Consider the following 57,671-nt stretch of genomic DNA (forward strand, 5'->3'; position numbering starts at 1 on the left):
TACACCAACCTGACGAGAAAGAAGGATGTGTTCACGAGTTTGTGGCATTGGACCGTCAGTCGCAGCACAAACAAGGATCGCGCCGTCCATCTGAGCAGCACCAGTAATCATGTTTTTAACGTAATCGGCGTGGCCTGGGCAGTCAACGTGCGCGTAGTGACGAATTGGAGAATCGTATTCTACGTGTGAAGTATTAATTGTAATACCACGTGCTTTTTCTTCAGGTGCTGAGTCGATTTGTGAGTAATCTTTCGCTTCACCGCCGTAAGTTTTTGCACAAATTGTTGCAATCGCAGCAGTTAAAGTTGTTTTACCATGGTCAACGTGACCGATTGTGCCCACGTTTACGTGTGGCTTATTACGTTCAAACTTAGCCTTAGCCATGTTTATAGTCCTCGTTTACGTCGAACACAATTCTGAGCAAAAACTCAGCATCGACATATCGCCTAAAAAATCAAACACCCAATACTTGAAAAGCAGACTAATAAGCCTGCTTTTTAAATCTTTGTAGAAAATCTACTAAACTGTATCTGGAGCTCTTATCGAGATTTGAACTCGAGACCTCTCCCTTACCAAGGGAGTGCTCTACCACTGAGCTATAAGAGCGATTATCCTTCGATGGAGCGGGAGACGAGGATCGAACTCGCGACATGCAGCTTGGAAGGCTGCCGCTCTACCAACTGAGCTACTCCCGCACTGTGTTGGTATATATACCACTTCAATCGAAGTTAATGGTGGTGAGAGAAGGATTCGAACCTTCGAAACTTTCGTAGCGGAGTTACAGTCCGCCCCCTTTGACCGCTCGGGAATCTCACCATATCACACTTATTTCAGTGTTGTTCTTTACTTCACCACTACACACCTTTAAGATGGTGCCGGCACACGGATTCGAACTGTGGACCTACTGATTACAAGTCAGTTGCTCTACCAACTGAGCTATGCCGGCTCTTCTTAGTGTTTCGTACGTTTCGTATCGGAACGGTGTGCAGTTTAGCAAAACTTCCAAACGATGCAAGCGGTTTTTTTAAAAAAACCGCTAAAAACTCATAAAATCAATCCGTTTGATGATAATTCAACCGCTTTGATCACTGCGCGAGCTTTTATTTGCGTTTCATTCCATTCAGATTCAGGATTTGAGTCCGCTACCAAGCCTGCTCCAGCCTGTACATAGACCTTTTTATCTCGAATAACACAAGTACGGATTGCAATCGACATATCCATTTCGCCGTGCCATCCTAAATATCCCACTGCCCCACCAAACACACCTCTTTTCACAGGCTCAACTTCATCAATAATTTCCATTGCACGAATTTTTGGTGCACCCGATAAAGTACCTGCTGGGAAAGTTGCTTTAAATACATCTAGCGCATCGATATCGTCACGAACTTCGCCTTGCACATTTGAGACAATGTGCATGACATGTGAATAGCGTTCAATCACCATTTGATCCGTTACTTGGACCTTACCTATTTTTGATACGCGTCCCACATCATTTCGACCAAGGTCAATCAACATTAAATGCTCAGCGATTTCTTTTTCGTCAGAAAGCAAATCTTTTTCTAGCGCAATATCTTCTTCTTTAGTTTTACCACGCGGTCTGGTCCCCGCTAAAGGCCGAACTGTAGCAATGCCATTTTCCAAACGAGAAAGAATTTCTGGCGACGACCCTACAATATGGAATGGCTTTTTATCAGTAATCGTTTGCCCTTGCACCAAAAATAAATAAGGCGATGGGTTCAAATGACGTAAAGCACGATAAACCTGTAAAGCCTCCCCATCGAAATCAGAAACCATGCGCTGTCCCGGAACAACCTGCATCACATCACCAGCGCGTATATATTCTTTAACTTTTTCGACTGTCTCTAAAAATTTTGCTTTACCAGTGATAGATTCAAAATGTGGAGGTGTATGCGGCTTAGCTTGCAAACTAACTGGAGTAGCTAACAACTTTTCCAATTGATCTAGTTTTTGCTGAGCGTCTTCATAAGCATTACTTTGCTCTGTATCCGCATGAACAATTAAAAATAAAGTATCTTTAAGGTTATCAAAGACTATGACTGTCTTTGATAGCATTAACCATAAATCCGGCAATGTAATTGGGTCAGCTGTAGGAACATTCTTTAAACGTGGCTCGATATAACGGACTGCATCATAGCCTAAATAACCTACTAATCCGCCCGTAAAACTCGGTAAATTTGGCAAGAGCTCAGCAGATGGCACTTTAAATTGCTTCTGAAATTCACGAATATACTGAAATGGGTCTTGGCAATCTTGTTGAGTAATTGAACCATCAGCATGTTGTATAGACAGAACACCTGCATTACATGAGAAAACCGTCGACTCACCTAAACCAATCATAGAATAGCGCGCCCAATTTTCGCCACCTTCGACTGACTCAAATAAATAAGCTTGCGTGTGGTCTTTAAAACGAGCGAAAACAGATAAAGGGGTTTCTGTATCTGCTAAGCGTTGGCGATAAACTGGAATCGTGTTGTAACCAGCAGCCTTGAGTTGCTCAAATTGCGCTAATGTTGTCATGAATTTTCTCTAATATGGTTTCGATTTAAAAGTGTGTTTTTCTAGATTCGGTTTAGACACGCCATCGAAAAACCATACGCTTATTCATTCTGATCTCCATTTCATTCATTAGATAATTAACTCAGCAAGACTATCAACAACTTGCTGAGGTTGGCAATCATAGATATTTTCTCCATGATTATAGCCATAGCTAACCACAATACAATCAATTCCAGCACGACGCGCAGCCTCAATATCATTACTTGAATCGCCAATCATTAATGATTGTGAAGCAGATATTTTTAGGCTTTGCATGCAATGCAATAATGGCAATGGATGAGGCTTTCTCTCTGGTAAGCTATCCCCACCAAGTACGACTTGAAAATATGGAGAGAGCTGTAAAGCATCAAGCAAACCTTGAGCAAGTTGTACAGGCTTATTGGTAACGCATGCCATTTGTATATTCAAAGTTTTACAATGCTTTAAAAACTCGGTTACACCAGGATAAATTTGAGTATTTACACAAAGTTCTACACTATATATATCAATAAATTTTTGTAATAAGACTTTATGTTGTTCAGGATCTAATTTTCCAAAAATATGAAGCAGAACACTTTCACAGAGTTTTGAAGCTCCTTTACCCACCCATTCTCGTATTTGGACTTCTGTTACCAATGGCCAACTTAGCGCCTCTAAACTTAAATTCATAGACCGATACAAATCAGCAGCAGAATCAACCAATGTCCCATCTAGATCAAATAAAATTAAATCGCGCTTACTTAGTTGTGCAACAGACATCTTTTTTCTACTCAAAATTAAAAAGGCATGCGTTTAGCATGCCTTGATTGTAAAAGCAGCAACGGATTATTTAAAGAACAACCATGCTAATACAGCTAAAATTACTAAAATAATAATAGTGATTAAACCAACTGAGGCATTCTTCTGTTGCTCTTTTTCTTCTGCAACACGAGAAACTGGCTCATCAAAAGCGATAGGTGTTTGCTGTTGCGCATTAATATCTACACCCTCTGGAATAGGTGCAGGTTTTGGAATAGAAATATTCTGCGGCATACCATCGCGACGAACTTCTACTTCTGCGGCACGCTCTGCAAGGCTCGGCATTCCTTGATCGCTTAAATCTGGAGAGGATGTTGTATTTACAGGTTCGGCTTCAATTTCAGGTAATTCCGTGATTTTCTGTGCAGGCGCTAGTACAGAAAATTTAAAACTAGCAAACTGAACAATATCACCATCATGTAGCTGCTTTTCTTGCTCAATACGAATATCATTCACAAATGTGCCATTGGATGAATTAAGGTCTTGCACCCATAGCGCTTGATCTTTTAGAAGCAATGCAGCATGGCGACGTGAAATTTCAGCAGCTTGTAACAACACATCAGCATCTTGATGACGCCCTACCAACATATCACGATCAACATTAATTTCTTGGCCAGTAATTTCACCAGTAATTGCTTGTAGTTTCCAAGTCATGCGTATGTCCTATTCATTTTTTATCAATCATAACATGCTACTACTGTGCTGTGCTTGGGCGCAGTGTCGTTGTTGTTACTGTATTTTTAGTACGATTAACTTCAGGGTCAGGTAACTGCAAGGTTTGCTTTTGAACTGCTGGCTCTACCGCTACAGGTGTAGTTACCGTCGAGGTTTTTCCACCTGAAGGAACCTGTTGATAATTTTTTGGCTGAGAGGCAATACTAGGTGGTGTCATCTTTTGATTGTAGACATCATCAACCCGCTCAGGTAATTTTGCAAAATTGCCGTTTTTATCCATAGCCAATTGCAAGCTATAAAGTTGGCTATAGCGCTGCTGAGACAAACGGCGCACATCATTTGCATCACCCACAATTGTTGGGTGGATAAAAACAAGAAGATTACGTTTTACATTGCTTCTAGTATCTGAACGAAATAAACGGCCTAAATAAGGAATACTACTTAACCCAGGAATACCCTGATTATTAAATTCAACATCATCAGACACTAAGCCACCTAAAACAACAGTCTGTCCATGTTCAGCTAAAACAGCAGTTTTAATAGCACGTTTATTGGTAATTAAGTCAGCAGCCTGTCCTTTACTTGATTGAACATTAGAAACTTCTTGCTCCACTTCAAGCCTAACTGTCCCGCCTTCACCAATATGAGGTATAACTTTTAAGGTCACACCGACATCTTTACGCTCCACTGTTGTATAAGGATTTACTGTTCCAGAAGACCCCGTCGAAACAGAACCTGTTACAAAAGGAACATTTTGCCCCACAACAATATAAGCCTCTTCATTATCCATAGTTACAATAGATGGTGTCGAAAGCAAATTTGATTTGGTATTAGTTTTAAGCGCTTGAATTAATGCACCATAAGCCTTACGAGAATTCTCAAAATTTCCTAAAGCGAAAGTTGCACCATCACCGTTATTTTTACCAGCTGCTATAGCGCCTGCAGCACCCGTCGCACCACTTGATAGGTATCCAGCAGCTATAGATGCTAAACTAGCGCCTACATTACTAAAGCTAAGCAGACCAATTCCACTGGATAAATCACCTAAGGCCCACTGAATTCCAAGCTGATCAGCATCATCCCCCGAAACCTCAATAATAGCGGCTTCGATTAACACTTGCTGACGGCGAATATCGAGCTGCTGGATCGCAGATTCTATTTCACGCATCAATTGAGGATCAGCTTTTACAACAAGTGAGTTTTGAGCATTATCAGCAATAATGCTCACCCCTCCTTGACTAAAACTTGTAATATTACTCTGATTACCATTAGAGCTATTATTAAGGCTAATTGATGGAGTACTAATTGAAGAGCCAGAGGAACCAGAACTCTGCCCATTAACCATTGAACTATTTACCACACTAGGAGAAGCTGGTGCTCCACCTCCATTTGACGAAGAAACAGCTTGTCCTGTTACAAGACCTTGTAAAATTTCAGATAAATTTTTTGCACTTGCATATTTCAAGCGAAAAACTTTTAAACCACCTAAACGGTCGGCCGAAGGCACATCCAGCATTTCAATCATGTGGCGAATACGCTTACGTGTTTCAGGATCACCCTTAACTAAAATACGATTGGTTCGATTGTCTGCAATAATACGGATCCGTGCACCATTAAAATCTTTAGATGCTCCAGTAGCACTCATCGCCTCCAGTTGAGTAATGATTTCTTCAGCTTGGCTCGATTGAAGGCCTATTGCCTCAATATCATTCTGGCCAGTGCCATCCAGATTACGAATAATATTTTCAAGTTGATAAATATTTGCCGCACGGTCCGAAACAATCAGCGCATTAGTCCCTGCAATTGCAGCCATATGCGCAAATTGTGGCATTAAAGGCCGAAGTGCTGGAATTAAATCATTAGGATTGGTATTTTCAAGCCAAATGACTCGGGTAACAATCTGATCACCACGCAATTTATTTCGTGAGTCGTAAGGAATTCCCGAATTTTTAACATTGCTATCTGGAACCAGTTTAATGGTGTTGCCCGAAGGAATTGCCACCACTCCATTCACATTTAAGACCCCAAGGAATAGGTCGTAAACTTCATTTTTATTGAGGGGTTTATTCGATATTACTGTGACATTACCACGTACTCGTGGATCTACTGCAAAGTTTTTACCCGTAATGTCTGCCACTTCATTAATAAAAGCAGTTAAGTCAGCATCACGTAAATTGATCTTCCATGTTTGGGCATAGACGCTGCTGCTCACTGTCGCAATCAATGGGGCTGCTGCAAGTAATGCCCAAAGTGGACGTTGATGATTCAATAAAGCCATAACTTGCGATAATTCCTAACTCTTATGGTGACGTGTTATCACTAAAAATTTTGTTGTATGGTCATCACTTGATCACCACGTTTTATTTCTATTTTAACTTGCCCAGCTCGACGAGCCTGTTCAAGTAACTGCACATCCGTTTGTCCCTGCCCAACCGTTTGACCGTTTAAAGAAACAATCCGATCACCCGGCCTTAAACCTAACTTATTTCGAAGCGCAGTGGGTGTACGTTCTGTAACTTCAAAACCCTCACTGGAGTTCCCACTAACACCCATGTCACGTAGATATTGTTCACGGTTGCCTTGCATTTGCTGAATGGCCTGCCCTAACGCCTCTTGAGTCGTATTAACAGGTGCCGATGACTGAGGTGCAGTAGCAGTTGGCTGTAAAACATCTGGCGTCATAGGTTGATATAACCCGTTTGGCAAACCTTTAAACTGAAGTTCACGAGTACTTCCATTACCTTGACGCAATATCACGTGATCCCAATAAACTTCTGCTAACTGATAAGATGTAGAACCTATTGTTTCTCCTACCCGATATCGGTCAGCAATATTATCTAGCTTAATAACAGCCGAAGAAAAACGGTTCGGATAACCCAGCATTACGCCTTGTAATTCTAGGTTGACATTTTCCTGAGCTGCATTGGCTGAAGGTTCATTAAAAAGCGAAAAAGTACTAATGTTAGGAATTTGTGGCTGCTGTGATCCTAACTCGACTCGATCAAATTGCATCATTTGAGGAGGGGCAATTACCCACCAAAATAATGAAGCTAATTTCCAACACAACCATAAAACCAAAAAGGCAAATACAACTACACTTAACCGATCTAATTTTTGCCACTGTAATTGCTGTAATTTTTCAATCCATACTTTCATTAGTTACCCCCTTGTATTAAGGGTTGACGAGAACTAATGACAAACGTATCTAAACCAGCTTTTCCATCATAAGATGGGATATTAAGTAATAACCTTTGGGTAAGCTGTACATCAAGCATCATGTTGGCATCTAATAAAAGATTCGCCATTTTTTGACTGCGTTGATCACGTATATCAACTTGTAATTGTCCATTCTGATCCGTTAATTGCCCATTTAAAGAAGGCATATTCATACGGTCTTGACGATCACCAATATTATAAATTAAAGCACCACCACCCCAATGTAATTGACCATCAACTGCTGCGAACCCCTGCTCTTTCTTATAATTAAACTCAATATCTTTCAGTTGAATGCTGTTCGCAGGCCATTGCCAATTCACAATTTGTTTTAATGTTTCAGGTGCAACCTGACCATTCATAGCCTTTACAATTACTTTTTTCCCCACACCATAGCCCATTATCCCAGCTAATTGGGTATTTCCACTATGGATATCTACATCAGCAGCGAACCTTAATAAAAACAGGTCTAGAGGTCTAGTTTTCCAATGAATCGAGCCTCTCAAAGTACCACGCCGCCAATCTGCTTGGCCTTGCCAGATATTTCCACTTACATTGTGTAGAGTTTGATTATTCTTTGAAAATTTAGAAATAAGCCACGTCGCCGGGATCTGTAAAATAATAAAAATTAAAAATGCAATGAGGGCAAAAAACCACCACTTCCATTGCTTAGACTTTTTCTTCATTCAGCCTTACCAACATGCAAATTATCGTCCTTATTTTGAGAGTAGCTCCCTAGTCTGACATTATGCATACTTTTTCAACATCGCCAATTCACTTCATATAAAAAAACCAAGCAATCGGGCTTGGCTTCGGTATTAAGACTATAAGTTGAACGTATGACAAAATCATGAAAACTTGACGCTCAATGAACTAAATGCACATTTGATCTCAACAATTCATTTAAAGAGCAATTTAAACACTCAATTTTTTAAATAATATTTATAGCAAAATTTTGAGATATTTTTATCAATAAAAAAGCCAAGCAAATTTGCTTGGCTTTTAAAAACGGCAATTTGATTAGATTAAGAAATCTTCAAGTTTTGCGCCTTTTTCAATTTCAGCAACTAACCAGCGTGGTTGTTTACCGCGACCAGTCCAAGTCTCTTCAGCATTGTTTTTGTTGCGGTAACGAGGCTCAACAGATTTACGAGTTGTTTTCTTACGTTTTTGAGCACCAAACTCAAGAAGTTGTTCAACACTGAAACCTACATTTTCAGCAATCTCGATAATTTGATTATAAGCATCTTCGATTGCTTGATCTTTTTTACTTGCAATTAAAGCTTCTGCTTCTTCTTGTAAGCGTTTTAACTCTTCAACAGATAATTCACTGATATCCGGTTTCATTAATAAATACTCCAGTCTTACAGACAATTCAAAATAATACAGACAAAATTTAAAAACATAAAATCAAGACCAATATTATTTATAATCTATTCAATAAGCAATAGTTTGAAAGCCGTGTTCATCAGAATAACCAAAAAAATTACCTTTTAATTACATTACCAATTATAAATGAAATATATTTTATTAATATTTATTTAAGATAAATGTATTAAGTCATGCCCAACTGATTTTTCTAGCTCAATAATTTTTTGTTTTATTTCCTGTGGTATTTCACATTTTCGTTCTGTTAATTTATCTACGCATACCATAACAGCTTCACCAGTAGCGACTATTTGTTGTTGGGTTTCACTCCACAATATATAAGCCATACGGAATGCGCTATTACGGAGCTCTTCCACACGAACTCCTACTTTCAATACATCGGGATAAAAAACAGGTCTTAAATATTTACACTGACTTGAAGCTACAACAGGATATATTTGAGGAGTTAATATATTTATTGCTTCCATATATAAAATACGTGAGCTTTCAATATATCGATAATATTGTACATTATTGACATGACCAAAAGCGTCCATATCTCCCCATGCGACTTTCTGTTCATATATTATCGGGTAGACAGACAGTTCTTTCATTTTTACCTCATATTTTAAACTTTAAAAAATTTGCATCATTTTCAAAGATTAGATTTAACTGTTTGATTAACACTTCATCTTCTTTAAGCGTAGACTTAATACGTAAATAGCTCATTAAAATATTATCTGGATATAATGATAATAATGTTTCAGCTTCTGCTTGACGTCCAGTTGCCATATAGACATGCCATTTTGCAAAGGTTAAAACAGGCAAATTCATATATTGATTTTCAAACTGAATAATTTTTTCTTCAACATCGGCATAGTCTGGAACTTGTTTAAGCAACTGTTGCTGAAACCATAGATAAAATACTTCTGGGTCAAACTGCTCTTTTAACAAGTGTAGTGTTAAAGCCGCATGTTGCATGCTCATATCAGGCATACGTGCTAATAGTTTTAGCCATAACAACTTACTGCTATAAGGTCGAGTTTGAATTTCAGACTCTAAATCTAAATAACGTTGCTGTAAGGCATGTAAGTCATCAATAGAAGCTTGATCAAATTGTTGAAGAAGTTGCTGCAGCCATAAATCACGATGCTCAGCATCTAATAAGCCATATTTCATGGACCGTAAATATACCCATGGATGTTGCAGCGCTAATTGCCCCCATAAGGCCGTTAATTTTTGCTGGTAGGCAGTTTCTATTTCTTGTAACCACGGTGATAACTGGTGTTGATATAAAAATTCGAGATGAGTTAATGCACGATCGGCTTCATTTTCGGCTAAAAAGATTTCAATTCGCTGTAACTCAGCCAATTCAAATGCCATAGGTGGTGATTGATCAAGAGCAGCCAAGGCTTTTGGATAGTCGCCGTTTAAAACCAGAAACTTGGCATCAATAATATTTTTTAAAAGTCCTGATTGAGTAAAAACACGCTCAATAAATACACGTTGATCTTCGGCCGCTTCTAACAGCCAAACGATACCTAATTGTTCATAAGGATGAAGGTTTTTAAATTGGAAGATGTTTTCACTTTTTCTTTGTTCACGAGATGAATAACGTTTAATCCACAGCCATAAGAGTTGAGCAATAAAACTCATCACTACAAAAGTAAGAGTTAATCCCCAGACATTTGTTTGCAGCTGCAATTGTCGCCAGTAAATATAGACATACCCCATTCCATAGCCATAACTAAATAAAGCTAGGGCTGCAAAGAGTATTAAGCTGATTACGAAATAAACCCACAGGAGGTGTTTCATATATCCTCCTTATGAGCCGATTAGCCCAAGTGTAGAGAGTTTAGGAACTGGCACCACAGATAAATGTGCCACTTTAGCAATACGTTTTTTTAACTGCTGACTGGTTGCATCAGGCATTTCATCTAACTTTTGCATCACAGATTGCAACTCATTTTGATACTCAGTCATTTTTCCTTGATTGAGTGCCTGTTCGGCAATTAACAATCTTAATTGCACTTCTTTAAGCACAACGCTTCGACTCATTAAATTAATAGACGGCGTTTCTACTTTTTCTATACGGAACCACTTTTTCCACCAAGACACAGTCTCGGATTGATCCATTTCAAGTTTAGGCTGGCTTAAGGCTTGTTGAATATTCTTATCAATGTTCTGTAATAAATCATCGATTAATTGATGGCGTTGATTTTGAGCCAAAGTAAACTGTTGAACTGCCTGTTTATCCTGCTCGAGCGATTGATTCAAGCTATGCTGCAATGCAGGAGCAATTTCATAGTGTATGAGCGATTGCTGTAACTGATTTAATTGATCAACTGCATAAATCAACTGCTGCTGATCAATCGCAAATTGAATTAAATCTAACTTTTGTTTAATTAAAACTGTAGGTGCAATACCTGTCGGTGGAGCATCCGGTTGAACTACTGAATTGGTTCTATTCCCTGTACTTACGGGTTGATTCTGCAACTGTCGCTGTAAAGCAACCAATTGATCATTTAAATTGGCATAGTGCTGTTCTGATTGCAGCAGACTTTGTTTAAGCTCGGGAACAGTACGAGAAATTTGCCACATATCGTAACTGAGCTTAGCCAACCAAGCTACGCCCAGTAAAATGATGATAGAAACAAGTTTTCTCATACGAATCCTTATAATGCCTGAATGTGATGAATCATCCCCGAAGGCGATAAATTTTCAAGTTGAATAATGTGAAAATGAGCCTGTTGCTGATCGCGATACTCTTTAACAATTTGAAAAAGACGGGGTCCTAAAACCAGATATACACCATCAGGTTGTACATTATTTTTTGAACAAAGCTCTAACCAATATTTCCAGCTCGCTTCACTGGTAATTAAGACGAGCCATTTATTTAAATTATAATTTGAATTCTGTGTCAGATGTTTGAATTTAGAATATGAAGCTTCTGGGCATTGCCGATGATATAGAACAAAATTTAAAATCTGAATTCCTTGTTGTTGCAAGGTCTCCATCATAAATTGGCGTCCACCTTCTCCTCGCCAAAAAACCACACTACCCGTCTGTTGCATATTGTGCAGAATAGGTAGGTTCAACATTCCTTCAGAAGTTTCAACATCTGGGATATGTGCTTCTATTCCATATTCGTTTAGACAATTGGCTGTTGCTTGCCCTACAGCAATCCACTGAATATGCTTTAAATCGCTAACTTTTAAACCGCTTTTTACTAAATACTCCATACCCACTTCAACAGCGGTTGGGCTGACGACCACAATAGCTTGCGCCTTAATTAACTGTTGGTAAAGCTGAAGTAAGTGTTCAGAAAAGGGCTTAGCAACGAGCTCTAAAAGAGGTAAAGACTCAACCTGATAACCTTCATTTTGCAAAGCTTCTGTTAATTCAGCTGCACGAGAATCAGGTCGAGTATTAATAAACAACATGGTTTAGTAGAGGGCCTTTAATAGCTCGCCCGCACCTTGATCAAGTAAGTTTCGAGCAAGGTTTTCGCCCAATTGATGAGCATTGCTGGCTTCATCTGTTAGTTCAGCACGCAATAATGTTTGTCCATCAGGGCTTCCGACACGACCTTCGATATGGATTTGACCATTTTGCAGTGTGGCATAACCTGCAATTGGGACCTGACAACCGCCTTCAAGATAGGCATTAAATGCACGTTCAGCACGTACACAAACATCTGTTTCTTCGTGTAATAAAGGTTGAATTAAAGCCAATACATCTTGGTCAGCTGCACGGCACTCTAAACCCAATGCACCTTGTCCCACAGCAGGCAAACTAATATCTGGTGTTAAAGAATGACGGATACGTTCCGACAATCCTAAACGCTTCAAACCGGCACTGGCCAGAATAATCGCATCGTATTGACCTTCATCTAGCTTCGCCAAACGTGTGCCAACATTTCCACGCAAGTCAATAATTTGCAAATCAGGACGTTGTTTTAAAATCTGCGATTTTCGACGCAAGCTTGATGTACCGACTTTTGCACCTTGTGGTAAATCAGCGAATTTTTCAAACTGATTTGAAACAAAAGCATCTAACGGATCTTCACGCTCACAAATTACTGCTAAAGTTAAACCTTCAGGCAAAGCCATTGGGACATCTTTCATTGAATGTACGGCTAAGTCTGCACGCCCATCTAAAAGTGCTACTTCTAATTCTTTAACAAACAGCCCTTTGCCCCCAATTTTTGCTAAAGGCGTATCTAAAATTTTATCGCCCTGCGTGACAAATTTAACCAGTTCAACCGTTAAATCAGGGTGAAGCTCCTCTAAACGGGCACGAATATGTTCTGCCTGCCAAAGAGCAAGTGGGCTTTGTCGTGTAGCAATTTTCAAGGTTTTCATAAATTCAAGCATGGGCTGGTCAAACAATACACCCTAAACTTAACTTGATCCCTTAAAATTGCAAGTAAAATCTCACAAGTCCAAGATAACTCTTTTAAATTTAGAGCTGATGAATTCGCTCTCTAAGCGTAGACAAATGTCGACGGCTCACTGAAAGTCTTTCATCAAGACCGCGCAATCTAACCTGATATTGCCCCGAACTGATCAGCTCCAACCCATCTAAATATGCGACTGCAACCAACGCATTTCGATGAATACGAATAAACTGATCTGCGAATTCGGTTTCAAGCTCTTTTAATGTTTCATCTATTAACACACTGCCATTTTTATGTCTCACAGTGACATATTTCTGATCGGCTAAAAAGTAATAGATATTTTCAACAGGAATCAGTTCAACCCCGCGATAGGTTTTTGCGGCTATTTGATGACGCTGTGTTTTTAAATCTTGTAAAAGCTCAGAATTCGGTAATGCATTGAGCTGTGCTTGAGTAAGTTGGGTTAGCTGGTTTAAAGCTTGCTCAAGTTCAACCGGATCAATCGGTTTAAGAAGATAAGCTTGAGCCTGAGCTTTAAAAGCTTCTAATGCATGCTGATCGTAGGCGGTACAAAATACAATCGCAGGTCGAGGATTGAGTTGACTTAACTGTTCTGCACAGACAAGCCCATTCATACCTGGCATTTGAATATCAAGTAAGATTACATCCGGTTGATGAAGCCGTGCCTGTTCCAAGGCCTCCTGTCCATGATGAGCCGTTGATACAACCTCATGTCCCATCTTTGAAACTAAACGTGATAAACGCTCCACTGCAAGTGGTTCATCATCACAAATTAGCACCTTCATTCATCCTCCTTGTCACCGTTAACTTGGTCCATTTTTTTATGGTTAACTCTGACTGACTTATTATTTTGTTTGATATTGATAGCTCATAATAGTGGTATATAAAGCTTCACCTTTATAAACCTGAAATCTAACGGTGTTCCCATAATACGCTTTCAGGCGCTGCTTAACATTTTCAAGAGCGATTCCATGCCCTTTCCGTGAATTTATTGTATCGTCTGTATATGGGTTGGTAATGACTATACTGACCTGATTTTGCAATATTTCAACCAATACCCCTATGGTTGCTTTACCCATCATTGGTTCTACCCCATGAAAAATACTATTCTCTAACAAAGGTTGTAATGTCAATAAAGGAATAGTGATCTGTTTTAATTGCACAGATGAAAGCTCGATCTTCCAATCTACTTTTAAACGTTCTCCCAAACGGACCTGTTCAATCATTAAATATTGTTTACTCAGCTCGATTTCTTCTTGCAGACTCACCAATTTTAATTCTTGGAAACTTGCTCGAAATAAACGCGACAAACTAATGAGCATGCTTTCTGCTTTATCTGGATCTATCGCAATTAAACTCACCACATTATTTAGACTATTAAATAAGAAGTGAGGATGAATTCGTGCTTGCATGGCCTGAATACGGGCATTTAACTCGGCATATTGCTGATGCAACCATTGTTCCCTGACATATAAATAACGTAAGCAAAAAGCCCCGAGTAATATTCCATAGCTTAGATATAAAGGTACATTGGTAAAATAAACACTCCAGCCCTGCGTTAAAGAAGCATGTTTATTTAAAAGACCAAACTGAAAAAAATTACTCATTAAAGTGGTCAAAACAACAATACTTTGCAGCATGACAAAACCAATAGCCAAAGCAAATTCTTGACGCAAGCTGCTAAAAAAACTTTGAAAGCGTTCAACCAATGCAAAAAAGGACAATATTACCCAGTTAATAAAAACGATGTATTGAAAAAGCCTTCCCCCGCTTAAGGCTTGCCAAGACTGCGCTTCAGCCAATGCCAAAACCAGTGCCAAAACATTACTTGCGATAATTAATTCGAATAAGTGTTGCCAACGCCCGCTTTTCGTAAAAAAATAGGAGGAATTTTGATTTCGGTATGCTGTAGGAAACAACTTTGTTTGTTGAGCTTCGGCAAGTGATATACTCTTTTTTATTTTACTGAGCCACCATGACCACATCTTCAAATCCCCCTAATTCAGTAACCCCAGACCAAACCTCAGGTATGTGGGGTGGTCGTTTTTCTGAAGCGACGGACGCTTTTGTAGCCGAATTTACCGCCTCTGTTCAGTTTGACCAACGTTTTTATAAGCAAGACATCGCTGGTTCGATTGCGCATGCTACCATGCTTGCGAAAGTTGGCGTACTGACAGAAGCAGAACGCGATGACATTATTGAAGGTTTAAGCACCATTCGCTCAGAAATTGAGGCTGGAAACTTTGAGTGGCGCATCGATCTTGAAGATGTTCACATGAACATTGAATCACGTTTGACTCAACGTATTGGCATTACAGGTAAAAAATTACACACAGGCCGTAGCCGTAACGATCAGGTTGCAACTGATATTCGTCTTTACCTGCGCGACGAAATTGATGATATTTTAAAATTATTAGAACGTTTACAAAAAGGCTTGTTAGGCTTGGCTGCCAAAAATGTAAATACAATTATGCCAGGCTTTACACACCTACAAACTGCTCAGCCTGTGACTTTTGGTCATCACTTGTTAGCATGGTTTGAAATGTTAGTACGTGACACTGAACGTCTTCAAGACTGCCGTAAACGTGTTAACCGCATGCCACTTGGTTCAGCTGCTCTTGCTGGTACCACTTATCCGATTGACCGTGCTTATACAGCAGAACTTTTAGGTTTTGAAGCTGTATCTGAAAACTCTCTTGATGCTGTATCTGACCGTGACTTTGCCATCGAATTTAATGCTGCTGCTGCGCTTATCATGATGCATTTATCACGTATGTCAGAAGAGCTCATTCTTTGGACTTCTGCGCAGTTCAAATTTGTGAATATTCCTGACCGCTTCTGTACTGGTTCTTCAATCATGCCACAGAAGAAGAATCCGGATGTTCCAGAACTTATTCGTGGTAAATCTGGCCGTGTATTTGGTGACTTAATTAGTTTACTTACGCTCATGAAAGGTCAACCATTGGCATACAACAAAGATAACCAAGAAGACAAAGAACCTTTATTTGATGCAATCGATACGGTTCGTGGTTCACTCATGGCATTTGCAGACATGATTCCTGCATTGGTTCCAAATATTGAAATCATGCGTGAAGCTGCTCTTCGTGGATTCTCAACTGCAACTGACCTTGCTGACTACTTAGTGAAAAAAGGCGTTGCGTTCCGTGATGCGCATGAAATTGTAGGTAAAGCTGTTGCATTAGGTGTTGCGGAAGAAAAAGACTTATCTGAACTCACACTTGAGCAATTACAGCAATTCTCTGACTTAATTACAGCAGATGTGTTTGACAAAGCCTTAACTCTAGAAGCTTCTGTAAATGCTCGTGATCATATTGGTGGAACTTCTCCAAAACAGGTTGAAGCTGCAATTGCGCGTGCCCATACACGTTTAGAACAGTTATACGCTTAAGGATAAAACATGAGTCGCCAAGTATTTTGCCGTAAATATCAAAAGGAAATGGAAGGTTTAGACTTCGCTCCTTTCCCAGGTGCTAAAGGCCAAGATTTTTTTGAAAATGTTTCTAAACAAGCATGGCAAGAATGGTTACAGCATCAAACTACGCTCATTAATGAAAAGCGTTTAAACGTGTTTGAACCAGAAGCTAAAAAGTTTCTGGAAGAACAACGTGAGAAATTCTTTAATAATGATGAAAGTGTAGAAAAAGCTGAAGGCTGGAAACCAGAATAATCGGTTTGTTTTAGTTTACTCATCATTAAAAAGGCGGGTCTATATACATAGATCCGCCTTTTTTTACGTGAAACTTACACAAACATAAAAAGCCTTACATAGAGCGCACAGGACTCTACATGACATCAAAAAGCGAAGAACTTAATATCACTTTATAGCAAGAAGAACACGATCCCTGTCGTGTTTATGCACTTGATTTTCTGTCCTGAACTTCCCCCCAAAGTTCGGGACATTTTTTTATCTATTATTTTTTAAAAACAAAAAAGCCTTGTTTTAAACAAGGCCTTTAAATATTTCAGCTCAAGATTACTTTTCGTGGACTTTGGCTTCAATTTCTTCAATTTTGGTATGACGAGCATCAAAGCCTTTCGCCATATAAATCACTTGCTCAGCAATGTTACGTGCATGATCGCCAATACGCTCTAATGAACGTAAAACCCACATGACATTAATCACACGAGCAATATGACGCGGGTCTTCAATCATATAGGTCATTAATGTACGTGTTGCTGATTGATATTCACGGTCAATGTCAGCATCCGCTAAAAGTACACGTAAAGCTTGATCTGCATCTAAACGTGCAAAAGCGTCAAGTGCATCATGAATCATGACACGAACTTGGTTACCAATATGACGTGTTTCCATGTAGCCACGCGGTGACCCGCCCTCTTCACACAGGTTTTGTGCAATACGGGCAATTTTCGCTGCTTCATCACCAATACGCTCAAGGTCAGTATTGGCTTTGCTCATGGCAATCACCATACGTAAGTCAATCGCTGCTGGATGACGACGCGCCAAAATCAACGTTAAGCCTTCATCAATATCACGTTCATACTGATTGACTGCATTATCTTTAAATTGAACATCAATCGCTAAATTTGCGTCTGTATCAAGTAAAGAATGAATTGCATTTGCAACCTGCTGTTCGACCAAGCCACCCATGGTCATAAACTTTGTGTTTACATCTTGCAAATCTTCATTAAATTGAGAAGAAATATGATGGCTTAACACCGGATTACTTGGACTCAAGGGAAGCCTCCAACATGATGGCGCGGGAATAAAATGATTGAGCATTAAAACACAGCAATCATTAAGTTTTTATGACAAAATTAAATTTCAGATAAAAGCATTTAATTACTGATAAGTTAACCAGCTATTAAGCTCAACCAGATCCTTTTCACCTAACTGGCCTACCGCAGCTTTTAAACGAAGCACATTCAATAAATAGTCATACTGAGCATTAAGATAATCCTGTTTTGCAGAAAAAGCATTACGCTGCGCCAATAAAACATCAACCATACTTTTTAAGCCTTCGTTATAACTCGCTTTTGAAGCTTGAGAAACTAAAGAAGATGAATCCATTGCAGCCTTTCTTGCTTCAAGTTTGGCTTGATCTGTGTCTACCTGCATAAACGCACTTTTCACATCGACATTGGCACGGCGAATGGCTGCATCAAGTTGTGCCTGCGCTTTACTGACTTCTAAAGTGGCTTTTTTAATTGATGTTCGGGTCCGTCCACCATTAAATAAATTCCAGTTCATTTCTACCCCGACCTGATCAAATTTTCCGTCAGTCGAAATGAGTGTCTCTGGTGTTTGTTTAGTATAGCCATAACTTGCTACGGCATCTATTTGAGGATAAAGCGCTGCCTTTTCGACACGGCGCTGATCTTCACTATATTTTTGCTGTAAACGGGCTTGCTGGATCTTTAAGTTTTTTTGCTGCGCCAAAGAAAGCCAGTCATTAAGTTCTGCTGGATAAGGCTTTTGAAAATTAAAATCACTGCGCAGTACAGCGAGTTTATCTTGATAAGAACCAATATATTCAGAAAGCTGCTCTTGGGCTAAAAGTAATTGAACATTGGTTGAAATACGATTGGCTCTAGCATTTTGATATTGGGCATTTGCTTCACTCACATCACTACGTGCCACCAACCCTTCTTTGAGTTTGGCATTCATCATATTGAGCTGTTCAAGCAAAGCCTTTTCTTCTTGTAAGTATGCAACACTCAACGCCTGCTGCCGCAACACATTAAAATAGGCTTCTGCCACATTTAAAACATGATCTTGTTTTTGTAGTCTTAAAGTGATTTCACTTAAGGCAACCGAAGTTTTAACTTGTTTATAACCTTCCCAAGCATCCATTCGAAATAATGGCTGACGTGCAGTGAGAGTCGCTTGTCGAGTCGTTGACGTACTACTTACCAAAGCATCGGAAAGTCCCTCTTGATCAACACCCGGAAAGTTTGAACGTTTTACAGTTTGTCGATTACGCGTAATGTTTCCAGACAATGTGACAGTGGGTAATAACGCTCCCGTTGCTAAGCCTAAGTTCAGTTGATCTGCTTCATATTGTTGTTGATTGGCTTTCCACGTTGGGTCATTTTGTTTTGCGCGCTCATAAGCTTCAACCAAATCTAGAGCAAAACTCGAAGATGCAAAACTCCAAAGGCCAACAACGACCATTAATTTTATTTTCATTGTTCAAATCAACGATAAAACTTGCCTTTAAGACTAAGAAAAATTCAAATCAAACTCAAGCCATTAAAAGTTTTAGTTTTTTAAGCGTTCTTAGTTTTTGACAAGATTAAAATACAAATAAAAATCAGCAACATGCCTATCCAACCCAGCCATGAAACATGCTCACCCACCAAAACGATGGCAAAAACTGCAGCTACTAAAGGTTCAAATAGAGTTAAGGTCGTCGCTTTGCTGGCATTTACTGTTTTTAGACCAAATCCAAAAAGTAAATAACCCAAAAACATAGGAATTAGCATCATATAGCCAGCCACAAGTAGATTGGTTGAGCTTTGTAGTAACCCTCCACCTGTAACCAACAAAGTAGGAAGCAAAATAACCGCTCCACCTCCCATAATCATGCCCATTGCAGCTTTAGAGGCAACACCCCGATCTATTAATCTTTTTGCAGCCCATGAATAAAGCGAATAAGTTGTAGCAGCGACCAGCCCAAGAAAAACACCGAAGAATTTATTCCATTGATTTGTACTCTCTTGGACCGCATGACTTTCCCCCATCGATAACATACTTACACCAAGCACACCGCACACAAAACTTAGAAACCAAATAGTAGATAAAGCTTTGCGATCAAAGAATCGTTCTAAAATTGCTGCGATTAGTGGAGCAGTACCAATTGAAACCACGGTGCCAATCGTAATGCCTGCATAATGCATTGAAGAATAAAAAGCCAAAGGATAAATACCCACCGCCACTATGCCTAAAAGCAGTATTGAAAGATTTTCCCTTATAAACTGACGGTTTTCGCGTATTGCTCGTGATGCAACCAAAGCTTGTAAAAGGCCTCCACCGCCCATCGCTACAGCGCCAATAGCAAGTGGGCCAAGTGTCGGTGCAAATGCTGCCGCCGTACCTGTTGTTCCCCACAAAACAGAAGCAAACAAAATCGCAATTGTGCCTGCATAACTACTATTTTTAATGAGGCTAATCATGTGGGCATTCTCTATTTAAAATATCTTCTGCCATTTGTTTTGCTAACAGGAGTTGTCGGCTGTTGCCTTCTAAGCCTGCTCTTGCCATAGAACCTTCTAAAAGAAAAGAAAGCTGGGTGGCTACATAGTTAACGCGCTGTGAGTCTGGTATTAATTTTTTTAAATGCTCAGCAACAATAGCTTCTACTTCTTCTTTATGCTGCCTTACAGAACTACGCCCTGCACTATTCGCTGGAAACTCTGCGGCAGCATTCAATAACCCACAGCCTCGAAACCCTTTTTCGTAGGCAAATTCTGCATGGTCCTGATAGGCATCAAACACAGCCAAAATGGCTTCTTTAGCTGTGTTTGTTTTTGCTAAACGTTTTTGATAGAGATCGAGCCACTCTTGATGGCGTGCAGCAATATAGGCATCAACAAGATCGCCTTTTGAAGAAAAATTATTATAAAGCGACATCTTAGCGACATCGGCTTTAGCCGTAACTGAATTGATTCCTGTTGCAGTAATGCCATCGTTATAAAACAAGGTTGCTGCTGCATCGAGAATTTTCTGTCTTGCTGTTTTATCATTCATAACTTTTACTTAAGTAGACCGACCTACCTAATAATAAAGTTTTCTAACAATGATGCAACCTTTTTAAGCGTTATAATTTGAGCAATATTAATTTCTATAAAAGTACAATGATGAAAAAAGTTCTAATGATGAGTATGTGCAGTGCACTACTTTTGGCTGGATGTAATAAAACATCACAGCAAGATCAGGCTGTATCTAAAGAGCAAAAACCAACTGAACAAAAGGCTACTCAAAAACAAGACAGCCGTTGCTTACAAGTTATGGCTGCTACGCAGAAAATCAACCAAAACAGCAAAATAGAAGATTTAAATCAAATTAATGAAAAGCTTAAAAGCTGTGTTCCCTCTTTAAAAAATGATGAGCAGCTTAAGCTTATTGATGCTTCAACTGCGATGTATCAACGTTTTCTTAAACAAGACTACACTGAAAAAACAGGGAGAGCTTTTGAAGCATTTGGCTATGCCGTTTTAGAACAGAAACAAGACCTTAAAAAGGTCATCCAAACCCAGAAAAAACTCTTCGACCAACTTAGCCCGCGTGATCAATATTTACTTCAACATGAAGGCCAAGCCTACATTGAACTTCTCTATCAAGGTGAGGGTATGTTTACCTATCGACGTCAGCCAAACTATTTAGTTGAGGTTTTTTCTACGTCCTTACCAGCAGACCAAAAAGAGTTCTTAACTCGTATGGCCAAAGATAATCAGGATATTTTCTATAACGATGGTGCGTTGGCCGTTTCATGGAAAGAACTTACTGAACGAGCACTTTTTTGGGAAAAATTTATTCAGAAATATCCAAAAAGTCACTTTATTAGTGATGCAAAACGACTATTTAATGAATATCGCTATTTTATTTTCTTTGGTTTAGATAACACGCCAGTGTCAGATGAATATGCACCGAATACGTGGTTTGATAAAGATGCTCTTCAACAAATTCGGTTTTTGTCTACACAAAATCAGTCGAGTTTAGCGAAATCCGCTCAACTGTTTCTTAAGTTTATTGCCACTCCTGTAGAGGAGCGTAATAAGCAATTTAAAATAGATTTAACTGATAAAAATGGTGATAAAAAATCAAATTATCAGATTACTCATGAACAGCTTGAGCAGCTATTAAAATTTGATTCGCCATGGAACACGGAAGTCTATCGTGACTGCCATATGGATGCAGTTTGTATAGATACAAATTGACAATGCCAGCCAACCTAAAACATGTTAGTCTGTAAATCGCTTGACGGAGCGCGAGTAATAGCTCGCTGAGATTGTGTAAATTCTGTGTTATCGCAACACAAGTTTGATCACAAGTACCGTTGAACCTGATCAGGTTAAGACCTGCGTAGGAATCAAGCCATCTGAAAACTTAAAGCCTTAAATTTATCTAATAAAGATAAATCCGCCATCGTTTTTGGTCGTGCTTGATTCGTTGATGTTATTCATAAGGATCATGTGATGAACCAGTTAACGAATCTCTCTTCTGCTGAAATTTCAGCACAACATGAACAAGATGCAAAAGATTTAACCCGCATCTTACCCGCTTCTAAAAAAGTTTATATTGAGGGTTCTCGCCCTGACATTCAGGTTCCAATGCGAGAAATTTCTTTAACCGACACCCCTACTGGTCTTGGCGGTGAACATAACCCTCCTGTTATGGTATATGACACTTCAGGTGTTTATACCGACCCAAATGTTCAAATTGATTTAGACAAAGGTTTACCTTCAGTTCGCCAAAACTGGATTGAAGAGCGTAACGATACTGACGTACTTTCTGGTTTAACTTCAAAGTTTGGTCAAGAACGTTTAAAAGACATTCGTACCGCTGATATTCGTTTTGCGCACATTCAAAATCCACGCCGTGCCAAAGCAGGCAAAAATGTCACTCAAATGCACTATGCCAAGCAAGGTATTATCACACCTGAAATGGAATATATTGCAATTCGTGAAAATCAACGCCAGCGTGAAGGCGTTGATATGCGTCAACATGCTGGTCAGAATTTCGGTGCAAAAAACTTAAAAGAAATTACACCTGAATTTGTTCGCCAAGAAGTTGCTGAAGGTCGTGCGATCATTCCTGCAAACATTAACCACCCAGAACTTGAACCAATGATTATTGGTCGTAACTTCTTGGTTAAAATTAATGCCAATATTGGTAACTCAGCACTTGGTTCTTCAATTGACGAAGAAGTTGCAAAAATGACTTGGGCAACGCGTTGGGGTGCCGACACCATTATGGACTTGTCGACAGGTAAAAACATTCATGAAACACGTGAATGGATTATTCGTAACTCACCTGTTCCAATCGGTACTGTACCTATTTATCAAGCGCTTGAAAAAGTTGATGGTGTTGCAGAAGATCTGACTTGGGAAATCTTTAAAGACACACTAATTGAACAAGCCGAACAAGGCGTTGACTACTTCACAATTCACGCAGGTGTATTACTTCGCTATGTACCACTTACAGCAAACCGTTTAACAGGTATTGTATCTCGTGGTGGTTCAATCATGGCGCAGTGGTGTCTAGCACATCATGAAGAAAACTTCTTATACACACATTTCGATGAAATCTGTGAAATCATGAAGGCTTATGACGTTTCATTTAGCTTAGGTGATGGCTTACGTCCTGGCTGTATCCAAGATGCAAATGACGAAGCACAGTTCAGCGAACTCAAAACATTAGGTGAACTGACTCACCGTGCATGGGAACACGATGTTCAAGTCATGATTGAAGGCCCTGGTCACGTACCAATGCACATGATTAAAGAAAATATGGACCTTCAGCTAGAAGTGTGTAAAGAAGCACCATTCTATACGCTTGGACCATTAACAACAGATATCGCACCGGGTTATGACCACATTACCTCTGCAATTGGTGCAGCCATGATTGGTTGGTACGGCACAGCGATGCTTTGTTATGTGACACCAAAAGAACACTTAGGTTTACCAAACAAAAAAGATGTTAAAGACGGAATTATTACCTACAAGCTTGCAGCACATGCTGCCGATCTTGCGAAAGGGCATCCGGGTGCTCAAGTTCGTGATAATGCCTTATCAAAAGCTCGTTTTGAATTCCGTTGGGATGATCAGTTCAACCTAAGTCTAGACCCTGATACAGCACGTAGTATGCACGATGAAACCTTACCAAAAGAGGCTCATAAATCTGCACACTTCTGCTCAATGTGTGGTCCAAAATTCTGTTCAATGAAAATCACTCAGAATGTACGCGACTATGCCAACAACCTCACCAATAACGATTCAGAGGTTGAAGAAGGCCTCAAAGCGATGAAAGAGGTTTATCAGGAGCAAGGTCAAAAACTGTATCATAAAGTGTAAATATTCAAAAAAAACACTTGCCTAGCCCTGATTCTCGGTTAGGATGAAATAAATAGATTTCGTCCTGACCGAATCATGAGTATTGTTGAACGTCCAAGTTATACATCTAAAGATGTCGAAGTAACATCACGTGAATCTCTATTCCGTGGTTTTATTCAAGTTGAAAAAGTCAGCCTTCGACATCGTCTATTTAATCAATCTGAATATACTCATGTATTGCAGCGTGAACTCGTTCATCGGCCTGAAGCAGCTGGCGTACTACTCTACAACGATCAAAAACAACAGTTTGCTCTGATTGAACAGTTCCGTGTTGGGGCTTTAGATGATGCTCAATCACCGTGGCAGTTAGAAATAATTGCAGGCGTGCTAGATGGTGATGAATCACCAGAAAGTTGTATTCGACGAGAGAGCCTTGAAGAATCAGGTTGCGAAGTTCAAGATTTAGAGCATCTATTTAGCTTTTACCCGTCAGCTGGTGCTTGCTCAGAGTTATTTCATCTCTATGTTGCCGAAACTGAATTACCCGCTGAAGGGGGTGTTTTTGGCGTAGATGATGAGGGGGAAAATATTCAACTGCACTTATTTAATTATAGTGAAATCCAGACTCTACTCGACAGCGGGCGTTTAAGAAATGCTCCTGTCATTATGGCATTACAATGGCTGGCCCAACACAGCAAAACGATAATAAACCCGAAGAGGTAGGACGGTGACTTTTCAAGTCTCAACACTTTCACAAAAAGACCATGTCATTATACAAATTACCGATACCCACCTATTGGAGTATCCGCATTTAGAATTTGTGGGTATGAATCCTGAAGAAAGCTTTCATGCCATTATGCAACAGATACTTAATAAACATCCTGAAATTGATGCAATTATCCATACTGGGGACCTAGCTCAGGCACCAACGTCTATTACCTACAAACGTTATATTCAATATATGCAAACCTTAGGGCTGCCCTTTTTTCAGACCTTAGGTAATCATGACAATGTTGACCATTTTCCATTGCATAAAGAGAATCATCAGGAACCTGTGGTCATTTGCTTAGGGAACTGGCGGGGTATTTTATTAAATAGTGCGGTAAAAGGTCATATTGATGGGCATCTATCAGCAGAACAGCTAGAGAACTTAACGGCTTTACTTGAAGAGTATGCAGATAACCCGATTTTGCTGGCTTGTCATCACCACCCTTTTGCCATGAAGTCAAAATGGATTGATCATCACAAGTTACAAAATTCTAATGCTTTGCTTACAGCATTAACGCCGTTTAAAAATGTAAAAGCTTTGGTCTGCGGGCATGTTCATCAGGACTCAATCAACATTTGGCAAGGGGTCGAATTTTTCTCTACACCTTCGACAAGTGTTCAGTTTAAACCCTTTAGTAATGATTTTGCACTCGATCAAAATGCTCCCGGCTACCGTTACATTCGTCTAAAAAACGATGGTAGTTTTGAAACAGAAGTCTTCCGTCTTGAAAATTTTCAAGGCCATATAAATACTGATATTTCAGGCTATTAGCCCTATTTCTTATATGCTTATATATAATTATGACTGGGGTAAACACGTTTTGAAAATATTTACGGGGCGGAATGACTATCATCTTGCAGGAAAAATCTATATGATGACGACCCGATGGGAAAATCCCATCGATGGTTTTCTATAAAAACACTTGCATATCACCATATTTTTTGCGTATAGATAATACGTGTATGATGAGGAATGCCCTATTATGGCGAATGACAACCACAACCAAGTTTTGGATGAACATACAGAAGTTGTAGTGGAAGGTGACAAAGCTTCTGCAAAACGTGCACGTAAAGTGAAACCTAAAACTTCTGACATAGGCACAACTGCAAGTTTATTTGGTATTGCACCTTATCAACCTAAGAAAAATGAAGAGTACATGTCTGAAGGACAGCTCGAGCATTTCCGACAAATTCTGCAAGCATGGAAAGCTGAATTAATGTCTGAAGTTGATCGTACTTTAAATACGATGCAAGACGAATCAACTGCACTGCCAGATGTAAACGACCGTGCGACCCAAGAAGAAGAATTTGCAATTGAATTACGTACACGTGACCGTGAACGTAAGTTAATTCGTAAAATCGAACAATCTATGGAAGCTATTAAGAATGAAGACTACGGTTTCTGTGAAACTTGTGGTATTGAAATCGGCTTACGTCGTTTAGAAGCGCGTCCAACTGCAACGTTATGTATTGACTGCAAAACTTTGGCAGAAATTAAAGAGAAGCAAAATAACGGTTAATTGTGACTGTTGAGAATTCTCTAGCCGAGCACAGCTCTGCTCTTGCGCAGCAGTTAAATCGCCTGCCAGAAAAGCATAGCTTTTCTCTTGCGCAGCGGCGGAACAATGTTCCGCCTAATCGCTGCTCATACTCAGGTCGGTTTGCGCCCTCGCCAACCGGCCCTTTGCATTTTGGATCACTCATTACAGCCGTCGCCAGTTATTGTGATGCTAAAGCTCACCAAGGCAAATGGCTGGTTCGTGTCGAAGATACAGATATCCCTCGTATTTATCCCGGCAGTGAAGAGCATATTCTCAAATCACTTGAAGCCTTCCAGTTCGAACCCGATACAGAGATCATCTTTCAAAAAAATCGTTTAGACATTTATGAAAGCGTATTAGACCAACTCAAAAAAGAAGGTCTTATCTATGCATGTCAATGTACGCGAAAAATGCTTGGTTCAAATGCAATCTATGCAGGTACTTGCCGCGATCTCAATCTTGATTTTCAAGGTCAAGCGATTCGGGTAAAAGTTCAAGATCAGCAGATCTGTTTTGATGACCGATTACAAGGACATCATTGCTCCAATCTACAACACGATCTTGGAGATTTTGTTCTTAAGCGCCGTGATGGGATTATTAACTATCAACTTGCGGTCGTCGTGGATGATTATCTACAAGGTATTACCCATGTCGTTCGAGGCGCAGACTTATTAGATAACACTGAACGTCAGATCTGGTTAAGCCAGCTTCTAGGTTATCCTCAACTAAGCTATATGCACCTACCCCTTGCAATGAATGACCAAGGGCAAAAGCTCTCTAAACAAAATCTAGCTCAAGCACTCGATTTATCAAAAGCACCTGAATTACTTCAAAAAGCGATACTAGCCTTGGGACAACCCAACGTTGATTTAGATCAACCTAGACTGATGCTCAAACAAGCTGTAGCACAGTGGAATGTTGATTTGATTCCCCATGGGCAAGAGCTCAGCGGAACATATCTATAAATAATAAAAAAGCCCGATATCAAATCGGGCTTTTTAAACTTCTAAATACTCAATTAGAAGTTCGACTCTTCTCGTTCTGGGTTGACTTCTTGTGTTGAAGCATCAATCTTTAAGATCAAGCTAATCATCGCAGCACACATCATTAAAGACGTACCACCATAACTAATGAATGGCAAAGTCAAACCTTTCGTCGGCATTAAGCCCATATTCATGCCCGCATTTACCAAAATCTGGAGCAAGAAAATAATACTAATACCGTAAGCTAGATAGCCTGCACGAAGGTAATGATGTTTCAAAGCACGGTGACCAATTTTGATACAACATGCCAGCATCAAGAAAGACAAGCCAATAACAATAGAAATACCCACGAAACCAAACTCTTCCCCTAGCACTGCCAACATAAAGTCAGTATGCGCTTCAGGTAAATAAGATAGTTTTTGTACACTATGCCCTAAGCCTGTACCAAACCATTCACCACGGCCAAAAGCCATTAATGCATTTGATAACTGATAACCCACACCCAACGGGTCTGCCCATGGGTCAGTAAACGAAATCAAACGCTGGAAACGGTAGGGTTCAAATAAGATCAAAAACACAATACCTGTGACAATCGCACCAAGCATGATTAAGAACTGAGTTGGCGGCGCGCCCGCTAAAAAGAACACACCAACCATCATCATGACAATAACGACTGTTGCCCCTAAGTCAGGCTCAGCAATAATTAAACCGACCGTGATTGCCATAACCCCACTTAAACGCAATAAACCTTTCCAATGAGTACGAACCTCTTTGGCTCGGCGCACAACGTAGTCTGCGGTAAAGATCGCCATCATGACTTTGGCAACCTCGGTTGGCTGCAAGGTAAAGCCACCAATCTTAATCCAACGTGTAGAACCGTTGACTTCCGAACCCACCACCAAAGCAGCAAGCAACAGAACCATGGTTAATAACCACAGCGGGAAGGTATTTTTAAACCACGTATTCAGTGATATTCGATAGGTCAAATAAGCCACTACACCCGCAGCGACAATCGAAATACCATGACGAATCACATAGTGAAACGGGTTTTCATGCATATATTCAGCATAGGGCATCGAAGCAGATGCAACCATCACTGAACCGATACATAATAATGCAACGACACAGAAAATCAGGACATTACGTGGCGTCACTTCCGCTGGCCATTTAGGCAATATCCGTTCATACCAATGATTGTTTTTCTGGATTGTGGTCTGAGCTAAGCCTGCCATACTACATTCCTAATCATGTTTTCTTTAAACCAACGAATTGACGCAGGCAACAAACTGCTGACCACGGTCATTATAACTTTTAAACATATCAAAACTTGCACATGCTGGTGATAACAACACCACATCTTCGGCCTGTGTTTCACGTTGAGACAGCTCTACAGCTTCTTTAAGCGTTGCTGCATGTAAAATTTTGGTTGCACCTTGAATGGCTTGTTCAATCACCGGAGCATCCTCACCAATCAATACCACAACTTTGGCATATTTTTCGATAGAAGAACGTAATGGACCAAAATCCTGACCTTTACCTTGCCCACCTAAAATCAAGGCAACCTTTCCTTTTTTCACTTCAATGGCAGCGCCTAAACCATCAATTGCTGCAAGCGTAGCACCAACGTTAGTGCCTTTAGAATCATTGTAATAACGTACATCATGCACAGTCTTTACATATTCACAGCGATGCTCTAACCCTTTAAATTGTTTTAAGGTTTCAAGCATAGATTCCATAGGTAGGCCTATTGCCTCTCCTAATGCGAGACAAGCTAAAGCATTTGCTACGTTATGCATGCCTTGAATATATAAATCTGAGCTTTTAATTAAACGCTGTAAACCACGCGCAAGCCAAAGCGTGCCATCGCCATCTCTTAAAACACCATATTGATTTAAATCTGGTGCATTTAAACCAAAGCTTTGCATTGGTGTGGTATCTGGAACAAGAGGACGACTTAAAGCGTCATCACGGTTAAATACTACTTTTTTAACGCCTTGGAAAATACGGTGTTTTGCTTGATGGTAACCCAACATATTGCCGTGACGATCTAAGTGGTCTTCACTCATATTGAGAACCACAGCAACTTCAGCATTTAAGTGAGACGTGGTTTCTAGCTGAAAACTTGATAGCTCAAGTACAATTAATTCAGGTTGATCTTTTAATAAATCTAGAGCTGGGCGTCCAAGATTGCCACCCACAGCAACTTTCTTACCCGCATCTTTAGCCATTAAGCCAATTAAAGTCGTTACTGTACTTTTAGCATTAGAACCAGTGATCGCCACAATAGGCACATCGGTTGCACGGCGTAATAATTGAATATCACCTACCACAGAAATACCTTTAGCAATAGCTGCCTGAATTTCCGGTAATTGCGGTGCAAGGCCTGGGCTTAAAATAATTTCTTCTGCTTGTAATAATAATTCTTGATCAAGTTGACCGAAACTGGTTTTAACGCCAGCTGGGATCTGATCATGCCCTGGTGGCGTGGGACGAGAATCTGTTACTGCAACTTGGTAGCCTTGTTCATGCAGGAAATTTACAGCAGAAACGCCTGATATTCCCAAGCCTGCTACAACTTTTAACCCACCACGTTGTATTAACATTTTTGCCCCACAATTTATCAATCGACAGAATGGCAAAAATGTTAGCACTTTGCTGTTTTGAATGCTTTTTCAGTTTGAACTTTATTCATCTTTTTTTGTGTCAGTGCGTAAAAAAGCCATCAATGTGATGGCTTTTTAAACGAAACAAGAAATACTAAATTTATTGCCATTTAATCGGCTTAATTTCTTGAACTGTATTGGTAGGTTTATCTTCGCTTGAACAACCACAACCGCCAGCACAACCAAAGGCCATTTTTGGTTTAAGCCATTTTGCCAAGGTTACCCAACCTTGCTTTTCGCAAAATGCAGAGAGTGAAGAAAAGACTAAATTTGCTGTTTTCGGAAATACTTTCTTAAAAACAACTACAGCACTCCAAATCACTAAAACCGCAATAATCAGATATTGAACCATATACAACCTCCTTTATTGCCTTAGCCCCAATAGTGGGAAGCAATTTGATAGGTAACAAACGATGCAAAATAAGCTAAACCAAACAGATATGCAGTCATAGCTGCAACATGTTTCCATGAACCTGTTTCACGGCGTACCGTTGCCAATGTTGCCAAACAATGTGGAGCATAAATGAACCACACTAAAAGCGATAAACCTGTTGCCAAAGACCAACCTGTTCCATCTGCACTAATCAGATGTGACAAACCTTGTGCCACAGCATCATCATCTGTTGCAGACAAGGCATAAACTGTACCTAATGCCGCAACTACCACTTCACGAGCTGCCATAGCTGGAATTAAAGCAATACAGATTTGCCAGTTAAAACCAATTGGAGCAAATAAAGGTTGTATAAGATGCCCGAGCATACCTGCAAAACTATAATCTATGGCAGGTAATGTCGCCCCTTCTGGTGGCTGCGGAAAAGTACACAAGAACCAAAGCAAAATAGAGAGCGCAAAAATGATTCCACCGACGCGTTTCAAGAAGATCTTTGCACGATCCAATAAACCGATTCCCACACTTTTTAAATCAGGGAAACGATAACTTGGTAGCTCTAGCAGTAAAGCATGTTGCGACTTATCTTTTTGCAAAAACTTCATTAAAAATGAAACACAAAGCGCACTCACAATACCAGCCATATACAGACCGAAAAGCACTAAACCTTGCAGGTTAAAAATACCCCAGACCATTTTCTCTGGAATGAAGGCAGCAATCAGCAAGGCATAGACCGGTAAACGTGCCGAACAGGTCATTAAAGGCGCAACCATAATGGTCGTAAAACGATCACGAGGGTCACTAATACTACGCGTTGCCATAATTCCTGGCACTGCACAAGCAAAGCTCGAAAGTAAAGGAATGAAAGCACGACCACTTAAGCCAGCTTGGAACATTAATTTATCAAGTAAGAATGCTGCACGCGGTAAATAGCCCGATTCTTCTAATACCAAAATGAAGAAGAACAAGATCAAAATTTGTGGCAAGAACACAACTACGCCACCTGCACCCGCAATAATTCCGTCGACAACCAGACTATGCAGTAGTGGCTGCGTAATCACACTTCCTATTACTTCACCCAGCCAACCGAAGAAGCCCTCAATACCGTCCATAAAAGGAGCTGCCCATGCAAAAACTGCTTGGAACACAATAAACATCATGATGGCAAGGCTAAGTAAGCCTAAAACTGGATGTAAGAAAATCCGATCTAGAAAATCAGTCCGCTTATCACCCTGATCAACATAATGAACAACATCTTTAAAAATCATATCGATTTTCTGATGATGAGTCCCAGTTAAACCACTCAGTTCGGTTTGTGGCACACTGTATTTTTCTTGATCAAGGGCGTGTAATAAATTTTCAATCCCCGCATTTCGAACAGCAACTGTTTCAACAACGGGTACGCCCAAACGCTGAGATAACTTTTGAGTATTAATTTGGATACCACGACGACGCGCTTCATCCATCATATTCAGTACAAGTAAAATCGGACGACCTAGCTCGATCATTTCGAGCACTAGCCCTAAATGCAATTTTAAGTTAGTTGCATCAACCACACATAAAAAGGCATCTTGCTGCCCCTCTTCTGCAATTTTACCCAAGCAAACATCACGGGTAATCACTTCATCAGGACTGGTTGCATTAAGACTATATGTACCCGGCAAATCGAGTACACGCACAGCTCGACCTGAAGGCAACTGAAAATGACCAACCTTACGCTCGACCGTTACGCCCGCATAGTTTGCAACTTTTTGTCGAGTTCCAGTTAAATGGTTAAAAAGAGAGGTTTTACCACAGTTAGGGTTTCCCACAAGGGCAATACGTAACGCATCACTCATGCGGGTACTCCTTCTTCTACTTGAATTTCAATTTTTTCCGCTTCTGCTTTACGTAAAGCGAAACGAGTAAAGCCTATTTGGATCAAGATCGGATCACCACCAAAAACACCTTTGGTAATCACTTCCACTCGTGTGCCCGGTACAAAGCCCAGACTTTCCAAACGAATTGCGACCAAATCTTGCTGCTCGGACTCTATTTCTATCCGATTCACTTTGGTGATGGTCGCCGCTTGCTTCACTTTTAAAGCTGATAAACGCACCGCATCCGATCCTAAACCTTTTTTAATAGTATACATATAAATGAGAATAATTACCAAATAAGGTTAAATTTCACTTCTTATCTAGTTTAATCGACAAACCTTAAAGTTTCTTTTACAGTACAGAGGTTTAGAGGATCTAGTGTATGTTGAATAAAAAACCGCGTATTCCAAGCCCTGTTCAAATTCCTGAACATTTGAGCTTTTTACAAGGTTTTCGTGACTATCTCGTTGCTCAGACGGTAAGTCCACATACACGTAATGCTTATTTATCCGACCTTATTCAATGCAGTGAACTTCATAAAAAATCAGCTCTTCCAGAGTGGACAAGTGATGATATCGCTGATGTTTTGATTGAGTTGACTAAAGTTGGAAAAAGCCCGCGCTCGATTGCCCGTTGCTTATCTGCCCTACGCCAGTTTTACAAATTTTTACGTGAACAGAAATTACGAAGCGATAATCCTGTAGCAACCCATCATTCTCCAAAAATTGGCAGAGCCTTACCCAAAGATCTATCAGAAGAAGATGTCGAAGCACTGATTCAGGCTCCCGACATTAATACAGCACTTGGTTTACGTGATCGGGCCATGTTTGAAGTCCTTTACGCATGTGGTTTACGTGTTTCAGAACTGCTGAACTTACGCCTAGAACTTATTAACTTAAAACAAGGCTATTTAAGAATTACTGGTAAAGGTAATAAAGAGCGTTTGGTCCCGCTAGGGCAATTTGCTTGTGAATGGGTAGAACGCTACTTGCAGGATGCTCGGCCTCAACTCTATAAAAGCTCTACTGACTATCTCTTTTTAACTCAACACGGCGGAATTATGAGCCGTCAGAACTTCTGGTATGCCATTAAACGTTACGCCTTACAAGCCAATATTCAAGCTGAACTCTCACCTCACACATTACGTCACGCCTTTGCAACACACCTGCTCAATCACGGCGCCGATTTACGCGTAGTACAAATGTTATTGGGCCATAGTGACTTATCAACTACTCAAATTTACACACATGTAGCACAAGTGAGAATGCAACAATTGCATGAAAAACATCATCCTAGAGGTTAAAAAATTTAAAACTTATTATTTGAAATACGCCTAACAATCACTTGATTTCGTTCACAAAGGTTAAGAAAGTTTTAACAATACACGCTAGATTTTTTGTTATGCTTAGCAGCTTCTGACTATAAATACTGATGAAATAAGGGTTATCTATGTCTTTTACCCGATCTCAACTTTTTCTTGCCTGTGCTTTGGCTTCTAGCCTGTTATTCAGTGCTTGTTCTAAAGAAAACAAACCACAAAAAGAAGATGCGCTCACTGCGACCGCACCTGCTACTGGGGAAGCTTCAACCATCATTGAACGCAATGCGAAACAGCGTTTAATTGAAACTTTGCAAAAACAATTTAAGAATGCAAACATCAACGCCAAAATTTTAGATATCAAGCCTACTGAAGTGCCTAACTTATATTGGGTAAATCTCGAAGGAATGACGTCGATTTATACAACCAGTGATGGCAAATACCTGATTCAAGGTGATGTCATTCGTTTAGGCGGTAAAGAACTACATAATATTGGCGATAATCTTCAAGCTTCAGAAAATAAAAAGCATCTTGCTGCTTTAAAAAATGAAGATTTGATCGTTTACCCAGCTAAAGGTGGTAAGGCTAAACATGTGATTTATGTGTTTACCGATGCAAGCTGTCCTTATTGCCACAAATTACATGAGCATTTACCTGAAATTAATGAAAAAGGTATTGAGGTACGCTATATCGCTTGGCCACGCGGTGAACAATTTATGCCGACCATGGAAGCTGTATGGTGTAGTGCAGACCGTAAAGCTGCCTTTAACCAAGCCGTACAAGGCATTAATATTCCACCAGCTCAATGTAAAAACCCTGTCCGTGAACAATATCAACTTGGTTTAAACATGGGTGTAAATGGAACACCGGCTATTTATAATGTTGATGGCGAGTACTTAGGTGGATACCTAACACCGGATGAATTAATTAAACGTCTGGATAAATAACATCCTTTAGGCTGATGAATGATTAATCATCTATCTCTTTTAAAAAGCGCTGCTCTGATTGCAGCGCTTTGTTTTTTCAATAATTAATATTTAAACAACCTCTGTTTAAAGACTGATCTACTCTTCTTTTCCAAACATCGCACTCTAATTCATTGAACAGGCACTAAAAGCGCTAGAGTCTGGCGTTTTTTTTAGCTATGATCTAGCTTCAACTAAATGATTAAATGATGAATGGAGTGTGACGTGAAACCAGTTCGCCTGGCAATACTCGGTCTAGGAACCGTAGGTGGAGGAGCCCTTAAACTACTACAAGAAAATGCCGCTGAAATTAAACGTCGCACCGGTCGAGAAATTCAAATTACCCACGTTGGAACACGCCGCCCTCGTCCAGATCTTGAATTGGAAGGGATTAAACAAAGCGCCGATTTACTTGACATCGTTCGTCAACCAGACGTTGATGTAGTTGTAGAAGTTATGGGTGGGATCCACCCTGCTTACGAAGTTATCATGGAAGCGATCAAACACGGCAAACAAGTCGTGACTGCAAATAAAGCGTTACTCGCTGAACATGGCAATGAATTATTTAAAGCAGCAGAAGACAATGCTGTGCAAATTGCTTATGAAGCAGCAGTTGCTGGCGGTATTCCAATTATTAAAGTGATCCGTGAAGGTCTTGCTGCAAACCATATCGAATGGTTGGCAGGTATTATTAATGGTACAGGTAACTTTATTCTGACTGAAATGCGTGAGAAAGGTCGTGCATTTGATGATGTATTAAAAGAAGCTCAAGAACTCGGTTATGCAGAAGCAGATCCAACGTTTGACGTTGAAGGTATTGATGCTGCGCATAAACTTACCATTTTAGCGTCTTGTGCGTTTGGTATTCCTCTTCAATTTGATAAGGTTTATACCGAAGGTATCAGCAAAATCACTGCGCAAGATGTGAAATATGCCGAAGATCTTGGTTTCCGCATTAAACATCTTGGTATTGCACGTCGTGCTGAAAAAGGTATTGAATTACGTGTTCACCCAACACTTATTCCAGATGAACAGCTGATTGCGAATGTAAACGGCGTTAAAAATGCTGTTTTAGTTCAAGCTAATGCCGTAGGTCCAACACTCTATTACGGCGCGGGTGCAGGCGCAGGTCCTACAGCTTCTGCAGTTGTTGCCGACGTTATTGATATTGTTCGTGACATCTCTTATACCGAAGATGGCGCAGGAACAATTCCTCAGTTGGCTTTTGAAGCATTAACAAATGTGCCAATTTTAAGCCGTGAAGAAATGACCACAGGTTATTACATTCGCTTAAATGCAGAAGACCAAACTGGCGTACTTGCAGATGTGACGACCATCTTAAGTCGCGCTGGAATTAGTATTGATGCAATCATGCAACAATCTCGTTTAAAAGACCTTATTCCAATCGTGATTCTGACCGATCCAATCGTTGAATCTAAAATGGATGATGCTCTTGCACAAATTCAAGCATTACCTGCAATTCGTGGCGAAATCGTAAGAATTCGTTTAGAATCGCTCGATAGTTAATCAGGTTGAGGGAAAGATTCCCTCTCCCGCTTCACCTCTAATTGGAACACCATCATGTCTAATGCCAATCGTTATACTGGTCTTGTAGATCGTTATCGTGACCGTTTGCCAGTTTCGGCAACTACTCGTGCTATCTCTTTGGGTGAAGGCAACACCCCACTCATTAAACTTGAGAATATTCCACGTATTATTGGCAAAGATATTGAAATTTATGTGAAATACGAGGGTTTAAACCCAACTGGTTCATTTAAAGACCGTGGTATGACCATGGCTGTAACCAAAGCGGTTGAAGAAGGCTCTAAAGCGATTATCTGTGCATCTACTGGTAACACTTCTGCTGCTGCTGCTGCCTATGCTGCACGCGCAGGTATCAAAGCATTTGTTTTGATTCCAGAAGGCAAAATTGCAATGGGTAAAATGGCACAAGCGATGATGTATGGTGCGATCACTATGCAAATTCGTGGTAACTTCGATGATGGTATGCGTCTTGTAAAAGAAGTTGCTGATCAAGCGCCTGTAACGATTGTAAACTCAATCAATCCTTACCGTTTGCAAGGTCAAAAGACTATTGCTTATGAAATCGTTGAAGCTCTAGGTCGTGCACCTGATTACCACTGCTTACCTGTAGGTAATGCAGGTAACATCACAGCTCACTGGATGGGTTATACCGAAGCTGTAGCAAACCAACCTGCTGATCAGTTTGAACAAGTGATTTATGATGCTGCAACTGATCAATTCACTGGCCCAAAACCTGAAGGTTTACCAACAATGGTGGGTTACCAAGCTTCTGGCGCAGCTCCATTCTTGCGTGGCGCTCCAGTTGAAAGCCCTGAAACTGTTGCAACTGCAATCCGTATTGGTAATCCACAAAGCTGGAACCATGCAAAAGCTGTAGTACGTGACTCTAAAGGCTGGTTTGATGAACTTCAAGACAGCGAAATTTTAGAAGCTCAACGCTTACTTTCTATGTATGAAGGCGTATTTGTTGAGCCAGCGTCTGCTGCTTCTATCGGCGGTGCGATCCGTGATATTAAAGCGGGTAAAATTGCTGAAGGTTCTGTAATTGTATGTACAGTAACTGGTAATGGCTTGAAAGATCCTGACACTGCAATCAAACAATGTGCTGATGCAGTGATGTTGTCAATTGATGCAACAATGGACCAAGTAAAAGATTCGATTTTATCTAATATGTAAGATCTGATTTTTCAAAAACGGCTGTTTTAAACAGCCGTTTTTTTATGTCTTTTTATAACCATAAAAAAACGCTTCTTAATAGAAGCGTTTTTTGAATATTTAAATTAAATACGTTTTGGTAAATTACTTAACCAACCCAATAAGTTAGTTGCATCATTATTACGTGCCTGTGTACTTGGTTCACCAAGTAATACAATGACTGCTGGACGTGAATTTACAGTCGTGTGCATTACAACACAGCGACCTGCTTCATTAATATATCCAGTTTTAGACAAGTTAATATTCCAACCACCATTACGCACTAGAGCATTGGTATTATTAGATTTCAACACGCGATAACCCAAGTTAAAATCATAAGTCGGTGTGGTTGAGAATTGACGAATAAAGCCATATTGAGAAGCTGTACTTACCAAAATTCCTAAGTCACGTGCTGAAGACACATTACGCGGATCTAAACCAGTTGACTCATAATAGTGAGTCGAACTCATACCCAAGGCACGAGCTTTAGCATTCATTGCAGCTACGAATGCAGGACGCCCACCCGGATAAGTACGTGCTAAAGCTGCTGCTGCTGGGTTTTCTGACTTCATTAGAGCGAACAGAAGAACTTCTGCACGGTTCATCTTGTCACCAACACGTAAGGTTGAACTTGAGTTTTTACCACCTGCACCAGCAAAATCAATTTGCTCAAGTGTAATTTCTTCTGACATGTTTAAACGGGCATCTGCCGTTACAACCGCTGTCATCACCTTTGTAATAGATGCAATTGGCACAGAAGCGTTAGTATTTTTACTGTAGAGCACTTCACCAGTTTGCGCGTCCATCACAAGTGCAGCTCGAGCACTTACACTCGGCTGGGCATTGTAACCAGACGTATCACGGATTGGAGCAATCTTCGGTGCAGATGCTACAATTTTAGGTGCGCTACCACCACGCAAAGTTGTGGTTACCGATGTTGAACCTTGCGGAGTAGGTTCGTCATCTTCATCATTTAAAAATTGGCTAGCATCCGCTGCTGACCAATTTAAGCTTGCAGTACCACTATTCCCTGAGGACGGGTTATTGACGAGTTCTGCAAAGCTTGTTGAACTCAAACTAAGCAAAATAGACATGCTTAGCACATGCATTAAAGACTTTTTAGAATTTTTCACGGCACAATACTCGACTCAGGGTGATACACATTTGCGCTTACTATAATTATGCCTTACATTTGAGGTATAAGGTATAACGCTTTTACCGACACAATTGTGCACAACTATTCGCTCACTATATAAGAATAGGATTGCTAATTTTGTCATTCCATTGCAAGCTAATTTTGCTTTATGTAACAAAAAACTTGTTTTTTGAAAGAAAGGAGGTCTTCTTGATTACAGTTTTAGTTGTGGATGACCATGAACTTGTACGTACAGGTATCTGCCGTATGTTAGAAGATCATGCCGATGTAGAGGTCATTGGACAAGCCGAATCGGGTGAAGAAGCAATTGCTATTGTTCGTCAGAAACATCCTCAAGTTGTGCTACTTGATGTCAATATGCCTGGCATCGGCGGCGTAGAAACAACCCGCCGTTTACTGCAAACAGCACCAGATACAAAAGTGATTGCAGTCAGTGGCTTAGCAGAAGAACCTTACCCTTCTCTTTTGCTTAAAGCAGGAGCTAAAGGCTACATCACCAAAGGTGCTCCAATTACCGAAATGGTTCGGGCGATTAATAAAGTGATGCAAGGTGGCAAATACTTTAGTGCCGATATTGCGGAGCAATTAGCAAGTTCTTATTTATCCGATACGCAGCAATCGCCTTTTGATTCTCTCTCTGAACGAGAAATGCAAGTTGCAATGATGGTTGTAAATTGTATTAGCGCTCAAGAAATTGCAGACAAACTTTTTGTAAGTGTTAAAACAGTGAATACTTACCGCTACCGTATTTTTGAAAAGCTAGCCATTGATAGTGATGTTAAACTAACTCATCTCGCGATTCGTTACGGTCTGATCAAGCCTTAATCAGACTTACATGCAATTTCCCGTAAACTCATCCTTGTCCCATACGATATTTCGTTTGGGCACGTGGTATGGTTTATATCGCCTTATTATTGCGGTTAGCCTGAATATTATTTTGGTTTTAACCGATGCTCAAATCGACAATAGTCTACAACAACCCACTTTATATTCTTACACACTACTCGGCTATTCGCTCTTAAGCCTTATTCAACTTTTATGCTTTAAGTTTATTGCCACTCAGGCAACAAGGCAGCTCATTTTATTTTTTGTAGTTGATGTTATTTGCCTGAGTTTACTTACATTTTCTGTAGGTGAACCAAATCTTCAACTCAGCTTGCTCTATGTTATTGCCATATTTACTTCGGCCATTTTACTTAGCGCAAGAATGTCGTTACTCATTACATTACTTGCAGTCATTGCGGTTATTTACCAACGCTTCGTTGGCAGTTTATTTGACTACAATAATTTAAATACGATTGGTAATAGCGCTTTATTGGCCTTCTTGTTTTTTGTAGTACATGGCATCGGGCAAATTGCAGTTCAGCGCTTTAAGTTACTTGAGGCGCTGACTTTCCACCAATCAATAGAACTCTATCAACTACAAAATATTAACCGCTATATTTTGGAACAAATTGAAGAAGGTTATTTAGTTCTAGATGAAGACTACGACATTGTTTTAAGTAACCCAGCCGCCTGCTCTCTTTTAGGAATTCCCCCTCAATTTGCTAGTGAAAAATATCCCTTAGCAAAATGGCATGCTGACTTATTTGAAATTCTTAAGTTTAATAACCTAAAAGAAGGTGATCGATTTATTTTTGAGTCTCGGCTTTCGGCCTACTCTATTAATATTAAAGTGCAGCATCTTTTAGTACCACAACAAGCATTAACACTACTTATCTTACAAGATGCACAGCAGATTAATCAGCAAGCTCAACAACTCAAACTTGCCGCTTTAGGGCAACTCTCAGCAAGTATTGCACATGAAATCCGCAATCCTCTTGCAGCCATTGTTCAAGCAAATGAATTACTCAAAGATAGTGATGTGGAGCAGCAAAATACTTTACGCAATATGATTGGCAAGCAAACGAAACGCATTGATAGTATTGTTCAAGATACGTTAGGACTTGCCCGCAGTGAAAGAACGTACCCAATCCAGATCGAATTAAACGACTTCATAAAAACGTTATTAGATGAAGATTTATCTGATGTTAAACATACGATCCAGCTTAAAAGTTCTGATTTATCCTTAAAGCTATTGTTTGATGAAAAGCAACTCAGACAAGTCCTCATTAACCTTGTTAGGAATGCTCTACGCCACAATGCACCCGACTCTCCCTATGTTCTGATCAATATCCATTCACAAACAAATAAAATTTATATTGATGTGATCGATTACGGTGAAGGTGTTTCAAAACGTGATATATCTCAATTATTTAAACCATTTTTTAGTACCGAAATTAATGGAACTGGTTTAGGATTATATTTGTCTCATAGTTTTTGTGAGGCAAACCATGCAAAGCTCACTTATGTAGAGCAAAAACAAGGGGCATGCTTCAGAATAGAATGCCCAATAATATATTGATTTTTTATTAGGTTTTTGGGGAAATGGCAGAACAGCAACCACTCGTTTTGCTTGTAGACGATGAAGAAGATTTGTGCCTGTTAATGCAAATGACTCTTGCACGAATGGGGATTAAGACACATCTTGCTTATCGGGTTGAACAGGCCAAACAGCTTTTTACTCAGTTTCATTACGATGCGTGCTTGACCGATTTAAACTTACCCGACGGTAGTGGTTTAGAATTGGTCCAACATGTTTCTCAAACTTACCCACACACACCCATTGCAGTCTTAACTGCATACGGCAATATGGATATTGCAATTGCAGCATTAAAAGCGGGAGCTTTTGATTTTGTCAGCAAACCTATTAACCAAATTCACTTAGATCAATTGTTAAAAAAGGCGCTCAACCAGCCAAAACCAGAGCATGAGTTCGGTGAAACAACATTAGAAAATGACTTATTAATTGGGCGTTCGCCACCTATACAAAACTTACGGACAGCTATTAAAAAAATAGCCCGCTCCCAAGCTCCTGTATTTGTTACAGGCGAGTCTGGTACGGGTAAAGAAGTTGTTGCTAATCTGATTCACCGATTAAGCAACCGCAGTGAAGGACCATTTATTGCAATTAACTGTGGAGCAATCCCAACTGAGCTCATGGAAAGTGAACTTTTCGGGCATAAAAAAGGGAGCTTTACTGGTGCGACTCAAGACAAACAAGGTCTGATTTTATCGGCACATGGCGGCAGTTTATTTTTAGATGAAATTGCCGAATTGCCTTTAAGTATGCAAGTTAAATTGCTTCGGGCAGTACAAGAGAAAAAGATTCGCCCTGTAGGTTCAGATCAGGAAATTGATGTTGATTTTCGAGTAATCAGTGCGAGTCACCAAGACTTAGATTTATTAGTTCAACAAGGTAAATTCCGTCAGGACTTATTTTTCCGTATTCATGTTATGGATATTATGCTGCCGCCACTGCGTGACCGTGGTGGAGATATTTTGCTATTGGCCAATCATTTTATTCAAAAGGTTTGTACGGAATGGGGAATTTCAAGCAAGCAATTAACGGCGAGCGCTGAGACTTACTTATTGCAGCAAGACTTCCCAGGTAATGTTCGTGAATTAAGAAATATGATTGAACGGGCTATTACTTTAAGTGATGATGAGTCCATTGATTTAACACACTTAGCGCCTCCTGTTAGATGCAGTAATGTGAGTCCGCAAATCGTAACGAAACAACAAAATCAAACACCGACTGTTCAGACTCATCCAAAATTTCCAATGGAAGGTTTAGAACGTTACTTAGAAAATATCGAAAAAGATATTTTACTGAATGCGCTAAATATGACGCATTGGAATCGAACTTTGGCAGCTAAAAAACTAGGAATGACATTCCGTTCTTTGCGCTATCGACTAAAAAAGTTTGGCTTAGATACCGAAATGGGAGAGGAAGTATAAAAATTACTTTCTCTTTAGGAATAAATCTGCAACGCGCTCTAAATATACGTCTTCTTTCATTTCTGCAGGCAATGGATAGGTCTGGTTAGGTTGAATACCCTGACCTTCAATCATATTGCCATTTGGCGTGTAGTAGTGTGAGACTGTCATTTGTAGAGCCGCCCCACTTGGCAAAGGAAATAGCTTTTGCACTACACCTTTTCCATAACTTTTTTCACCCATCACCCAAGCACGCTGGTGTTCTTTCATGGCCGCAGTAAAAACTTCTGCTGCCGATGCAGAGCGGTGATTAATTAATATACCCAGTTTTATATTCTGAAATTCATTGCCAGGTAGTGCCTGAAACTGCTGGTTACCTTCCGAACGGCTTTTGGTCGAAACAATAATTCCGTTATTTAAAAATAAATCTGCTGACTCAACTGCTGCCGATAACAACCCACCCGGATTGTTTCGCAAATCGATTAAAACAGCCTTTAAACGTGGAGAACTGTTTTCTTCAATTAATCTTTTAATTTCATTAGCAGTGTCTTGTTGGAATACTCTAATTTTGAGTACGAGCACCTGATTATGTAACATTACAGGTTCTATATCGGTTTCTATTTTTTTATTACGGACTAAGTTAATGTTTCCGTTTAGCTCTTCTGCTTGTACTTGAAGTGTACTTCCAATAGAACCGTAAAGTAGGCCAAGCACTTGATCTTGGTTTAAATTTTTTAAATCTTGGTTATCAATTTTGAGAATCGTCTGACCATTTCTCAAACCTAATTTATAGGAATCAGAACCGGTTTTAAGATCACGAATCATCCATTTATGAGCATGTGATTCAGGGCTTAATGCAAAATCAACTGATGCAAGATCACCCTCTGTGTATTGAATCAGTTGGCGATATTCTTCTGCCGATAAATAACGCGAATAACGATCTAACCCACTCACCAACCCTTTTATGGCTTGTTGAAACAAGGCATCGTCAGATTTCACATCAACGTAGTTATCTCGAACGATTCCATAGATTTGCACAAACTGTTGAATCGACTCGATCGGCACCTCTGCATAGCTATGTTCCGGTTCTTCCGAATCCGAATGCAAAGGTGACATTTTTTCTTTTACAACTGGCGCGGCAAAGACAAATTGGCTGCAACACAGTAACATACTTACAATAAGTTTTTTATATTTAATGTGTTGCAGCATCCAATCACCTTTAACTTATGCAGATAGTGTAATCAGATTACGCCCTTGCATTTCGGCAGGAACAGGAATCTGCATTAAATTGAGAATTGTCGGTGCTACATCTGCAAGCACACCACCTTCTGCAATTGTTGCTTGTGTTGGGCCAACATAGATAAACGGCACAAGCTCGGTTGTATGTTGAGTATGCACTTGCCCACTTTCGTAGTCTTGCATTTGTTCAACGTTACCATGGTCAGCAGTAATGAGCATATGGCCTTTTTTCGCCATAACTGCCTCATAGACACGACCTAAACAAGTATCAACCGCTTCAACTGCTTTAACCGCAGCATCAAATACACCTGTATGTCCGACCATATCACCATTTGCGTAGTTCACAACTAATAAGTCGTATTCACCCGTATTAATCGCTTTAACCAACTCATCAGTGACTTCATAAGCACTCATTTCAGGCTTAAGGTCATATGTCGCAACGTTTGGAGATGGAATTAAAATACGTTTTTCACCCGGATATTCATCTTCACGGCCACCACTAAAGAAGAATGTTACATGCGCATACTTTTCAGTTTCGGCAATACGTAACTGGGTTTTACCTAAAGAAGATAAATACTCACCCAATGAATTTTTAAGGGCTTCTGGCATGTAGGCAACTGGTGCATCAATGCTTGCCTGATAACGCGTTAACATCACAAATTTAGAAAGATTCGGTACAACTTTACGTTCAAAACCAGCAAAGTCTTTCTCTACAAATGCGCGAGTAATTTCACGAGCTCGGTCAGCACGGAAATTCATAAATACAACACTATCACCATCTTGAACTTTAGCAATATCACCAATACGAGTCGCTTTTACAAACTCATCATTTTCATTGGCTGCATAAGCTAGCCCCAACCCTTCAACTGCGGTTTGTGCAGTACGAAGTGCTTCACCTTCGGTTAACAAGCGATAAGCTTGCTCAACGCGATCCCAACGGTTGTCACGATCCATTGCAAAGTAGCGACCAATCATAGTTGCGATACGGCCTTGGCCCGGATATTGAGCAAATAATGTATCTAATTTTTCTAAAGACGGCTGAGCACTGCGTGGAGGTGTATCACGACCATCAAGGAAAGCGTGCAAATAAACTTTTGCACCGCGTTTTAATGCAAGTTCACACATCGCCACAATATGATCTTCATGTGAATGGACGCCACCTTCTGAAAGTAGCCCCATGATATGGACAGCACCGCCAGCAGCTTTGGCTTTTTCAACAGCGTCGATCAACACTTCATGTTTAAAGAAGTCACCAGTACGGATATCTTTAGTAATACGGGTAAAGTCTTGATATAACACACGGCCAGCGCCAAGATTCATATGGCCAACTTCAGAGTTCCCCATTTGCCCATCAGGCAATCCAACATCTTCACCTGAACCAGAAATTAGACTATTCGGATGCTTGGCTTTCATTGCCGCCAAATTTGGTGTTTTTGCTGCAAGAAAAGCATTATCTTCAATCGCTTCACGGTGTCCAACACCATCCATAATGACCAGAACGTGAGGGATCTTGCCAGCAGTTGCATCCGTCATAATCAATTTCTCTTTTGTCTACAATTTCGTCACAATATCTTACCGAATTTTCGGTCAAGACTCTATTTATTCCTATGGCTTTCACCAATATCCGCGATTGATGAAAACCATAAATATCACTTATTTCTAGCGAGCGCGGTAAAGCAAATAACTTCCGGCACCAAACATTAGCAAGATAGGCACAAGTACGAACCATGCTGGAGATGGAGAATAAACCAAGCTTGCATAGCCCAAGAAATCTTGCAAATAATAGAAACTCAAACCAATAAACAATGCGATCACCAAACGAAAACCCATTGATTGTTGGCGTAACGGTCCAAAAATAAAAGAACACGCCACGAGAACTAATGCGATGAGTGAAAATGGCGAAGCAACTTTTTGCCAGAAAGCCAATTGGTACGTTTTTGGTACCTGGCTATATTCATCCATATAACGCATAAAGCTAATCAGTTGGCTTGGCGATAAATCTTCAGGATCTAAAGTCACCATATGCACATATTTAGGCTGTAATGCTAAAGCAAGCGATTGCTCTTCATGGTCAGTTTTGATGGCATTTCCTGCCGCCAAAATATCCATTTGTTCAGCTTTTTTCAAAGCCCATTGACCATTTTTAATAAACTGTCCTTGCTGAGCATTAATTAATGATTGCAAGTAATAGTTTTGGTCAAAGTCGACCACTTGAATGTCTCTTAAATTGCCCTGAGAGTTAGCGTAGTCGATATAGATAAATCGCTGCCCTTCACGTGACCAATAACCTTTAACTTCACCTAAAGCAGCTACTGAACGATGGCTTTTAACACTTTGTGCTTTTTCATTGGTATAAGGAATAACCCATTCACTTAAAGCAAACGACAAAATAATAAGCAGTAAAGCTGAACGCATAACCCAACCAACAATACGCCATAAGCTAACACCGACTGAACGCATAACAATGAGTTCACTGCTCGTTGCCAATGAGCCTAGTCCAATCACAGCACCAATCAAGGCAGAGATAGGTAAAATTTCATAGAGATAGCGAGGAGCTCCCCATAAGACATAGACGAGAGCTTGCCATGCGTTATAGTCTGGTTTGAGCTCACCCAACTCGCCAAGATATGTAAATAAGACCTGAAGAATGGACAAAACAACTGTGGTGCCAAACATCGCAAGCGCAGTGGTTTTCGTCACATATTTGGCGACTATTCGACGTGCTAACATTATAATTTCACTCGCTTGATCTGTTTCTTGATTTTTGGTCCCAACTTCTGCTTACGTGAGAATAAAGCGGCAGCAACGCCATACACAACCAACACGGCAGGATAAGCCCAAATATCGAGTTCTTCTTTACTAATACGAGTCTTGATTGCAATCATTAATACGATCAGACTGGAAAAAATAAAAATCGCCGGAATAAGACGGTAATAACGGCCTTGTCGTGGGCTCACCTCAGACAATGCCACTGATAGCATTAACGCAATAACAATGGTGAATGGCCCAAATAAGCGCCATCCCAACTCACTTCTGATGACTGGATCATTCGTTTTTGAAAAGAGTTTTGTTGTTGATAGTGCTTCTACATCGCCACTCTCAAACTTAACATCTTTGTCATTTTCTAAACGTAGACGATAAGACTGAAACTCTGCTTGTGTATATTTTGGTTGTCCCGGGAATATTTCATAGCGACGACCTTGTACCAGATCAACGACATTGGCGGTATCATTTGCAACTTCTACACGAGTCGCTTCCTTTGCCAAAATCATAACATCTGGCTTATCTTCTTTAGCAGCGCGTTGATAAAAGAAAATATCCTTCAAATTCTTTCGGTCTTCTGACAATGAACCTGCATAGATCGTATATGGCCCAGAGGAAATAAACTCTCTTGGTCGAACCAAATCGAAACCTGTCCGAACAGCTTGTGTTGTTGTCAGTTTTTCAAACTCACGTAGTCCCCACGGCGTCATCCAGAGCATAAGCACAGACTGAAAAACCATATAAACAAGCGTCATTGGAATGAGTAATCGTGCTAATTGATGACGGCTTACACCACTACCATTTAATACAGCCATTTCATGGTCAACATATAAACGACCAAACACCAACATTAAACCAATGAAAAAACCCAATGGTAAAATGAGTGTTAGAAATTCAGGTAAACGATATCCAATGATGCTAAATAAGATACTGGCATCTAAACGCCCCTGCGCCGCCACACCAAAGTATTTGATCAGACGACCACCCATCATGATTAAGGTCAGTAAAGAAATGACCACCAATGAGGTAGAGACAACTTGCTTGACGAGATAACGCCGAATAATCAAAGTAATACTTCCAAAAGGCTAATCGGGACGTGTGCTAGTTTACCCGAATGTTAAAAATATAAAACCGCACATTGCAACGCTATGCTTGAAAGTGTTTCAATGTTTTAATCCAACATAACTTTCTATAGGCAATCACGGCAGCCATGAAATTTACAACTTATACAACTTTTCCCGAACAGACATCTAATGAATCTTTGTGGGTTTTAGTTGATTCAGAACAGCTACAAAGCAACATCAACACATATCAAATCAATAACCTAGAAAGCGTTCTTACTGCCACCCAATTCAAAGGCAACTTCAATGAAACTCTGCCTTTATTCGGTCAGGTTTCAAATCAACCTCATAGCCAATTACTTGGCTTAGGAAAAACAGCCGAACTTCAGGCGGTTAAGCTCGCTAAACTTGCCCAAACCATTATCAAATCGACACAAAATAAATTTAAGCATATCGCAATTGATATTGCTGCGTTACCTGTCGAATACCATTATTTATTCGCTTTAAGCTTAACTCAAGCAGCTTATGGTTATGATGAGTTTAAATCGAAAAAAAATGAATTTGTGTTACAACAGGTTGATTTAATTAGTTCAACAACGAGCCTCGATGAAAAACAACTGGCTTTAGTGCATGCCGTACAGTCTGGTCAGTCGTATGCACGTGACCTTGGAAACCGTCCAGGTAACATTTGCTTCCCTGAATATTTGGCAGAACAAGCATTAGCTTTAGCTGCAGAATTCCCTGACTTACTCAAAGTAACTGTCTTAAATGAACAGCAAATGGCTGATTTAGGTATGTATGCTTTTCTTGCAGTCAGCAAAGGATCTGAACGTCCGGGTCGTATCGTAACACTCGAATACCAAGCTGGAATTGACCAAGCGCCTGTTGTGCTTGTTGGTAAAGGCGTTACTTTTGATACAGGCGGTATTTCTTTAAAACCAGGCCTAGGCATGGATGAAATGAAGTTCGATATGTGCGGTGCAGCCTCTGTACTAGGTACTATTCGCGCGCTATGCGAGGCAAGACTTCCTATTCATGTCGTTGGAGCAATTGCAGCTGCAGAAAACATGCCTTCAGGTAAAGCAACTCGCCCAGGCGATATTGTGACAACCATGAGCGGACAAACAGTTGAAATCTTAAATACCGATGCAGAAGGTCGTTTGGTACTGTGCGACACATTGACCTATATCAAACGCTTCAACCCAGCAGTTGTGGTTGATATCGCAACATTAACTGGTGCATGTGTAGTCGCTTTAGGTAAAGTACTGAGTGGTTTGTTCTCACCAGATGATGCTTTAGCAGCTGAACTTCAACAAGCGGGTGAGCAATCATTTGACCGTGTATGGCGTATGCCAGTGATTGAGGATTATCAAGAATTACTTGATTCACCATTTGCTGACATTGCGAACATCGGCGGTCCATACGGCGGTGCAATTACGGCAGCATGTTTCCTTGAGCGCTTTACACGTGAGTACCGTTGGGCTCATTTAGATGTAGCAGGAACAGCGTGGTTATCTGGTCCAGCTAAAGGTGCAACAGGTCGCCCAGTACCATTACTCATGCAATTTTTAGCGAATCGTGTAAATACGAATGGCTAAAGTTAGTTTTTATCTGTTTGAAACCAGTGAAGAACGGCAAGTCGATAGTGCTTGCCGTTTATGCCGAAAGATTTTGCAGAAGCATCCTAAAATCTGGTGGTATTGCCCAGATGTGCAGCTACAACAAACTCTTGATGAAAGATTATGGGATTTCGACCCTGCAAGTTTCATTGCGCATGGCATTGACCAAGCTGAAGCTGCTGTATGTATTTCGGCTAAACAACCGCTTGAACAAGGCTTGTTAGTATTTAATTTTAACAATCATGCACTTGAACAAGTTGATCATTTTAGCCACATTATAGAAATTGTTGAAAATAATGAAACAGCCAAGCAAATTGGCCGAGAAAAATTTAAAATGTATCGCCGTTTGGGTATAGAACCGCGGACCTTTAAATTATAACGCGCTAAAATGTAAATACTGTTGAACAAAGGAGAAGCATGGTGGCATTAAATGTCGGGCAAGATTTTAAAAAAAGATGGTTAAATGCGCCTGAAGCTGTCCGTCATGCCTATCAACAGGATCTGGCACGTATTTGTGACTTATTAGAACCACAAACCCCTATTCAGCTTTGGGTTTTAAATGACGAAAAAGCGCAGTTAGAATCACAGCAAAAAATTGAACAAGCTTACGCGGATCTTAAGGCAGAGCTTATTGAGCAAGCACGTATCCGTCGTCAACTCGCTTTAGAAAAAGCACTTGCTGATAAACGTGCATCAGAAGCTGCTTATGCTGCGGAGTTGCAAGCAGACGAAATTCGCAAGTTTAATGAACAGACTGAAACATTACAGACATTACGTAGTCATTTAGAACAAGAAGTTGCAGAACAAACTGCACGTTATCAGAAAAACCCTGAAACCCCAGCCGTCAATTACTCTGCTGGCGTAAAACTTAGTATCACCGATGATCAAATCTTATCTGAGCTTGAAAGTTTACGCATTCGTTTAGAACTTGAAGCTGAAAACTTAATTGAAGAGTCAGTAACGGCTTTCCGAGCCAAACTACATTCGGCAGCTCAAGAAGAAATTGAATACATTTTAAAGAACTCTAAGTTTTCTGATGAAAAAATAGAGAAGTAAAGTTTTAAAACTTCTTCTGTCATAAAACTGACACCTATATGTCACAAAATAGACATAAATATTATTCTTGTAGATCAATTGATTATGAGAATAGAAAGTAGTGATTTTAAGATAATTAATGAGGGTAAGAAATGGACATTCCGCATCAGATTTCAAAGCAACTTGAGCAGCTTAATCAGGGTGAGCAATGGACATTTTCAGCACAAGAACTTTATATGAGTCATAACGACTTTAATTCGCTTTCAATCTTGCTGACACGAGCGTCGGAAAAAGGTGAGTTTTCAATTACACGCACTCAGCATACTAAACCGTGGGTTGGCACACATTCGGTTACACTTACCAAGCATTAATTTTTAAAAATAAAAAAACCGGAACATATGTCCGGTTTTTTTATTTTGATGATCTGGCTTTTATTTTAAAAAACCATTTTCAGCTAAAAAAGCCATACTAATATTTGACTCAGTTTTTTGTTCAGCTGCTTTATCACCTAACAATAAACGCTCGATATAACGCGCCAACACGTCGACTTCAAGGTTGACCTTACTGCCTACTTGCCATGTTCCAATATTGGTACGTTCTGCGGTATGCGGAATCAAATTCAAGCTTAAAATATTTCCACGTAAGTGGTTAATCGTTAAGCTAATTCCGTCAACGGTTACAGAACCTTTTTCCGCCAAATATTTAGCAAGTTCTGTCGGTGCTGTAACTTCATAATAGATTGAACGAGCATCTTCACGTACTACGGTAATTTCACCTACACCATCAACGTGACCACTTACAATGTGCCCGCCAAAGCGCGTTGTCGGTAACATTGCCTTTTCAACATTGACACGTTGTCCAACTTTCCAGTTACCTAAAGTCGTTCGATTTAAACTTTCACGAGAAACATCTGCTGCATACCAATTATCGCCCCATTCAATCACTGTGAGGCAAATACCATTGGTTGCAATCGAATCACCCAAATGTACATCAGACATATCCAGATCAGTCTGAATACGTAGACGTACATCACCACCTACACTTTGCAGGCTTTCAACTTTACCTAAACTTTCAATGATGCCTGTAAACATGGCTCAATCTCCAAATCTTTTTACACTGCTTAAATTGCAGCGCTTACCAAAGTGCGAGCTGTGTACTATTGCCTGAGGTATCTACACCACCTAGCTCGGCGAAGTGGTAAAGCTGGCCTAATAACTGACGTAATGGTGGTCCTGACTTAGCATGAGTATCAGTAATCACAATAAACTCAAGCACGCGTGCACGTTCAGACTGTCGTTGTTTACTCACTCGATAACGCGGAACATCTTGTGTTAACAAGGTCACTTTGCCTCGTTCCAGATTGGCCATAAGTAAATCTTTCGGCTCGATATTACCATCAGTTGAATAGCTGGTCAGAATATAGCGTGCATTGATCGTTGAAAGTAATTTCTCATACGCATCTTTTGCATGTTTAGAAGAGTTATATGGACTTGGGCGTTCTTTACGCCATGCTCTATCAATACCACTCTTATAACCTTTGGTATCCGGTGAAGGTAAATCCACCTGATCCCATAAAGTTAATGCATTTAAAACGTGGTAATTACTACTATATGCGTGCTGGTTATATGGTGGATCGAGATAGGCAACATCAACCTCAAAACCACTCATTTGATTTGCTAGATGTTGTGAATCTACACACCACATTTCAGCAGCCGGACGTTTGCGATCACCAATCTCACAAAAACGGCTCGGTGTTAACCAAAGTAATGATTCAATTCGTTCTAACGCAGTTTGAGTACGTCCGCCCCACCCTTGGTGGAAGCTTTTAAATACACCACTCGTGTTACTGACAAAACTAGCTGAATAGAGCAATGGCGCAAGTAAAGCACTCATCTCTACATCATTAATTGCGCCTTGTGCCTGCCATGTTGCAATCTGCTGACGAATTGCATCGATACGCATACCGTTACGACGTTTAAAGAATAAACGGTCACGAGTTGGATCGTATACATCATCGTTACGTGGACAAAGGTTATGCGTTACCCAACCTTTAACTTCAGGTAAGCGATTTAAATAATCGATTGCCTTTTGATAGCCCCCCAGTTCTTTAAAAGCAGGTGCATCTACACAGGCTAAAATCGCATGATTTAAAGCATGACTATAAGGTTCCCAGTCATTCGCAATCACACGGTAACCATTTTGACGTGCTAAACGAGATACAACGCCACTGCCGGCAAAGAAATCGGCAAAAATCGGTGGATTCTTTTTCTTGCTATTCAGCGTCCCTGTAATTTCAAGGGCTTCTAAAATTAGATGGAGCAATCGGCGCTTGTTACCCAAGTACGGCACAAGCTGATGGAAAAGATATTCGTCTGTCGTACGGGCTGCATGACGACGTTTGTGATAAACCGAAGGCTCTGAATTCATACTTTCTCTTGCGTAGGGATTAACCTTAAGCGTATATCTTGATCAATTTGTGTCACATCAAGAAGTGTAAAACGAAGTTGCTCTGCCATATATTCAAATTCTGCATTGAACATGGCCCTTGCACTTTTCCCCAATAATGTTGGGGCAATATAACTGATCAATTCATCCACCAAACCTTCTTGCAAAAAGGCAGTGGACAATGTTGCGCCAGCTTCAACCAGCACATCATAAATTTGATGTTGCTTAGATAGGGTCTGTAATAGCATTTTTAAAGGCTGAATTTCTAATTGTATCACGCCTAAATCAGCAAGTTCTTGACGATAAGGCCCCATCACCATCACAGTTTCAGGATTCTCTAAGATCTTAGCGTTAAGTGGTAAACGTCCTTGGCGATCTAAAACAACACGTTTTGGCTGAGCAACTGTCTCGATATCAAAATTATTGAATGAACGCACGTTAAGCTGACAATCATCTGCAATCACAGTTTCAATACCTGTAATCACTGCTCCAGAAATGGCACGCCAATGTTGTACATCTTGGCGTGCAGCCGAACCGGTAATCCACTTCGACTCACCCGATGCCATTGCAGTACGCCCATCTAAACTTGAGGCTACCTTTAAACGTACATAAGGCATGCCTGTAGACATTGCCTTTAAAAAACCTTGATTAAGTTTTGATGCTAAATCTTCGCAAATGCCAACTTCTACTTCAATTCCAGCATTTTCCAAAATCTGAACCCCCTTACCCGCCACCAATGGATTTGGATCAGGACAAGCAACCACTACTTTTTTAACTTGGGCTTTTACCAATGCTTCGGCACAAGGAGGGGTTCTGCCATAATGTGCACATGGTTCAAGCGTAACGTAAGCTGTTGCACCTTGTGCATATTCACCCGCCTCACGTAAGGCAAAAACTTCAGCGTGTGGTTGACCCGCTTTAGGATGAAAACCTTGTCCAATTAACTGATCATCTTTGACAATCACACAACCAACATTTGGATTAGGCTTGGTCGAATATAGTCCTCGTTTGGCAAGTTCAATGGCTTGCTGCATCCAATACTGATCTTGTTTCAACTCAGACATAAAAATCTCAAATGATTAGTGTTCACGTTGCTGCATTTGCTCTATTTGACGGCGAAATGCTTCAACATCCTGAAAATCTTGATAGACAGAGGCAAATCGGACATAAGCAACATGGTCAAGGGCAAATAAAGATTGCATGACGATTTCGCCAATTGTTCTAGATTTCACATCACGCTCACCTAAACGGCGAATCTGCAACTGAATATCACTTAAAACTGTTTCGATCTGCTCTTGTGTGACCGGACGTTTTTGCAAAGCATGCATTAACGAACGACGCAATTTGGCCTCATCGAAAGGTTCATTTTTCCCATTCGATTTGATCACACGGGGCATTACCACTTCATAGCTTTCAAAAGTGGTAAAACGTTCACCGCAACTTACACACTCACGACGTCGACGAATCTGACAGCCTTCGGCGGCTAAACGTGAATCGATGACTTTACTATCTGCGGCGTTGCAAAATGGACAATGCATAGCGGATTTATAGGGTCGATTACTTTGACCTAGTGTAGCAAAATTTCTACACTTACAGAACCAGCATTCTATAAGACAAAAAAACAGTCCTGAGCAAGATCAAAGCATCGCTTTGATCACAGCCCAAGACTGTTCTTTTAAGACAGCAGATATATTACGAATTATTCAATACGTTCGCCATGTTGGCTTAAATCTAGACCCATGCGTTCATCATCAGCATTAACACGAATACCAATCACAAGATCAATCACTTTAAGAATAACGAAAGTCGCGATACCACTGTAAACCATGGTTGCTAATACGCCTTCAATTTGTACCCATAATTGGCCAGCGAATGTTGGAGCTAATGCAACGTTGGCTGCTTTAATAATTTCGTCACTGTAGAATACGCCAGTTAAAATCGCACCGACAATACCACCTACCGCATGCAAACCAAACGCATCCAAAGCATCATCGGCTTTAAGTAAGCGTTTAAGTGCTGTAATACCCCAGAAGCACACTACGCCACCAATAAGGCCCATCACTAAAGCACCGCCTACCCCAACAAAACCTGCTGCTGGTGTAATCACAACTAAACCAGCTACCGCACCAGAAGCACCACCTAATACAGATGCTTTACCACGGATCATACGTTCAACAACTAACCAAGAGAATGCAGCAGCGGCAGCAGCAACTTGAGTCACTAAAATTGCCATACTTGCACGAGCACCAGCGCCTAGAGCACTACCACCGTTAAAGCCGAACCAACCTACCCAAAGTAAGCTTGCACCCACTACAGTTAAAGTCAGGTTATGGGGAGCCATAGATTCGCGGCCAAGGCCAATACGTTTTCCAAGCATGTAAGCAGCAACTAGACCTGCAACACCTGAGTTGATATGTACAACTGTACCACCAGCAAAATCTAATGCACCTGCTTTAAATAACCAGCCATCTGCAGCCCACACCCAGTGGGTAATTGGTGCGTAGACAACGAGCACCCAAACTGCAATAAACACCATGAAAGCTGAATACTTCATACGGTCTGCAATAGAACCGCTAAGGATTGCAACTGTAATAATGGCAAAAGTCATTTGGAAAATAACAAAGAGACTTTCAGGAATTGTCCCACTTAATGCATCAAACGCCACCCCGTTTAGCATTGCTTTAGACAAATCACCAAAAAATGCACCTGTGCCAGAGAACGCGATTGAATAACCAGCAATCACCCACAGCAAACTTACCAAGATTGCAGCTGAAAGGCTGAACATCATCGTACTGAGTACATTTTTTTTACGTACCATACCGCCATAGAATAATGCCAATCCCGGAATGGTCATTAATAGAACCAATGCGGTTGAAACTAAAATCCAAGAGGTATCACCCGTATCAAGAGTAGGTGTCGGTGCTGGAGCTGCTGGCGTTTCAGCAACTGGTGCTTCTGCAGTAGTTGCAGTAGCTGGAGATGTTGATGCAGCCGCAACTTCCGATGTTGGCGTTGTTACAGCTTCTTCTGCCCAAACGGCAGTACCACCCAAAAGAGCGCCTGATAGACTGAGCGCCATAAGCATTTTTTTCATTCGTGTCCCCCAACCTCATTTGCGAGTTATTTTCTACTCAGCAAGCTTTGTGCCAATTTAGACAGCATCCGGTCCAGTTTCTCCCGTACGAATACGGATTACTTGTTCCAGGTTAGTCACAAAAATCTTACCATCGCCGATTTTTCCAGTGCTTGCTACACGTGTAATTGATTCAATTACTGCGTCCACCATTTCATCACTAATCGCAATCTCGATTTTTACTTTAGGTAAGAAATCAACCACATACTCCGCGCCACGGTAGAGTTCAGTATGCCCTTTTTGACGACCAAAACCTTTAACTTCAGTTACGGTAATCCCTTGTACACCAATGTCAGAGAGTGCTTCACGCACGTCATCCAATTTAAACGGTTTTACAATTGCAGTTACAAGCTTCATGTTTGTTTCCTTCGGCTTCTTTTCACCAGTAAGGTTTTATGTTCAATTTTCATGCCAATATTTCAAAGGTTGAGGGAAATGAATCTTTTGCATGAACTTTCTTTATAACCTATTTAGTGAGCAAGATGTAGATGAGCTATCAAAAATAAAATGAATTTTCAGTAGCGTTATATGCTGATTTAATGATCTATTTGCACTAAAAGAATTGAAACCTATATCCAGCGCTTAAGCAGTGTTAAACTGTAAAGCATAAGGTAATACAACACTTTGGATATTTCATGCTAGAAACTTTGCTACAGGCCATTCTGGAACAAATTGATGAGCCTAAAAAAGATTTGGAAAAAAATTTACGTGCATTATTAAATGAAGCGGTCGAAAAGTTGGATCTTGTTTCCAAACAAGAGATTGACCGTCAAAAGACTGCACTTCAATCAGCCAATCAACGTTTAGAAGAGCTACAGAAACAAGTAAGTTTGTTAGAAGAAACTTTAAAGAATAAAAAATAAGCACCAACGTAGCGCATTTATACTTTACAACGATTAAAAATGAAGCACCATAATGGAACAATAAGATGTCTTTTTCTAAAATTTATACACGGGGACTTTTAGGTTTACATGCACCTTTGATTGAGGTCGAGGTACATGTGAGTCAAGGCTTACCTTCTCTTACTATTGTCGGCCTAGCAGAGGCGGCGGTAAGAGAAAGTAAAGACCGCGTTCGCTCAGCCATTATTAATAGTGGATTTCAATTTCCAACAAAACGGCTGACCATTAATCTTGCACCAGCAGATTTGCCCAAAGATGGATCACGTCTAGATTTACCTATTGCTATAGGTATTTTAATTGCATCTGGCCAGCTCCCAGAAAACTGTGCCGAAGATTTTGAATTAATTGGTGAATTAGCTTTAGATGGCCATGTAAGGCCAGTGTCAGGCACTTTAACTTTGGCAATGGCGTGTCAACAGGCCAAGCATAAAATGCTTTTACCTCTCGATAACAGTCAGGATATTAGCCATTTACCGAATCTTGAATGTTATCCAGTGAGCCATTTAAAAGAAGTTTGTGATCATTTCTTGGGCATAAAATCACTATCTTCGATTGAACCTGCAACGACCTCAAACCAAATGCCTTATAAATTTGATCTGGCAGATGTAAAAGGTCAGCTACGTCCACGTCGCGCACTAGAAATTGCCGCCGCAGGCGGGCACTCGCTGCTCTTTAAAGGACCACCAGGTACAGGTAAGACTTTACTCGCTTCACGTCTTCCTTCAATTTTGCCACCGCTTTCTAATCAGGAAACGCTTGAAGTCGCGAGTATTTATTCTATTTCAAATACACCGCATACCTTTGGTCAGCGTCCATTTCGCGCGCCCCACCATACAGCATCAGCGATTGCACTAGTTGGGGGCGGTTCACATCCTAAACCGGGTGAAATTACCTTATCTCATTTAGGGGTTTTGTTTTTAGATGAACTCCCCGAGTTTGACAGAAAAGTTCTAGAGGTCTTACGTCAGCCGCTTGAGTCAAAAGAAATCATTATTTCACGTGCAGCTCGGCAAATTACTTATCCTGCAAACTTTCAGCTCATTGCAGCAATGAACCCTTGTCCATGTGGTTATGCGTTTAATCAAGACAGCCGTTGCCAATGTTCGCCAGAGAGTATCAAGCGCTATCAAAACCGTATATCGGGACCATTACTTGACCGTATCGATTTACATATTGATGTACCGCCTTTAAAAGCTCAGGAACTGCAAGAT

At 40.3% G+C, this 57,671-nt stretch carries 56 protein-coding genes, 4 tRNA genes and 1 riboswitch (1 of these 61 running past the window's edge); of the genes, 21 read left to right on the forward strand and 39 right to left on the reverse strand.

Translation table 11 applies throughout. The features are described 5' to 3' along the window. The 19 genes from J663_RS17050 to J663_RS17140 all read right to left on the reverse strand — a co-directional run. Nucleotides 1-384, reverse strand: a 384-nt coding sequence (locus J663_RS17050; protein WP_031982150.1) for a GTP-binding protein, incomplete at its 3' end; no start/stop codon positions are given. Nucleotides 385-531: 147 nt separating this feature from the next. Beyond that, nucleotides 532-606: transfer RNA gene (locus tag J663_RS17055), tRNA-Thr, on the reverse strand. A gap of 13 nt (nt 607-619) precedes the next feature. Beyond that, a tRNA-Gly gene (locus J663_RS17060) sits at nt 620-695 on the reverse strand. Nucleotides 696-732: 37 nt separating this feature from the next. Then, nucleotides 733-816, reverse strand: a tRNA-Tyr gene (locus J663_RS17065). Between the two features lie 54 nt (nt 817-870). Next, nucleotides 871-946: transfer RNA gene (locus J663_RS17070), tRNA-Thr, on the reverse strand. A 98-nt stretch (nt 947-1,044) separates the two neighbouring features. Beyond that, nucleotides 1,045-2,538 (reverse strand): anthranilate synthase component I, encoded by a 1,494-nt coding sequence (trpE, locus tag J663_RS17075; protein WP_033851199.1) that lies wholly within the window; start codon nt 2,536-2,538, stop codon nt 1,045-1,047. A 108-nt stretch (nt 2,539-2,646) separates the two neighbouring features. Then, nucleotides 2,647-3,315, reverse strand: a complete 669-nt coding sequence (locus J663_RS17080; RefSeq protein ID WP_005079407.1) for a phosphoglycolate phosphatase — start codon at nt 3,313-3,315, stop codon at nt 2,647-2,649. Between the two features lie 66 nt (nt 3,316-3,381). Continuing rightward, entirely contained in the window at nt 3,382-4,008 is a 627-nt protein-coding gene (locus J663_RS17085; protein ID WP_005065779.1) for an FHA domain-containing protein, read from the reverse strand. Nucleotides 4,009-4,048: 40 nt separating this feature from the next. Further along, a complete protein-coding gene (gene gspD, locus J663_RS17090) occupies nt 4,049-6,307 on the reverse strand; it encodes a type II secretion system secretin GspD (protein ID WP_033851202.1) in 2,259 nt (752 codons plus the stop codon). A gap of 41 nt (nt 6,308-6,348) precedes the next feature. Continuing rightward, nucleotides 6,349-7,185, reverse strand: a complete 837-nt coding sequence (locus J663_RS17095) for a type II secretion system protein N (protein WP_033851203.1) — start codon at nt 7,183-7,185, stop codon at nt 6,349-6,351. Next, nucleotides 7,185-7,928, reverse strand: coding sequence for a type II secretion system protein N (gene gspN / locus J663_RS17100; RefSeq protein ID WP_033851205.1), 744 nt, complete (start codon nt 7,926-7,928; stop codon nt 7,185-7,187). The genes J663_RS17095 and gspN overlap by 1 nt, the downstream gene beginning before the upstream one ends. 334 nt (nt 7,929-8,262) lie before the next feature. After that, on the reverse strand, nt 8,263-8,589 hold the full coding sequence (locus tag J663_RS17105) for an H-NS family nucleoid-associated regulatory protein (protein WP_000801427.1): 327 nt from the start codon (nt 8,587-8,589) through the stop codon (nt 8,263-8,265). Nucleotides 8,590-8,783: 194 nt separating this feature from the next. Then, entirely contained in the window at nt 8,784-9,224 is a 441-nt protein-coding gene (locus J663_RS17110; RefSeq protein ID WP_033851207.1) for an acyl-CoA thioesterase, read from the reverse strand. 7 nt (nt 9,225-9,231) lie between these two features. After that, nucleotides 9,232-10,425, reverse strand: coding sequence for a membrane protein (locus J663_RS17115; RefSeq protein WP_033851209.1), 1,194 nt, complete (start codon nt 10,423-10,425; stop codon nt 9,232-9,234). A gap of 9 nt (nt 10,426-10,434) precedes the next feature. Next, nucleotides 10,435-11,277, reverse strand: a complete 843-nt coding sequence (locus tag J663_RS17120) for a hypothetical protein (RefSeq protein WP_033851211.1) — start codon at nt 11,275-11,277, stop codon at nt 10,435-10,437. A gap of 8 nt (nt 11,278-11,285) precedes the next feature. Beyond that, nucleotides 11,286-12,053 (reverse strand): uroporphyrinogen-III synthase, encoded by a 768-nt coding sequence (locus tag J663_RS17125; RefSeq protein ID WP_033851212.1) that lies wholly within the window; start codon nt 12,051-12,053, stop codon nt 11,286-11,288. A gap of 3 nt (nt 12,054-12,056) precedes the next feature. Beyond that, on the reverse strand, nt 12,057-12,974 hold the full coding sequence (gene hemC, locus J663_RS17130; RefSeq protein WP_033851288.1) for a hydroxymethylbilane synthase: 918 nt from the start codon (nt 12,972-12,974) through the stop codon (nt 12,057-12,059). Nucleotides 12,975-13,074: 100 nt separating this feature from the next. Beyond that, a complete protein-coding gene (locus J663_RS17135; RefSeq protein WP_017385879.1) occupies nt 13,075-13,815 on the reverse strand; it encodes a LytR/AlgR family response regulator transcription factor in 741 nt (246 codons plus the stop codon). A 60-nt stretch (nt 13,816-13,875) separates the two neighbouring features. Further along, nucleotides 13,876-15,015 (reverse strand): sensor histidine kinase, encoded by a 1,140-nt coding sequence (locus J663_RS17140; protein WP_033851214.1) that lies wholly within the window; start codon nt 15,013-15,015, stop codon nt 13,876-13,878. Between J663_RS17140 and argH the strand changes: the two genes are divergently transcribed. Both argH and J663_RS17150 read left to right on the forward strand, forming a co-directional pair. Next, the gene (gene argH / locus J663_RS17145) at nt 15,006-16,439 is read left to right on the forward strand and encodes an argininosuccinate lyase (RefSeq protein ID WP_002121138.1); all 1,434 of its coding nucleotides are present in this window, start codon (nt 15,006-15,008) and stop codon (nt 16,437-16,439) included. The two genes, J663_RS17140 and argH, sit on opposite strands and share 10 nt — an antisense overlap. Nucleotides 16,440-16,448: 9 nt before the next feature. Beyond that, on the forward strand, nt 16,449-16,718 hold the full coding sequence (locus J663_RS17150) for an oxidative damage protection protein (protein WP_000089995.1): 270 nt from the start codon (nt 16,449-16,451) through the stop codon (nt 16,716-16,718). 306 nt (nt 16,719-17,024) lie between these two features. Here the strand turns inward: J663_RS17150 and phoU are convergent, their stop codons facing one another. From phoU to J663_RS17170, 4 genes are all read right to left on the reverse strand, one after another. Then, nucleotides 17,025-17,747, reverse strand: coding sequence for a phosphate signaling complex protein PhoU (gene phoU / locus J663_RS17155; protein WP_000075183.1), 723 nt, complete (start codon nt 17,745-17,747; stop codon nt 17,025-17,027). A 105-nt stretch (nt 17,748-17,852) separates the two neighbouring features. Continuing rightward, nucleotides 17,853-19,184: a TolC family outer membrane protein gene (locus tag J663_RS17160; protein ID WP_081404801.1), complete on the reverse strand. Its 1,332-nt coding sequence runs from the start codon at nt 19,182-19,184 to the stop codon at nt 17,853-17,855. 95 nt (nt 19,185-19,279) lie between these two features. Next, on the reverse strand, nt 19,280-20,185 hold the full coding sequence (locus J663_RS17165) for a DMT family transporter (protein ID WP_033851218.1): 906 nt from the start codon (nt 20,183-20,185) through the stop codon (nt 19,280-19,282). Continuing rightward, a complete protein-coding gene (locus J663_RS17170) occupies nt 20,178-20,759 on the reverse strand; it encodes a TetR/AcrR family transcriptional regulator (protein ID WP_033851220.1) in 582 nt (193 codons plus the stop codon). Before J663_RS17170 ends, J663_RS17165 begins: the two co-directional genes overlap by 8 nt. A gap of 107 nt (nt 20,760-20,866) precedes the next feature. On the opposite strand from J663_RS17170, the gene J663_RS17175 reads away from it, so the two are divergent. The 6 genes from J663_RS17175 (at nt 20,867) to gluQRS (ending at nt 27,338) form a co-directional block, all read left to right on the forward strand. Beyond that, nucleotides 20,867-21,949 (forward strand): hypothetical protein, encoded by a 1,083-nt coding sequence (locus J663_RS17175; protein ID WP_212771401.1) that lies wholly within the window; start codon nt 20,867-20,869, stop codon nt 21,947-21,949. Nucleotides 21,950-21,983: 34 nt separating this feature from the next. Continuing rightward, nucleotides 21,984-22,118, forward strand: a riboswitch (TPP riboswitch). A gap of 89 nt (nt 22,119-22,207) precedes the next feature. Then, nucleotides 22,208-24,085: a phosphomethylpyrimidine synthase ThiC gene (gene thiC, locus J663_RS17180; RefSeq protein ID WP_002121180.1), complete on the forward strand. Its 1,878-nt coding sequence runs from the start codon at nt 22,208-22,210 to the stop codon at nt 24,083-24,085. A gap of 75 nt (nt 24,086-24,160) precedes the next feature. After that, a complete protein-coding gene (locus J663_RS17185) occupies nt 24,161-24,787 on the forward strand; it encodes an NUDIX domain-containing protein (protein ID WP_032006835.1) in 627 nt (208 codons plus the stop codon). Nucleotides 24,788-24,791: 4 nt separating this feature from the next. Beyond that, a complete protein-coding gene (gene cpdA, locus J663_RS17190; protein WP_033851223.1) occupies nt 24,792-25,604 on the forward strand; it encodes a 3',5'-cyclic-AMP phosphodiesterase in 813 nt (270 codons plus the stop codon). 211 nt (nt 25,605-25,815) lie between these two features. Then, on the forward strand, nt 25,816-26,352 hold the full coding sequence (gene dksA, locus J663_RS17195) for an RNA polymerase-binding protein DksA (protein WP_002121205.1): 537 nt from the start codon (nt 25,816-25,818) through the stop codon (nt 26,350-26,352). Between the two features lie 2 nt (nt 26,353-26,354). Next, the gene (gluQRS, locus tag J663_RS17200) at nt 26,355-27,338 is read left to right on the forward strand and encodes a tRNA glutamyl-Q(34) synthetase GluQRS (protein ID WP_033851225.1); all 984 of its coding nucleotides are present in this window, start codon (nt 26,355-26,357) and stop codon (nt 27,336-27,338) included. Nucleotides 27,339-27,391: 53 nt separating this feature from the next. Here gluQRS and ftsW read toward each other — a convergent pair whose 3' ends face one another. The 5 genes from ftsW to J663_RS17225 all read right to left on the reverse strand — a co-directional run bounded on the left by ftsW (nt 27,392) and on the right by J663_RS17225 (nt 32,505). Continuing rightward, nucleotides 27,392-28,588, reverse strand: coding sequence for a putative lipid II flippase FtsW (ftsW, locus tag J663_RS17205; RefSeq protein WP_033851226.1), 1,197 nt, complete (start codon nt 28,586-28,588; stop codon nt 27,392-27,394). Nucleotides 28,589-28,612: 24 nt separating this feature from the next. After that, complete coding sequence (gene murD / locus J663_RS17210) at nt 28,613-29,959, reverse strand: UDP-N-acetylmuramoyl-L-alanine--D-glutamate ligase (RefSeq protein ID WP_014208179.1); 1,347 nt, start codon at nt 29,957-29,959, stop codon at nt 28,613-28,615. A gap of 160 nt (nt 29,960-30,119) precedes the next feature. Then, entirely contained in the window at nt 30,120-30,371 is a 252-nt protein-coding gene (locus J663_RS17215; RefSeq protein WP_033851228.1) for a DUF6587 family protein, read from the reverse strand. 20 nt (nt 30,372-30,391) lie between these two features. Beyond that, nucleotides 30,392-32,245, reverse strand: coding sequence for a ferrous iron transporter B (gene feoB / locus J663_RS17220; protein WP_033851232.1), 1,854 nt, complete (start codon nt 32,243-32,245; stop codon nt 30,392-30,394). Next, nucleotides 32,242-32,505 (reverse strand): FeoA family protein, encoded by a 264-nt coding sequence (locus J663_RS17225; RefSeq protein ID WP_081404807.1) that lies wholly within the window; start codon nt 32,503-32,505, stop codon nt 32,242-32,244. The genes feoB and J663_RS17225 overlap by 4 nt, the downstream gene beginning before the upstream one ends. A gap of 143 nt (nt 32,506-32,648) precedes the next feature. Between J663_RS17225 and xerD the strand changes: the two genes are divergently transcribed. From xerD to thrC, 4 genes are all read left to right on the forward strand, one after another. Beyond that, on the forward strand, nt 32,649-33,569 hold the full coding sequence (gene xerD, locus J663_RS17230) for a site-specific tyrosine recombinase XerD (RefSeq protein ID WP_033851236.1): 921 nt from the start codon (nt 32,649-32,651) through the stop codon (nt 33,567-33,569). 146 nt (nt 33,570-33,715) lie between these two features. After that, nucleotides 33,716-34,531 carry a DsbC family protein gene (locus tag J663_RS17235; RefSeq protein WP_002121175.1) on the forward strand — a complete coding sequence of 272 codons (816 nt, stop codon included), beginning with the start codon at nt 33,716-33,718 and terminating at the stop codon, nt 34,529-34,531. A gap of 243 nt (nt 34,532-34,774) precedes the next feature. After that, complete coding sequence (locus tag J663_RS17240; RefSeq protein WP_002121263.1) at nt 34,775-36,076, forward strand: homoserine dehydrogenase; 1,302 nt, start codon at nt 34,775-34,777, stop codon at nt 36,074-36,076. 54 nt (nt 36,077-36,130) lie between these two features. Continuing rightward, entirely contained in the window at nt 36,131-37,270 is a 1,140-nt protein-coding gene (gene thrC, locus J663_RS17245; protein ID WP_033851238.1) for a threonine synthase, read from the forward strand. Between the two features lie 104 nt (nt 37,271-37,374). Here the strand turns inward: thrC and pbpG are convergent, their stop codons facing one another. Next, the gene (gene pbpG / locus J663_RS17250) at nt 37,375-38,421 is read right to left on the reverse strand and encodes a D-alanyl-D-alanine endopeptidase PBP7/8 (protein WP_155762408.1); all 1,047 of its coding nucleotides are present in this window, start codon (nt 38,419-38,421) and stop codon (nt 37,375-37,377) included. Between the two features lie 212 nt (nt 38,422-38,633). Between pbpG and J663_RS17255 the strand changes: the two genes are divergently transcribed. Genes J663_RS17255 through J663_RS17265 form a run of 3 tightly spaced genes read left to right on the forward strand, consistent with a single transcriptional unit; the run spans nt 38,634 to nt 42,284 of the window. Further along, complete coding sequence (locus tag J663_RS17255) at nt 38,634-39,269, forward strand: response regulator (protein ID WP_002121174.1); 636 nt, start codon at nt 38,634-38,636, stop codon at nt 39,267-39,269. 10 nt (nt 39,270-39,279) lie between these two features. Next, nucleotides 39,280-40,848, forward strand: coding sequence for a sensor histidine kinase (locus J663_RS17260; protein ID WP_033851240.1), 1,569 nt, complete (start codon nt 39,280-39,282; stop codon nt 40,846-40,848). A gap of 23 nt (nt 40,849-40,871) precedes the next feature. Further along, nucleotides 40,872-42,284, forward strand: coding sequence for a sigma-54-dependent transcriptional regulator (locus J663_RS17265; RefSeq protein WP_033851242.1), 1,413 nt, complete (start codon nt 40,872-40,874; stop codon nt 42,282-42,284). Between the two features lie 3 nt (nt 42,285-42,287). On the opposite strand, the gene J663_RS17270 is transcribed toward J663_RS17265, so the two are convergent. From J663_RS17270 to lptF, 4 genes are all read right to left on the reverse strand, one after another. After that, a complete protein-coding gene (locus J663_RS17270) occupies nt 42,288-43,472 on the reverse strand; it encodes a S41 family peptidase (protein ID WP_033851244.1) in 1,185 nt (394 codons plus the stop codon). Nucleotides 43,473-43,487: 15 nt separating this feature from the next. Next, the gene (gene gpmI, locus J663_RS17275) at nt 43,488-45,035 is read right to left on the reverse strand and encodes a 2,3-bisphosphoglycerate-independent phosphoglycerate mutase (protein ID WP_033851245.1); all 1,548 of its coding nucleotides are present in this window, start codon (nt 45,033-45,035) and stop codon (nt 43,488-43,490) included. A gap of 126 nt (nt 45,036-45,161) precedes the next feature. Next, nucleotides 45,162-46,232, reverse strand: coding sequence for an LPS export ABC transporter permease LptG (lptG, locus tag J663_RS17280; RefSeq protein WP_002121203.1), 1,071 nt, complete (start codon nt 46,230-46,232; stop codon nt 45,162-45,164). Beyond that, nucleotides 46,232-47,332 carry an LPS export ABC transporter permease LptF gene (gene lptF, locus J663_RS17285; protein ID WP_002121169.1) on the reverse strand — a complete coding sequence of 367 codons (1,101 nt, stop codon included), beginning with the start codon at nt 47,330-47,332 and terminating at the stop codon, nt 46,232-46,234. The genes lptG and lptF overlap by 1 nt, the downstream gene beginning before the upstream one ends. Nucleotides 47,333-47,475: 143 nt before the next feature. Here lptF and J663_RS17290 point away from each other — a divergent pair, with 143 nt between their 5' ends. From J663_RS17290 to J663_RS17305, 4 genes are all read left to right on the forward strand, one after another. Further along, nucleotides 47,476-48,924, forward strand: coding sequence for a leucyl aminopeptidase (locus tag J663_RS17290; RefSeq protein WP_033851247.1), 1,449 nt, complete (start codon nt 47,476-47,478; stop codon nt 48,922-48,924). Next, complete coding sequence (locus J663_RS17295; protein WP_002121193.1) at nt 48,917-49,324, forward strand: DNA polymerase III subunit chi; 408 nt, start codon at nt 48,917-48,919, stop codon at nt 49,322-49,324. Before J663_RS17290 ends, J663_RS17295 begins: the two co-directional genes overlap by 8 nt. Before the next feature lie 38 nt (nt 49,325-49,362). After that, nucleotides 49,363-50,001: a hypothetical protein gene (locus J663_RS17300; RefSeq protein WP_002121184.1), complete on the forward strand. Its 639-nt coding sequence runs from the start codon at nt 49,363-49,365 to the stop codon at nt 49,999-50,001. A 131-nt stretch (nt 50,002-50,132) separates the two neighbouring features. Further along, entirely contained in the window at nt 50,133-50,351 is a 219-nt protein-coding gene (locus J663_RS17305; protein ID WP_002121224.1) for a hypothetical protein, read from the forward strand. 60 nt (nt 50,352-50,411) lie between these two features. Here the strand turns inward: J663_RS17305 and J663_RS17310 are convergent, their stop codons facing one another. The 6 genes from J663_RS17310 to glnK form a co-directional block, all read right to left on the reverse strand. Then, nucleotides 50,412-51,071, reverse strand: a complete 660-nt coding sequence (locus J663_RS17310) for a riboflavin synthase (RefSeq protein WP_002121149.1) — start codon at nt 51,069-51,071, stop codon at nt 50,412-50,414. A gap of 43 nt (nt 51,072-51,114) precedes the next feature. Further along, nucleotides 51,115-52,407: a DNA adenine methylase gene (locus J663_RS17315; protein WP_002121221.1), complete on the reverse strand. Its 1,293-nt coding sequence runs from the start codon at nt 52,405-52,407 to the stop codon at nt 51,115-51,117. Beyond that, nucleotides 52,404-53,489, reverse strand: coding sequence for a bifunctional diaminohydroxyphosphoribosylaminopyrimidine deaminase/5-amino-6-(5-phosphoribosylamino)uracil reductase RibD (gene ribD / locus J663_RS17320; RefSeq protein ID WP_033851249.1), 1,086 nt, complete (start codon nt 53,487-53,489; stop codon nt 52,404-52,406). The genes J663_RS17315 and ribD overlap by 4 nt, the downstream gene beginning before the upstream one ends. A 15-nt stretch (nt 53,490-53,504) precedes the next feature. Next, nucleotides 53,505-53,963, reverse strand: a complete 459-nt coding sequence (nrdR, locus tag J663_RS17325; protein ID WP_000543541.1) for a transcriptional regulator NrdR — start codon at nt 53,961-53,963, stop codon at nt 53,505-53,507. 161 nt (nt 53,964-54,124) lie between these two features. Beyond that, complete coding sequence (locus J663_RS17330; protein WP_014208166.1) at nt 54,125-55,519, reverse strand: ammonium transporter; 1,395 nt, start codon at nt 55,517-55,519, stop codon at nt 54,125-54,127. A gap of 57 nt (nt 55,520-55,576) precedes the next feature. Beyond that, nucleotides 55,577-55,915, reverse strand: a complete 339-nt coding sequence (gene glnK / locus J663_RS17335; RefSeq protein ID WP_000780326.1) for a P-II family nitrogen regulator — start codon at nt 55,913-55,915, stop codon at nt 55,577-55,579. Nucleotides 55,916-56,193: 278 nt separating this feature from the next. Here glnK and J663_RS17340 point away from each other — a divergent pair, with 278 nt between their 5' ends. Further along, entirely contained in the window at nt 56,194-56,421 is a 228-nt protein-coding gene (locus tag J663_RS17340) for an accessory factor UbiK family protein (protein WP_002121136.1), read from the forward strand. A 65-nt stretch (nt 56,422-56,486) separates the two neighbouring features. Next, nucleotides 56,487-57,671, forward strand: the 5' portion of a protein-coding gene (locus tag J663_RS17345) for a YifB family Mg chelatase-like AAA ATPase (RefSeq protein ID WP_033851253.1). The gene runs 303 nt beyond the window's last position; the window shows 1,185 of its 1,488 coding nt (coding positions 1-1,185); its start codon is at nt 56,487-56,489; the stop codon falls past the right edge of the window.

The sequence above is a fragment of the Acinetobacter sp. 826659 genome, from assembly GCF_000588515.1.
GTDB lineage: Bacteria > Pseudomonadota > Gammaproteobacteria > Pseudomonadales > Moraxellaceae > Acinetobacter > Acinetobacter pittii.

Coding starts and splice junctions, on each gene's coding strand:
- J663_RS17185 (WP_032006835.1), top strand. CDS start 24,161: ATGAGTATTGTTGAACGTCCAAGTTATACATCTAAAGATGTCGAAGTA.
- J663_RS17150 (WP_000089995.1), top strand. CDS start 16,449: ATGAGTCGCCAAGTATTTTGCCGTAAATATCAAAAGGAAATGGAAGGT.
- feoB (WP_033851232.1), bottom strand. CDS start 32,245: ATGAGTGATGCGTTACGTATTGCCCTTGTGGGAAACCCTAACTGTGGT.
- J663_RS17270 (WP_033851244.1), bottom strand. CDS start 43,472: ATGCTGCAACACATTAAATATAAAAAACTTATTGTAAGTATGTTACTG.
- J663_RS17105 (WP_000801427.1), bottom strand. CDS start 8,589: ATGAAACCGGATATCAGTGAATTATCTGTTGAAGAGTTAAAACGCTTA.
- murD (WP_014208179.1), bottom strand. CDS start 29,959: ATGTTAATACAACGTGGTGGGTTAAAAGTTGTAGCAGGCTTGGGAATA.
- J663_RS17310 (WP_002121149.1), bottom strand. CDS start 51,071: ATGTTTACAGGCATCATTGAAAGTTTAGGTAAAGTTGAAAGCCTGCAA.
- J663_RS17165 (WP_033851218.1), bottom strand. CDS start 20,185: ATGATTAGCCTCATTAAAAATAGTAGTTATGCAGGCACAATTGCGATT.
- hemC (WP_033851288.1), bottom strand. CDS start 12,974: ATGAAAACCTTGAAAATTGCTACACGACAAAGCCCACTTGCTCTTTGG.
- lptG (WP_002121203.1), bottom strand. CDS start 46,232: ATGTTAGCACGTCGAATAGTCGCCAAATATGTGACGAAAACCACTGCG.
- glnK (WP_000780326.1), bottom strand. CDS start 55,915: ATGAAGCTTGTAACTGCAATTGTAAAACCGTTTAAATTGGATGACGTG.
- J663_RS17140 (WP_033851214.1), bottom strand. CDS start 15,015: ATGTGGTCATGGTGGCTCAGTAAAATAAAAAAGAGTATATCACTTGCC.
- J663_RS17135 (WP_017385879.1), bottom strand. CDS start 13,815: ATGAAGGTGCTAATTTGTGATGATGAACCACTTGCAGTGGAGCGTTTA.
- J663_RS17215 (WP_033851228.1), bottom strand. CDS start 30,371: ATGGTTCAATATCTGATTATTGCGGTTTTAGTGATTTGGAGTGCTGTA.
- trpE (WP_033851199.1), bottom strand. CDS start 2,538: ATGACAACATTAGCGCAATTTGAGCAACTCAAGGCTGCTGGTTACAAC.
- J663_RS17110 (WP_033851207.1), bottom strand. CDS start 9,224: ATGAAAGAACTGTCTGTCTACCCGATAATATATGAACAGAAAGTCGCA.
- J663_RS17300 (WP_002121184.1), top strand. CDS start 49,363: ATGGTGGCATTAAATGTCGGGCAAGATTTTAAAAAAAGATGGTTAAAT.
- J663_RS17290 (WP_033851247.1), top strand. CDS start 47,476: ATGAAATTTACAACTTATACAACTTTTCCCGAACAGACATCTAATGAA.
- nrdR (WP_000543541.1), bottom strand. CDS start 53,963: ATGCATTGTCCATTTTGCAACGCCGCAGATAGTAAAGTCATCGATTCA.
- J663_RS17295 (WP_002121193.1), top strand. CDS start 48,917: ATGGCTAAAGTTAGTTTTTATCTGTTTGAAACCAGTGAAGAACGGCAA.
- ribD (WP_033851249.1), bottom strand. CDS start 53,489: ATGTCTGAGTTGAAACAAGATCAGTATTGGATGCAGCAAGCCATTGAA.
- J663_RS17235 (WP_002121175.1), top strand. CDS start 33,716: ATGTCTTTTACCCGATCTCAACTTTTTCTTGCCTGTGCTTTGGCTTCT.
- J663_RS17160 (WP_081404801.1), bottom strand. CDS start 19,184: ATGGTCGTTGTTGGCCTTTGGAGTTTTGCATCTTCGAGTTTTGCTCTA.
- gspN (WP_033851205.1), bottom strand. CDS start 7,928: ATGAAGAAAAAGTCTAAGCAATGGAAGTGGTGGTTTTTTGCCCTCATT.
- J663_RS17080 (WP_005079407.1), bottom strand. CDS start 3,315: ATGTCTGTTGCACAACTAAGTAAGCGCGATTTAATTTTATTTGATCTA.
- J663_RS17340 (WP_002121136.1), top strand. CDS start 56,194: ATGCTAGAAACTTTGCTACAGGCCATTCTGGAACAAATTGATGAGCCT.
- thiC (WP_002121180.1), top strand. CDS start 22,208: ATGAACCAGTTAACGAATCTCTCTTCTGCTGAAATTTCAGCACAACAT.
- dksA (WP_002121205.1), top strand. CDS start 25,816: ATGGCGAATGACAACCACAACCAAGTTTTGGATGAACATACAGAAGTT.
- J663_RS17125 (WP_033851212.1), bottom strand. CDS start 12,053: ATGTTGTTTATTAATACTCGACCTGATTCTCGTGCAGCTGAATTAACA.
- J663_RS17305 (WP_002121224.1), top strand. CDS start 50,133: ATGGACATTCCGCATCAGATTTCAAAGCAACTTGAGCAGCTTAATCAG.
- thrC (WP_033851238.1), top strand. CDS start 36,131: ATGTCTAATGCCAATCGTTATACTGGTCTTGTAGATCGTTATCGTGAC.
- J663_RS17095 (WP_033851203.1), bottom strand. CDS start 7,185: ATGAAAGTATGGATTGAAAAATTACAGCAATTACAGTGGCAAAAATTA.
- J663_RS17085 (WP_005065779.1), bottom strand. CDS start 4,008: ATGACTTGGAAACTACAAGCAATTACTGGTGAAATTACTGGCCAAGAA.
- gspD (WP_033851202.1), bottom strand. CDS start 6,307: ATGGCTTTATTGAATCATCAACGTCCACTTTGGGCATTACTTGCAGCA.
- J663_RS17115 (WP_033851209.1), bottom strand. CDS start 10,425: ATGAAACACCTCCTGTGGGTTTATTTCGTAATCAGCTTAATACTCTTT.
- J663_RS17315 (WP_002121221.1), bottom strand. CDS start 52,407: ATGAATTCAGAGCCTTCGGTTTATCACAAACGTCGTCATGCAGCCCGT.
- J663_RS17120 (WP_033851211.1), bottom strand. CDS start 11,277: ATGAGAAAACTTGTTTCTATCATCATTTTACTGGGCGTAGCTTGGTTG.
- ftsW (WP_033851226.1), bottom strand. CDS start 28,588: ATGGCAGGCTTAGCTCAGACCACAATCCAGAAAAACAATCATTGGTAT.
- xerD (WP_033851236.1), top strand. CDS start 32,649: ATGTTGAATAAAAAACCGCGTATTCCAAGCCCTGTTCAAATTCCTGAA.
- J663_RS17265 (WP_033851242.1), top strand. CDS start 40,872: ATGGCAGAACAGCAACCACTCGTTTTGCTTGTAGACGATGAAGAAGAT.
- J663_RS17175 (WP_212771401.1), top strand. CDS start 20,867: ATGATGAAAAAAGTTCTAATGATGAGTATGTGCAGTGCACTACTTTTG.
- gpmI (WP_033851245.1), bottom strand. CDS start 45,035: ATGACGGATGCAACTGCTGGCAAGATCCCTCACGTTCTGGTCATTATG.
- J663_RS17170 (WP_033851220.1), bottom strand. CDS start 20,759: ATGAATGATAAAACAGCAAGACAGAAAATTCTCGATGCAGCAGCAACC.
- J663_RS17330 (WP_014208166.1), bottom strand. CDS start 55,519: ATGAAAAAAATGCTTATGGCGCTCAGTCTATCAGGCGCTCTTTTGGGT.
- J663_RS17260 (WP_033851240.1), top strand. CDS start 39,280: ATGCAATTTCCCGTAAACTCATCCTTGTCCCATACGATATTTCGTTTG.
- argH (WP_002121138.1), top strand. CDS start 15,006: ATGACCACATCTTCAAATCCCCCTAATTCAGTAACCCCAGACCAAACC.